Origin of the sequence: Bradyrhizobium oropedii (genome assembly GCF_020889685.1) — a bacterium.
GTDB classification, from domain to species: Bacteria; Pseudomonadota; Alphaproteobacteria; order Rhizobiales; family Xanthobacteraceae; genus Bradyrhizobium; species Bradyrhizobium oropedii.
The window spans coordinates 1-54615 of record NZ_JACMYO010000035.1 but is presented as its reverse complement, the minus strand read 5'-3'; the positions used below and the strand labels follow the sequence as shown (position 1 = coordinate 54615).

The following is a 54615-nucleotide window of genomic DNA, read 5'->3' as shown; positions in this document are numbered from 1 at the left end:
CGTTCTGGCGCGCGCAATTTCCGCGATCGCGGAATCGAACGACGCCGGGCTCAGCGGCGGCGAGGGACGATAGACCTGGGCTGCGGCGCGCTCGACGGCTTCCGCCTGGCGTAGCCTTTCCTCCAGTTGCCGGTCCTGCATCTGCGGCTCCCGCTGCATCTGCGCTTCGCGCATCGGCTGGGGCTGCGACTCGCGCGCCGGCTGCGGCCGCGAAATCTGCGACAGCCGCGCATCGAGGCGCGAAATCGCCTCGTTCAATTGCCGTGCGACGGCGGGCTGGCCGCGCGGCACTTCGGCGCGCACGGCTTCGGCGCGCGTCAACGGCTTTGCAATCTGTTCGATCTGGCGGGTGATCGCGTCGAGCCGCTGGTGGATATCCGCGACCTCGCGGCTTTCCCGGCTCGGCATCGGCTGCCGTTGCTCGGACGCCATGCGCCAATCCGGCGGGCTCGGTTCGCCGACCGTGGAATTGAGCCAGTCGTTCAGCGACATGCCGGCGCGGCGCGCAGCCGCCTCGGCCCTGTCGCGGACGGAGGGATCGATGCCGTCAACACTCCACGATACGCGCGAATTCATGATTCCGTCCGGTCCCGACTCCGGCGCCATACTCTGCGCCCGCAGCCTCCCCGCGCATTCCCGTTAAGAGACAATCGAATTCTGCGCTGGTCGTCTGCTTCAGCTGCTGACTTTTTCCCGTCACGGTAAATAACGGGTTAAGGAATGCGGCCGGAGGGCCTTAAAGTTAGGGAATCCGGGAACCTGTTGCGCCGGATCAGGACAGGCCTGTCGTTCCCAGGCAAAGCGGATTCCGCTTCGCGTGATGGCGCGCGCGGATGACGTGAGATTTGTTGCTAGCCGTTGCCTTCGCGCTTGCCGTCGTCGAGCGACAGCACATTGCCGCGACCCGAAATCGCCGAGATCGCGTCGAGCGCTTCCTCGCACCATTCCACCACGACGCGCTCATGGCGCATCCCGATGCGAAGCCCGAGCATCTTGCCGATATCGGCCGGCGGCGCGGTGCCGTCGGGAAAGCGCTTGTTGAGCAGACGCTCGTAGCGCTCATAGCGATCGCGGTGATGCTCCAGCCGCGCCATCAGGTCGGTGCGCAGCGGTTCGATGTCGACGCAGTCGAGCGCGTAGAGCCGGACCAGCAAATCGTCCTTGATCGAGGGCGGAACGCTGGGCCGCGCCGCCCAGTGCTTCAGCGCCGCGCGGCCCTCGGCCGTCAGCGTGTAGACCAGCTTGTTCGGCTTGCCGGATTGCACCACCTCGCGGCCCTGGACATGGCCCTTGTCGCGCAGCCGGGAGAGCTCGCGGTAGATCTGTTGATGGTCGGCCTTCCAGAAGAAGCCGATCGAGGCGTCGAACGTCTTGGCGAGCTCATAGCCCGTCATCGGACGTTCCGTGAGGCAGGCGAGGATTGCGTCACCGAGTGCCAACGCCCACCTCCATCTCAGTTCCCAAATCGGCCATTCTGAAGTTCGCTTGACTTTATGCGCAACTGTGCATATGCGTCAATATGCATATGGTGATCGGCGTGCCGTCTTGTCGCGCGCGGCCGATGTTCATAAACCCCCGCCGCAGGAGACGTCCGAATGAGCAAGCCGGGCCTCGACAAGTGGTACGCCTACATGAAGTCCCACGACACCGCCGCTCTGTGGGATCTGCTGCATCCCGAGGCGGTGTTCGAAAGTCCGGTCGTGCACACGCCGCAGCGTGGCCGCGACATCACCTTCAAATATCTGACCAGCGCCGCCAAGGTGCTGGGCGGCCCGACCTTCAAATATCTCGGCGAATGGCGCAACGACACCGGCGCCGTGCTCGAGTTCGAGAACGAGATCGACGGCATCAAGCTCAACGGTGTCGACATCATCACGTTCGATGCTGACGGCCGGATCACGCATTTCAAGGTAATGGTGCGTCCGCTCAAGGCGATCAACCTGCTGCATCGGATGATGGCCGAGGAGTTGATGAAGCAGAGCGGCGCAACGTCGCAATCACAGTCTCGCTAGGACCTGCCGCTGGCCCGCCGAACCAGATAAGGTCCGCTCCAACAAACCCAAGGACACGCTGCGCAGCATCGGTCGTGAATGCGACCGCGAGCCAGCCGGGAGATCAGCATGCCAACCTACAAAGCCCCCGTCGAAGACGTCAGCTTCCTGTTGAACGACGTTTTCCAGATCGACCGCTACGGCAACCTTCCCGGCTTCACCGATGCGTCGGCCGATGTGCGCGAGGCGATCCTCGGCGAGGCCGCCAAGCTCAGCGAAGAGGTGCTGCAGCCGCTCAATCGCACCGGCGATCTCGAAGGCTGCAAGCGCAATGACGACGGCAGCGTCACCACGCCGAACGGCTTCAAGGACGCTTTCAAGCAGGTCGCCGAAGGCGGCTGGCTCGGCCTCTCGGCGCCGACCGAATTCGGCGGCCAGGGGCTGCCGGTGACGCTCTCGCAGGCGGTCAACGAATTCCAGATCTCCGCCAACATGGCGTTCTCGATGTATGGCGGGCTGACCATGGGCGCGACCGCGGCGCTCCTGGTGCACGGCACCCCCGAGCAGAAGAAGACCTATGTGCCGAAGATGATCGCCGGCGAGTGGACCGGCACCATGAACCTGACCGAGCCGCAATGCGGCACCGACCTCGGCCTGCTCCGCACCAAGGCGGTGCGCCAGGCCGACGGCAGCTTCAAGATCACGGGCACCAAGATCTTCATCTCCGCCGGCGAGCACGATCTCACCGAGAACATCATCCATCTGGTGCTGGCGCGCATCGAAGGCGCGCCGGCCGGCATCAAGGGTGTCTCGCTGTTCGTCGTTCCCAAGGTGCTGGTCAATGCCGACGGCTCGCTCGGGCAGCGCAACGGCGTCAGCTGCGGCTCGATCGAGCACAAGATGGGCATCCACGGCAATTCCACCTGTGTGATGAACTACGACAGCGCCACCGGTTGGCTGATCGGCGAAGAGAACAAGGGCATGCAGGGCATGTTCGTGATGATGAACGAGGCCCGCCTCGGCGTCGCCGTGCAGGGCCTGGCGCAGTCCGAGGTCGCCTATCAGAACGCGGTCGCCTATGCGCGCGAGCGTCTGCAGGGCCGCTCGCTGACCGGCGTCAAGGCGGCCGACAAGCCGGCCGATCCGATCATCGTGCATCCCGACGTGCGCCGTACGCTGCTCACCATCCGCGCCTTCAACGAGGCGGCACGCGCCATGGTGGTGTGGACCGCGCTGAAGAGCGACGTCGCGCACCGCTCCAACGATCCGAAGGATCGTCAGGCCGCGGACGACCACATGGGCCTGATGACGCCGGTGCTGAAGGGCGTTCTGACCGACACCGGGTTCGCCAACACGGTCTCGGCGCAGCAGATGTTCGGCGGCCATGGCTACATCGCCGAGCACGGCATGGAACAGTTCGTCCGCGACGCCCGCATCGCGATGATCTATGAGGGCGCCAACGGCATCCAGGCGCTCGACCTGGTCGGCCGCAAGCTGCCGCGCGACGGCGGCCGCGCCGCGATGGCGTTCTTCGGCGAGGTCACAGCCTTCGCCAAGGAGCACGGCGCCGACGAGGCGATGAAGCCGTTCATCACCCCGCTTTCCGCCGCGCTCGGCCATTTGCAGCAGGCCACCGGCTGGCTGATGCAGAACGCGCTGACCAAGCCCGACAATGCCGGGGCAGCCGCGACCGACTTCATGAAATTGTTCGGCCTCGTCGCGCTCGGCTACATGTGGGCGAAGATGGCCAAGGTGGCGCAGGACAAGGCCGCCGCCGGCGCCACGCCCTACCTCAACACCAAGCTCGTGACCGGCCGCTTCTTCATGGAGCGGCTGCTGCCGGAGACTGCCGTGCATCTGGCGCGGATCCAGAGCGGCAGCGCCACCACCATGGAACTGGCCGCGGAAGCGTTCTGAATATTTGCCGTCGCATTGCTGCGGCGGCGCTTCCTTCCGTCTATATTATGATCCTCATATCAAGGAGGGCGTCATGCCTGAGGCATACATCTACGATCACGTTCGTACCCCGCGCGGCCGCGGCAAGGCCGACGGCGCGCTGCACGAGGTCACCGCGCTGGCGCTCGCCACGGTGCCGCTGAAGTCGCTGAAGGAACGCAATAATCTTCCCGAAAACTCCGTCGACGACGTCGTGCTCGGCGTGGTCGATCCGGTCGGCGAGGCCGGTTCCGACATCGCGCGCTTTGCCGCGCTGAACGCCGGTCTCGGCGAGAAGGTGCCGGGCGTGCAGATCAGCCGCTTTTGTGCCTCCGGCCTCGATGCCGTGAACTTCGCCGCGGCCCAGATCATGAGCGGCCAGCATGAGCTCGTGATCGGCGGCGGCGCGGAATCGATGAGCCGCGTCGGCATCGGCGCCTCCGGCGGCGCCTGGCCGATGGATCCCTCGATGGCAGTGCCGGCCTATTTCATGCCGCAGGGCATCTCGGCCGATCTGATCGCCACCAAATACGGTTTTTCGCGCGATGACGTCGACGCCTACGCGGTGCAGAGCCAGCAGCGCGCGGCGAAGTCCTGGGATGAAGGCCGTTTCAACAAATCGGTGGTACCGGTCAAGGACGTCAACGGCCTGACCATCCTCGCCAAGGACGAGCACATGCGCCCGACCACGACGATGCAGTCGCTGGCGCAGCTGCAGCCGTCGTTCGCGGCGATGGCCGGCTTCGACGCGGTGGCGATCCAGTCGCACCCCGAGGTCGAGAAGGTCAATTACGTGCATCACGCCGGCAATTCCTCCGGCATCGTCGACGGCGCCGGCGCGGTGCTGCTCGGCAGCAAGGAGGCAGGCGCCAAGCACGGCCTGAAGCCGCGCGCGAAGATTCGCGCGTTCGCCAATATCGGATCGGAGCCCGCGATGATGCTAACCGGCCCGGTCGACGTCACCGAAAAGCTGTTCGAGCGCTCCGGCATGAAGAAGTCGGACATCGATCTGTTCGAGCTCAACGAAGCGTTCGCCTCGGTGGTGCTGCGCTACATCCAGGCGTTCGACATCGACAACGCCAAGATCAACGTCAATGGCGGCGCGATCGCACTCGGCCATCCGCTCGGCGCGACCGGCGCGATGATCCTCGGCACCGTGCTCGACGAGCTCGAGCGTACCAACAAGGAAACGGCGCTGGTCACGCTGTGCATCGGCGGCGGCATGGGCACCGCCACCATCATCGAGCGCGTCTGAGGCGAGGGGAGCGAGCAACATGGCTTACAAGAATTTCAAATTCGACGTTGACGCCGACGGCATCGCACTCGTCACCTGGGACATCCCGGGCCGTTCGATGAACGTGTTCGACGAGGTCTCCACGCAAGAGATCGGCGAGATCATCAAGCAGACGACCAGCGATGCCGCGATCAAGGGCGTCGTGATCACCTCGGCCAAGGAGGCGTTCTGCGCCGGCGCCGACCTTTCGATGCTCGAGGGCATGAACCGCAGCTACGCGCAGCTCTTCAAGGAGAAGGGCGAGGAAGCCGCGAACCAGATGCTGTTCGAGCAGAGCCGCCAGATGTCGCTGTCGTTCCGCGCGATCGAGACCTCGGGCAAGCCGTGGGTCGCGGCGATCAACGGGCTCGCGCTCGGCGGCGGCTTCGAGATCACGCTGGCCTGCCACTACCGCGTCGCGGCCGAGAACCCCAGGACTCGCCTCGGCCTGCCCGAGATCAAGGTCGGCCTGTTCCCCGGCGCCGGCGGCACCCAGCGCGTGCCGCGCCTGGTGTCGCCGCAGGACGCGATGCAATTGCTGCTCAAGGGCGAGGCCGTCAATCTCACGCGTGCGAAGGCGCTCAACCTGATTCACGCCGTGGTGCCCGCAGCCGACCTGATCAAGGCCGCCAAGGACTGGATCAAGGGCGGCGGCAAGGCCGTGGCGCCGTGGGACGAGAAGGGCTTCAAGCTGCCCGGTGGCCCCGTCTTCTCCAAGATGGGCATGCAGATGTTCCCGGCCGGCAACGCGATCTATCGCCGCGAGACCTACGACAATTATCCGGCCGCGCGCGCCATCATGAGCTGCGTCTATGAAGGCCTGCAGCTGCCGATCGACGCCGCGCTGCGGGTCGAGTCGCGCTACTTCACCAACGTGCTGCGCTCGAAGGAAGCGGCGGCGATGATCCGCTCGCTGTTCCTGTCGATGCAGGAATTGAACAAGGGCGCGCGCCGCCCGGCGGGCGTGCCGCCGACCAAGGTGAAGAAGCTCGCCGTGATCGGCGCCGGCTTCATGGGCGCCAGCGTCGGCTATGTCTCGGCGCAGACCGGCATCGACGTCGTGCTGGTCGATCGCGACCAGGAAAGCGCCGACAAGGGCAAAGGCCACGCCAAGACCGTGGTCGACGGCCTGATCGCCAAGGGGCGGATGAAGCAGGAGGCGGCCGATGCCATCCTGGCGCGCATCTCCGCCACGGCAGACTACAACGTGATTTCGGAGTGCGACCTCGTCATCGAGGCGGTGTTCGAGGATCGCAAGGTCAAGGCCGACACCTATGCCAAGGCACAGCCGCTGCTGAAGTCGGGCGCAATCTTCGCCTCCAACACCTCGACCCTGCCGATCAACTCGCTGGCCGAGGAGTTCAAGGACCAGGGCAAGTTCATCGGCATCCACTTCTTCTCGCCGGTCGAGAAGATGATGCTGGTCGAGATCATCCTGGGCAAGAACACCGGCGACGTCGCGCTGGCGACCGCGCTCGACTATGTCCGCGCGATCGGCAAGACGCCGATTGTGGTGAACGACAGCCGCGGCTTCTTCGCCAACCGCTGCGTGATGCGCTACATCTCCGAGGGCAACGAGATGCTGCTCGAAGGCGTGCCGCCGGCGATGATCGAGAACACCGCCAAGATGGCCGGCATGCCGGTCGGGCCGCTGTCTTTGCAGGACGAAGTCGCGCTCGATCTCGGCCTCAAGATCACCAAGGCGACCGAGGCCGATCTCGGCCCCAATGCGATCGACCAGGCGCAGAAGAAGCTGATCGTCGAGATGGTCGAGAAGCAGGGTCGCTTCGGACGCAAGAACGGCAAGGGCTTTTACGACTATCCCGAAAAGGGCAAGGGTCAGAAGAGCCTGTGGCCGGGGCTCGCCAATCTGCAGCCGAAGCAGCTCGATCCCGACACGCTCAGCGTCGAGGAGCTGAAGCAGCGCTTCCTGGTGGTGCAGGCGGTGGAAGCCGCGCGCACCGTCGAGGATCACGTCATCACCGACGTGCGAGAGGCGGATGTCGGCTCGATCCTGGGCTTCGGCTTCGCGCCGTTCACCGGCGGTGCGCTGTCCTACATCGACTTCATGGGCACCAAGAACTTCGTCGCGCTCTGCCACGCCTTCGAGAAGAAGTACGGCTCGCGCTTCACGCCGCCGAAGCTGCTCGAGGAGATGGCCGCCAAGGGCGAAACCTTCTACGGCCGCTTCCCGCCGAAGAAGCAGGCGGCGTAGTCCGGGGGTAGTCTCTGGCAGCGTCATTGCGAGGAGCAACGCGACGAAGCAATCCATGCCTCAGCAGGCGGAGGAATGGATTGCTTCGCTCCGCTCGCAATGACGAAACCAGAATGGGCCGGTCATCGATCCGACTTGATCCTGTTGCGTGACGGTCACGGCGGTCAAAGTCCCGCCACGCTTGCTCCCCACTCGCACCACGCTGCTGGCATCACTCTTGCTGGTCGATCGCCAAGACGATCAGCAAGACGACGATCAGGCTGGGGTGTCGTGCAATGCGTGCTGTGCTCAAGGAAGGTGCCGCTGAGACCGCGGCGAGGCCATCCACCCCGCTTCTGCCGCCACGACGTCGGAATCTGTTGCGCTTGCGGGGCAAGGGTCCGTCGTGGACCGGCCTGGTGCTACTCGTTCTGGCCGTGGACCTTGTGCTCGCGGCCGCGGCCTGGAATGCCGTCGATTTCTTCCGCCACTGAGCCGTCATTGTCCGGCGACAGCAAGGCGCCGGCGAGATAGGCGATCTGGTTGAATGCGAGGCAGGCGACGACGATCGGGGCGCCGGTGGCAAAGGCATAGCCGTCGGACTGGAGCACGATGGCCGCGAGCACCGCGATCAGCGGCGACACCAGCATCAATGTCCAAACCCGAAAGTACAAACTGGTGGCCAGCCCGACGAGCGTGCTGGCCAACAAAAGCGTCGAGGCGATCGTCACATTTTCAGACCCGTTGGAGCGGAGGGCGCGCCGCAGGTCATAGTCGGTCAGTTGGATCGCACGAACAAGGACAGCTACGCCCTCAGCCGGAAGTACGCCGACTTAGTATTAACCGGTACAATGCAGGTCAAATTGAGACGTTCCACCTCCGGTTGCCGAAGAATGACAACCGGCGGCGCAAAAAGAGCCGGATCGGCTGATCCGGCTCTTTCGATTGATGGTGGGTAGGCTCAGGCCGCCTTCAGCAGGCCTTCCTTCTTCAGCGCTTCCTGCACCTTCGGGCGCGCCGCGACGCGGGCCTTGTAGGCGGTCACGTTCGGCAGGCCGGAGAAGTCGAAGCCGAGCCGGTCCTGCGCCCACATGATCATGGTGAAGAGGTAGCCGTCGGCGACCGTGAACTGGTTGCCCATCAAATATTCGCGTCCGGCGAGCTGGCTCTCGACATATTTGAACTTGCCCATGGCGCGGTCCTTGAAGAAGGCCTTGGCGTCGTCGGCGAGCACGGGCGAGAACATCGGGCCGAGATTCTTGTGCAGCTCGGTCGTGATGTAGTTCAGCCATTCGAGCAGCTTGTAGCGCTCGTTGGAGTCTCGAGCGGGCGCCAGCTTCCGGTCGGCGACCCGGTCGGCGATCATCTGGATGATGATCGGCCCTTCGGTGACCATCTCGCCGGTATCCAGCGCCAGCGCGGGCACCTGGCCCTTGGGGTTCACTTGCAGGAAATCGTCGCCGTTTTCGAGCTTCTTGGCGCGCAGATCGACCTTGACCAGGTCGTAGGGCAGGCCGGCCTCGAGCAGGGCGATGTGGGGGGAGAGGGAGCAGGCACCGGGGGAGTAATAAAGCTTCATGGGGGTATTCCTTCCCTTGTTCTTGGCGTCCAGAGAGGGATTGCCTACATGCACCTGCATGAAATAGTCAAGATTGATGCAGATGCATTCAGTGCGGTACAGTCGGTGCCGGGACCTTATGGGCTAGACCATGAAACGCAAGCTATCGAGCGAGGCGACGGCCGCCTGGATCCGCCTGATGCGGGTGCCGAGCCGGGTGCTGGACTGCGTCGAGCAGGATCTGAAGAAAGCCGGCTATCCGCCGCTCGCCTGGTATGACGCCTTGCTCGAGCTGTCGCGCGCGCCGTCGGGTGAGCTGCGCCCGGTCGAGCTCGAGCGCCAGATGCTGATCCCGCAATATTCGACGTCGCGGCTGATCGACAAGCTGGTCGATGAGGGACTCGCGGCCCGGCGCGAATGCAAGATCGACAAGCGCGGCCAGTTCGTCGAGATCACCGAGGCCGGTCGCGAGCTCCAGAAGAAGATGTGGAGCGCCTATTCCACGGCGATCGACAAGCATGTCGGCTCGAAACTGTCCGATGCCGACGCGACCAGGCTGTGCGGTCTGCTCGACCGTCTCGGCTGTTCCTGCGACGACGTCAAGGCCGATGCAAAGAGCGATACCAAGGCTGCGCCCGCGCGAGACGGCGTGCCTGTCCGATGATAGTCCTGATCCCATCATCCGCGGCCGTTGTGGCCCACGGATGTCCCTGCCACCGCGCGACTTCGATCGAAGCGCCTTTGAGTTGGATTTTCTATGGCGCGTGACCAGATCGACATGACGCCGCTGCAATCGCGCGACGAACTCGTGGCATGGATTGAAGCCGGCGTGAAACCCGAGTCCGAATTCCGGATCGGCACCGAGCACGAGAAGACCCCGTTCACGCTCGAGGGCCACCAGCCCGTGCCCTATGAAGGCGCGAAGGGCATCGGCGCGCTGCTCGAGGGCATGAAGCTCCTGCTCGGCTGGGAGCCGATCATGGAGCGCGGCAACATCATCGGGCTCTATGACGTCACCGGCGGCGGCGCGATTTCGCTCGAGCCGGGCGGGCAGTTCGAATTGTCGGGCGCGCCGGTCGAAACCGTGCATCAGACCCAGTCGGAATTGATGGCGCATCTGGCGCAGGTGCGGGAGATCGCAACCCCGCTCGGCATCGGTTTCCTCGGCCTCGGCATGACGCCGTCCTGGTCGCGGGAGCAGATCCCCGTGATGCCGAAGGGGCGCTACAAGATCATGCGAAACTACATGCCGAAGGTCGGCAAATACGGCCTCGACATGATGTTCCGGACCTGCACGGTGCAGACCAATCTCGACTTCTCCTCCGAAGCCGACATGGTGAAGAAGCTGCGGGTGTCGCTGGCGCTGCAGCCGATCGCGACGGCTTTGTTCGCCAATTCGCCGTTCACCGAAGGCAAGCCCAACGGCTTCCTGTCGTTCCGCTCCGAGATCTGGCGCGACACCGACAATGCCCGCTCGGGCATGATCCCGTTCGCATTCGAGGACGGCATGGGCTACGAGCGCTATGTCGATTACGCGCTCGACGTTCCCATGTATTTCGTCAAGCGCGGCGAGGAATATATCGACGTCTCCGGTTCCTCGTTCCGCGATTTCTTCGCCGGCAAGAATGCCGCTTTCCCCGGCGAGCGCCCGACCCTGTCGGACTGGGCCAATCATCTCTCGACGATTTTCCCCGAGGTGCGGCTGAAGCGTTACCTCGAAATGCGCGGCGCCGACGGTGTGCCGTGGGGCCGGCTGCCGGCGCTGCCGGCGTTCTGGGTCGGGCTGCTCTACGACAATGACAGCCTCGATGCCGCCTGGGACATCGTGCGCCACTGGACCGCGCCGGAGCGGCAAGCGCTGCGCGACGACGTGCCGCGCTTCGGCTTCAAGTCGCGGATCAAGGATCGCTATCTGTTCGAGATCGCCAAGGAGTGCCTGATCCTGTCGCATGCCGGATTGCGGCGGCGCGGCCGGATCGACCATCTCGGACGCGACGAAAGCCGCTTCCTCGAACCGCTCGAGCGCATCATCGAGACCGGCCGCTCGCCGGCGGAAGAGATGCTGGAGAAGTTCAACGGCCCCTGGAAGGGCTCGGTGGAGCCGGCCTATCAGGAGTACGCCTTCTAATCCTGCTTACCCCAAATCCGGGCGCGCTTCGCGCCCGGATGGCGGTGCCCTCGCACCTGCCGCCGCAGCGCCGTTCATCAGCCGTACAGGTTCATGGCGTTCAAATGACGCCCCGCGGAATGCACGGGGCTGCGCGAATTTGAAAGCAATCTCATGGGGATAGGCCGCCACTTTAGGGCGTATGTGGTGATGTTCGCGGCGCTGTTGGCCGTTGTCGTCGCGCGCCCGGCATTGGCGCAGACCAATTTCGACCGTCCCGGTGGTGACTATTCGAGCGCGCCGGTCACGACCGGCGATCCCGCCGATTGCGCGCTGACCTGCGAGCGCGACCGCCGCTGCCGGGCCTGGAGCTTCAACTATCCGACCGACGCCAACAACGGCGCGGTGTGCTGGCTGAAGAACAGCGTGCCGCCGCGGGTGCAGGACGTCTGCTGTGTCTCCGGGGTGCGCGGCGCGGGCGTGGTCGAGCCGCGCAGCGGCGCCATCGAAACCTCGATCGACCGCCTTGGCGGCGACTACAAGAATTTCGAACTGAAGAGCAGCGACGGCGACGAGGCCTGCCAGGCCGCCTGCACCGCCGACAACAAATGCCGCGCCTGGACCTACGCCCGGCCCGGCTATGCCGGCCGCGACGCGCATTGCTTCCTGAAGAAAGAGATCAAGCCGCCGCGCCGCAAGGCGGGGTTCACGTCGGGCGTGGTGCGATAGAGGCCACACACACATCTGTCGTCCCTGCCTAGTGCGCAATTGCGCACTAGGCAGGGACGACGGGCTATTCCGCTGCCAGCACCGTGATCTCCGGCCACAGCGCCTTCCAGCGTGTGGCCTTCGTCGCATAGTTCGCCACGGAAAAATTCGCGGTCCGGTTCGGCCGCACGATCATGCCGGCGACATCGCCAAAGCCTTTCGGCGCATAGACGTCGTAGCCGTCCGCGCTGCGGCGGATGCCGACCTGCACGTTGGCGCTGAGGAAGCGATCGATGCCCTCGGTCGAGCGCGACAGCGCAGGGTAGGGCACGCCGTGCTTGCCGGGATACCAGAGATGGACGCGGGCCTGGTTGCGGACCTCGATCGCGACGCCGAGGTGGCCGAGCCGCGCCGCGAGGTCGCGGATCACGGCGTCCTCGGCCTCCCACGACGTATCCGGATCGAAATAGAAGACATCGTAGTCGTTGATGCCGTGATCGAGCGGCCGCTTCGTCAGCACGTTCCACACGCTCTGCACCAGGCAGCCAGCCACCAGCCACGCATCGGGCAGGCCGAGGCGGTCCAGCTCGTCGACGATGGCTCGATTGACCGGGTTGCGCAGCGCGGCTGTGAGGAATTGGTCTGAGGTCATGCTTCCATATCTCTCCGCGTCATTGCGAGGAGCGGAGCGACGAAGCAATCCATCGATCCGTTATGCCGTGACATGGATTGCCTCGCTGCGCTCGCAATGACGAGAAACTATTACCCGATCGCGTCGTAATCCCTGACCGCCTTCTTCGACGCCAGCGAGCGCCAGTGCCGGCGCAGCAACGGCTCGACGGTCTGGCGCTTGGCCTTCGAGAGGCGGATCAGGACGGTCGGATAATCGCGGTAGTGATCGGTGAAGTAGAAGACTTTGGGCTGGCTCTCGACCAGCATGTCGCGCTCATCGGGCGGCACGCCGGGCATCGCCAGGCTGTCGCCGTCCTCCTTGAGCCGCACCAGCATCTTCTTGCGCACCTTCAGCGCCGGTGTGCCGTAGGAGGAGCCGTCCTCGACCTCCGGCCACGCCAGCGCGATGTGCCTGACGTCGTCGAAGGTCACGGCGCATGCTCTCCCATGGAGGGGTTCTCTATCCCCATCGTCATGCCCGGGCTTGTCCCGGGCATCCACGTCTTCGGCGACCAGAAGGCAGGAAAGTCGTGGATGGCCGGGTCAAGCCCGGCCATGACGGAAAGAGCGAAGGCGTTTTACTGCACCGAGGTGAAGAAGCGCGCGAGGCGGAAGCCGGAGAGCCAGGTCCAGACCGGCTGGCTGCGGATGCCCATGTCCCAGGAGCCGACCACGGCGTCGGCGCGGCCGATCAGATTGTCGATCGGCAACAGGCCGACCCCGCCGTCGCGCACCGGCACGCGGCTGTCGGCGGAATTGTCTCTGTTATCGCCGAGCACGAACAATTGGCCCGGCGGCACCGTCACCTCGGCGGTGTTGTCGAGCCGGCCGTTGTCGCGGATCTTGAAGATCGCGTGGCTGACGCCGTTCGGCAGCGTCTCGATATAACGGTAGGCGTCCTCGCCGCCGCCGCGATCGTCCTCGGCAAAGCCGGTGCCGTCGGGCTTCAGCGCTGCCGGATGATCGTTGATGAAGAGCTGGCCCTGTCGCATCTGGATGCGATCGCCGGGCAGCCCGACGACGCGCTTGACCCAGGCCTGCGAGCGATCGCCCGGCCAGCGGAACACGACGACGTCGCCGCGCTTCGGCGTCTCGCCGAACACGCGGCCGGTTTCCGGCAGCGTGATCTGGATCGGCAGCGACGCCGCGCCGTAGCCGTAGGGGAATTTCGAGGCGACCAGTGCGTCGCCGATCAGCAGCGTCGGTTCCATCGAGCCCGACGGCACGTAGAACGGCTCGGCGATCGCGCCCTTGGCGAGGAACACGACGGCCACGATCGCAGCCAGTTGCACGGCCTGTCCGCGCCAGCTGGTCGGCTTGGCCGCCACGACTTCGTTTCCGCTGCTCACTAGCCAGTTCCTCCGACCGTAATCCGTTCCATCCTGAGCGTCGGCTGGCCGACGCCGACCGGCACACCCTGGCCGTTCTTGCCGCAGGTGCCGATTCCCGTATCCAGCGCAAGATCGTTGCCGATCATGGTGATCCTGTGGAGATCGGTCGGTCCATTGCCGATCAGCATGGCCCCCTTCAGCGGCGCGCCGAGCTTGCCGTTCTCGATCTTGTAGGCCTCGGTGCACTGGAACACGTATTTGCCCGAGGTGATGTCGACCTGGCCGCCGCCGAAATTGGCGGCATACATGCCGTTCTTCACCGAGGCGATTATCTCAGCCGGATCGCGGTCGCCCGACAACATGTAGGTGTTGGTCATGCGCGGCATCGGCACATGGGCATAGCTCTGCCGGCGTCCGTTGCCGGTCGGCTTCATCCCCATCAGGCGGGCATTCTGGCGGTCCTGCATGTAGCCGACCAGGATGCCGTCCTCGATCAGCACGGTGCGGTTGGTCGGCGTGCCCTCGTCGTCGATTGAAAGCGAACCGCGGCGCGACGCCATGGTGCCGTCATCGACCACGGTGACGCCCTTGGCCGCGACCTGCTTGCCCATCAGGCCGGCGAAGGCGGAGGTCTGCTTGCGGTTGAAATCGCCTTCGAGCCCATGGCCGACGGCTTCATGCAGCATCACCCCGGGCCAGCCGGCGCCGAGCACGACGTCCATCTCGCCGGCCGGTGCCGGCACCGATTCGAGATTGACCAGCGCCTCGCGCAGCGCGCCGTCGGCGGCGTCGCGCCAGGCCTTGGTCTCGATGAAGCGGGCATAGCCCTCGCGGCCGCCATAGCCCTTGCTGCCGCTCTCCTGCCGGTCGCCCTGACCGGCGACGACGGAGATATTGACGCGCACCAGCGGCCGGATGTCGCGATAGCTCTCGCCGTCGGGCCGCAGGATTTCGACGACCTGCCAGGTCGCGGTGAGGCTGGCCGAGACCTGCCGCACCCGCGGATCCTTGTCCCTGACATAGGCGTCGATCTCGCCGAGCAGTTTGACCTTGGCCTCGAACGCCGGGCCATCCAGCGGGTTCTCGTCGCCGTAAAGCTTGACGTTGGTATGCGCCGGCGCCGCGGCAAAGCTGCCGGCATAGCCGCCGCGCACCGCGGCGACCGCATCCGCCGCGCGGATCAGCGCCGGGATCGAGACATCGGAGGAATGCGCATAGCCGACGGCGTCGTCCTTGACCGCGCGCAGGCCGAAGCCCTGCGAGGTGTCGTAGGTCGCCTGCTTCAGCCGGCCATTGTCGAACACCAGCGCCTCGGTCTGCCCGAACTCCAGGAACAGCTCGCCATCATCGGCGCCTTCAAGGCCGCGGGCCACCTCGCGGCGGACGGCATCGCGATCGAGATTGGCGCGGTCGAGCAGGGAGGTCGTGGCGGGATTGGTCATGGTCACTCCGACGCAATGCGATTCCTTGGCATTCCTTGTCATCCTTGCCTGAAGCGCAACTGATTGCCAGTGCGGAACCCGGAAGAAGGGATTTCGGGCCGATTGAAGCAGAGACGAGCGGAAAACTCATCTTACAACCCGGAAACCTGCGCCGGTCCCGGTTCAGGCCCGGACGGCGATCGCCAAAGATAGTGGTTTGGGTGCCAAACCGGGAGTGCCTGCGACCATGCCGTCGATCACGGCAGCCCCGCGCGGTTGTCACCTTGTCGTCATCACCTTCAGCGCCGCCCGGCCTTCCGCGGCTGGCTTTCGGGTAAATCGCCATCGCCCGACGGTTCGGGCTTGGGCTGGGCGGCACCCTGCGCCGAGGTCGGAAAACCGTGCTCCTGCGCCCACCGGTACAGCTCGTCGAACACCGGCTTCAGCGCCTTGGCCGATGGCGTCATCTCGTACTCGACCCGCGGCGGCACCTCGGGATAGACCGTGCGCTTCACCAGGCCGTTGGCCTCGAGATCGCGCAGCTGGGTGGTCAGCATATGCTGGGTCACGCCGGGGATCGACTGGCGCAATTCGCCGAACCGCCGCTTGCGGTCGACCAGCTGCCAGAGGATGTCGCCCTTCCATTTCCCGGCCAGCACCGACAGTGCGCGATGAAACTGCGCCGACAGGTCGCCGTTACACGGCTCGGACGCCGCCGCCGGAGGCTCGGCAGCCTCAATAGTCAGTTTTTTCATACTACCTCACAAAATGCATCCTACTTGTTCTTTTCATCTTACTCCCGAATTTAATGCATCGGAAGCCGCGGGCAGGTGGGCGCGCGGTGCAGTTTCGAACCTCTCGGGAGCTATCGATGTCAGTTGCTGTTGCCGCGGCGCCGTCGCGCTGGAAATCCGTCACCCTGTGGGTCGTCAGGGGACTGCTCGCTTTGGCCTTTGCCGCCGCGGGTGCCGCCAAGCTGTACGGCGTGCCGGTGCTTGTCGAGGAATTCGAGCATATCGGGCTCGGCCAGTGGTTCCGCTACTTCACCGGGTCGCTGGAGCTGATCGGCGCCATCCTGATCCTCCTGCCCCCGGTCGCGGCCTTCGGCGGCGTGCTGCTGAGCTGCATCATGGTCGGCGCCACCATCACGCATCTGTTCGTGGTCGGCGGCTCGCCGGTGCCCGCCCTTGTGCTGCTGACGTTGAGCGCGATCGTCGCCTACGCCAAGCGCAGCCAATTCGCCCTGCTCGCGAGTGCGCCGTGAGGTGGCCGCGATGCGTCTTAGTCGCTGCCTCCTGACGGTTGCCGCGGGGCTCGTACTGGCATTCGCGGTGCCGTTCGCCGCGACATTGCTGCTCACCGGCTCGGTCGCGGCGGTCTCCAAACCAGAACCGAAGAAGCCCGAGCCGCGCGTGCATCATGTGGTGCTGCCGATCAACAGCGACGATCCGACCACGATGCGGGCGCTGATCTCGACGGCGCTCAACCTCCCGAAATATTATCGGGAGCGCAACGAGCCTTTCGAGATCGAGATCGTCGCCTACAATGCCGGCGTCCACATGCTGCGCGTCGATACCTCGCCGGTGAAGGAGCTGCTGCGGGTGGTGCGGGGGCTGACGCCGGACATCCGCTTCGTGGTCTGCGAGGCCACCAAGCTCGGCATGGAGCGCGCCGAGGGACATCCGCTGGTGCTGCTCGACAATGTCGACCTGGTGCCGAACGGGCCTGGGCACATCATCGAATTGCAGGAAGCCGGCTGGTCCTACATCCGGTCGTGAGCGATGCGGATAGTGCAAGGGAAGAATCCGTCATGACGCCTGTTCGAACGCCCACCCGCCGCGCCGTCGTCGCCGGCATGATCGGCACCGGCGCCGCGTTCGCGATGCCGGTACGCGCAGCGTCGGGACCGCCGCAATTCGGCTCCATCCGGCATCAGTACACGCTAGTGCAAGGCGCCCGCCCGGTGCCGCCGGTGGCGATCCCGGCGCTTGCCGGAGGTGCGCTCGATCTTACCGCGTTCAAGGGCAAGTTGGTGCTGGTGAACTTCTGGGCCACCTGGTGCGCGGCGTGCCGGACCGAGCTGCCGATGCTGGACCGGCTCGCCGCAAGCGGCCGCAGCGACCTTAAGGTCGTCGCTGTCAGCACCGATCGCAACCGCGCGCTGGTGGCGCCCTACGTCAAGCAGTTCAAGCTCCGCCACCTCGCGATAGGCTTCGATCCGGGCGGTCTGGTCTCGCGCGTCGATGCCGCCGAGGTCGATACGCCGTTCGCGCTCTACGGCATGCCGATCTCATTCCTGATCGGCGTCACGGGCCAGGTCGAGGGTTACATGACGGGTGAGGCGGACTGGCTGTCCGCGGAGGCGAGCGGGCTGTTCGATTATTATGCGGGCGGCGGGCGGTGAGCTTGCCGCGCAGCAGTCTGCCTAGGGCAACTTCTCATAGCCCTCCGCCAGGCCGTTCAGGCTGAGCGGAAAGCCGATGCCCTCTTCCGGGGTCTCGAAGATAATAAAGGTCGCGGTCTTGGCGTTCTTGAGCTGGCCAAGCAGCTTGTCATCCATCACGACCTCGGCGACGCAGCCATTGGGCAGGCAGCGGACGAAGCCGGCGCGGCCGACGTCCTGATTGTCGAGCTTCAGGCCGAGGCCGGAGGGCAGCAGCACGCCGAGCGGGGCGACCACACGCATCAGGCGGCTCTTCTGGTCGGCGGTCTTCAGCACGATCACGGTCAGGCCGGCATTGGAGCGGTCTTCGGCTACCACGCTCTGGATCAGCGCGCATTGCTCGGCCTGGGCGCCGGGCGGGGTGTCGCAGCGAATCTGCCAGTCGCCATGGACCGAGCGCACCGCGCCTTGCGCGTTCGCGGGCCGGGTCACGCCGAGGCAGAGCGCCAGAATCACGAGGCCGCCGAGCCAGCCGGCCATCGTCAAACGCAAACCTTTGGCCTGCAAAGCTCTGGCCTGCAAAGCTCTGGCCTGAATGTTCGAAGCGCCCATCCGGGTCGATCCTTTGATGTTAGGTCGGTCCAGCCGTCCGCCCGGCCGCCGCTAGCACGCCCGATCATGATGCGCCTTGAAAATCGCACCGTGATCTCATCTCTTTGTTTGAGCATGATCTTTTCGGAAACCGGCTGTCCCTGTTCCGGATCGTGCTCGTTAGCCGACTGATACCGCAATGACGGCGCCTTGAAGGCGATCTTGAAGCCATTCCCGCGCCGGATTGCGGCAGCCCGCAGCGAATCAGGTTCCTGTGGGCTATCCCGTCTGTGCCTACATCCGGTAATCCCCCTGTCAACTGCGTGCGGCGGCGTTTCGGCGACTTTCGCTTGATTTTGCGGGAAAAATCGCAAGCGGCAGCTTCATCGCAGGCGCATGGCTTTCGGCCCCACTACTGCATTGCGAGCGCCTGAGAATTATGGTTTGAGAGGCTGGATTTCGACGCGTTCTAGCGATCTGGCTCCCGTACCCACCTTGACTCAGAGACGGGTATGTCCGGAAGGCCGTTTGTCAGGGCGGATCGTGCTGCATTTTCGGCCACATGCCGGAGGTGCTTTGGGGAATAATGCAAGGGAGCGCGAGCGGCATGAAGATGTCGATTGGCCGGTTGGGCAGGCAATTGCTGGGGTTGGCGGTAGCGAGTGTGGCGTCAGTCGCTGCGGGATCGGCCTTCGCCGAAATGGGGCAGCCGGCGCCGTGGGAGCACACGCTGCAGGAAGCCGCGACCCCGGTAATGGAAAACATCATCTGGTTTCACAATTTCCTGCTGGTGCTGATCACCGTCATTACGCTGTTCGTGCTGGCGCTTCTGGTCATCGTGGTGGTGAAGTTCAACGCCAGGGCCAACCCGGTCCCCTCCAAGACCACCCACAACACCCTGATCGAAGTGGCCTGGACGCTGATCCCGGTGCTGATCCTGGTCGGCATCGCGGTGCCGTCGTTCCGCTTGCTGTTCCTGGAGCTCGACGTGCCGAAGCCGGACCTCACCGTGAAGGTCACCGGCAAGCAGTGGTACTGGTCCTATGCTTACCCGGATAACGGCAAGTTCGAGTTCGATTCGCTGCTCGACAGGGACAAGCAGCCCCGTCTGCTCGGCGTCGACAACGAGATGGTGGTCCCGGTCAACAAGGTTGTCCGCATCCAGACCACCGGTGCCGACGTGATCCACTCGTTCGCGGTGCCGGCCTTCGGCGTCAAGATCGACTCGATCCCCGGCCGCCTCAACGAGAGCTGGTTCAAGGCCACCAAGACCGGCGTGTTCTACGGCCAGTGCTCGGAACTGTGCGGCAAGGACCATGCCTTCATGCCGATCGCGGTCAGGGTCGTCAGCGACCAGGAATTCGCGACCTGGGTTGAAGGGGCGAAGAAGAAATTTGCGACCAACCCGGCGAATTCCTACGCCTCGGCTGGTCAGGCGGCGCAGTAAGCCCCAAGGGTTTAGGCCCAGGGCTTGCGGCGCGGATGGAATAAGGGCGACGGGACCGCAAGGTCCGAGAGGGACTGCAAGGCAGGATTTTGAACATGGCGACAGGCGCAGCGACACACGACGATCACGCCCATGATGATCACGCCCACCATCCGACCGGATGGCGGCGCTATCTCTACTCCACGAACCACAAGGATATCGGTACGATGTACCTTATCTTTGCGGTGATCGCGGGCGTCATCGGCGCTGCGATGTCGATCGCGATCCGTGCCGAGTTGATGTACCCGGGCGTCCAGATATTCCACGAGACGCACACCTATAACGTGTTCGTGACCTCGCACGGCCTGATCATGATCTTCTTCATGGTCATGCCGGCGATGATCGGCGGGTTCGGCAACTGGATGGTGCCGCTGATGATCGGCGCGCCGGACATGGCGTTCCCGCGCATGAACAACATCTCGTTCTGGCTGCTGCCGGCCTCGTTCGCGCTGCTGCTGCTTTCCACCTTCGTCGAGGGTGAGCCGGGCGCCAACGGCGTCGGTGCGGGCTGGACCATGTATGCGCCGCTGTCGACCTCGGGCCATCCCGGTCCGGCGGTCGATTTCGCGATCCTGTCGCTGCATCTCGCCGGTGCCTCATCGATCCTCGGCGCCATCAACTTCATCACCACGATCTTCAACATGCGCGCGCCGGGCATGACCCTGCACAAGATGCCGCTGTTCGTGTGGTCGATCCTGGTGACGGTGTTCCTGCTGCTGTTGTCGCTGCCGGTGCTCGCCGGTGCGATCACCATGCTGCTGACCGACCGCAATTTCGGCACCACCTTCTTTGCGGCTGACGGCGGCGGCGACCCGGTGCTGTTCCAGCACCTGTTCTGGTTCTTCGGTCACCCCGAAGTGTACATCCTGATCCTGCCCGCTTTCGGCATGGTCAGCCAGATCGTCTCCACCTTCTCGCGCAAGCCGGTGTTCGGCTATCTCGGCATGGCCTACGCCATGGTCGCGATCGGCGGCATCGGCTTCGTGGTGTGGGCGCACCACATGTACACCGTCGGCATGTCATCGGCGACGCAGGCCTATTTCGTCGCCGCCACGATGGTGATCGCGGTACCGACCGGCGTGAAGATCTTCTCCTGGATCGCCACGATGTGGGGCGGCTCGATCGAGTTCAAAGCGCCGATGATCTGGGCCGTCGGCTTCATCTTCCTGTTCACCGTCGGCGGCGTCACCGGCGTCGTGCTGGCCAATGCAGGCGTCGACCGCGTGCTGCAGGACACCTATTACGTGGTGGCGCACTTCCACTACGTACTGTCGCTGGGCGCCGTGTTCGGCATCTTCGCCGGCTGGTACTACTGGTTCCCGAAGATGTTCGGCTACATGTACTCGGAGCGGATCGCCAAGGCCCACTTCTGGTTCACCTTCGTCGGCGTCAATCTGGTGTTCTTCCCGCAGCATTTCCTCGGCCTATCGGGCATGCCGCGCCGCTACGTCGACTATCCGGATGCGTTCGCCGGTTGGAACCTGATCTCTTCGTACGGTTCTTACATCTCCGGCTTCGGCGTCCTGATCTTCATCTACGGCGTGATCGATGCCTTCGTCCGCAAGGAGCAGGCCGCGAACAATCCGTGGGGTGCGGGTGCGACCACGCTGGAGTGGACGCTGACCTCGCCGCCGCCGTTCCACCAGTTCGAAGTGCTGCCCCGCGTGCAGTAAGTCCAAGACAACGCGGCGCACCATGGGTGCGCCGCGCCTTTTGAAGAGAAGTGAGACCTGATCTTGTCGGTTGTCGATCACAACGCCATTGAGCTGCCCCGGATCTCCGAGGCCGAAGTGGGCGACTACATCGCGCTCTTGAAGCCGCGCGTGATGTCGCTGGTGATCTTCACCGCGCTGGTCGGGCTGATGATTGCGCCGGTGCACGTGCATCCGGTGCTGGCGTTCACCTCGATCCTCTGCATCGCGGTCGGCGCCGGCGCTTCCGGCGCGCTCAACATGGCCTATGAGGCTGATGTCGACGCGCTGATGACGCGCACAGCCAACCGACCGATCCCGCGCGGCCGGATCACCCCGGCCGAGGCGGCCGCCTTCGGCCTGACGCTCGCCTTCTTCTCGGTGATGACGCTCGGCATCCTGGTCAACTGGGTGGCGGGCGCACTCCTTGCCTTCACCATCTTCTTCTACGCCGTGATCTACACGATGCTGCTGAAGCGTTGGACCGCGCAGAACATCGTGATCGGCGGTGCCGCCGGCGCGCTGCCACCGGTGGTGGCATGGGCCGCCGCGACCGGCTCGCTCTCGGTCGAGCCGATGCTGCTGTTCCTGATCATCTTCTTCTGGACCCCGCCGCACTTCTGGGCGCTGGCGCTGTTCCGCAGCGACGACTACGCGCGCGCCGGCATCCCAATGCTGCCGGTCGTCGCCGGACCCGACGCGACCCGGCTGCAGATCCTGCTCTACACCATCGTGCTGGTCGCGGTTGCGCTGGCGCCGTGGCCGCTCGGCTATTTCGACGCGATCTACGGCGTCACCTCGCTGGTGCTTGGCGCCGGCATGCTGTGGCTCGCGATCGAGGTCTATTGCCGCCGCGAGGGTGTTGCGGCCAACCGCGCCACGCGCCGGCTGTTCGCCTTCTCGATCCTTTATCTGTTCGCGCTGTTCGCCGTCCTCCTCGCCGAGGTCGTGGTCCGCGCGATCCTGCCTGTCTTCATCGGGTAGGGACGCCGGGGGGCGAGATGGGGGCGCACGGGATACCAATGGACGACAAGAACGAACCAGAAGGCATCGTCCTCACCGAGGCGCAGCTCAAGAGCCGCCGCCAGCGCTCGATCGCCATTGCGCTCGCGCTCGGCGTCATGGTCGTGCTGTTCTTCGCCGTCACCCTCGTCAAGGGGCCAGCCGTGCTGGTGCGGCCGCTGTGAACGAGATGGCGAACCAGGGACCGCAGCAAAGTGAGGGCGCCAAGGTTACGCGCCGCATGCTGACGCGCGACGCACTGGTCGCCTCGATCTGCGGCTTCGTCGTGGTGCTGATGGTCGGCGCGTCCTACGCAGCGGTGCCGTTCTACAATTGGTTCTGCCGCACCACCGGCTTCAACGGCACCACCCAGGTCGCGACCTCGGTGCCTTCGGATGCGCCGCTCGCGCGCACCATCACGGTCAGCTTCGATTCCAACGTCGCGCCGGGCCTGCCCTGGAAGTTCGAGCCGGAGCAGAACAATATCGACGTCAAGATCGGCCAGGTCGTCACGGTCTATTACACCGTCACCAACCAGTCGGCGCGCACCACGACCGCTCAGGCGTCCTACAACGTCGCGCCGCTGACGGTCGGCGCCTATTTCCAGAAGATCAACTGCTTCTGCTTCACCGAACAGACCATGGCGCCGGGCGAAAAGCGCGAGATGGCCGTGGTGTTCTATGTCGATCCGGCGCTGGCCAAGGACAGCGAGAACGACACGCTGAAGAACATCACTTTGTCCTACACCTTCTTCCCCGTGCGCGACGCCGCGCCGAAGCCCGTGGCGGCGGGCGAGGCGGAGCAGCGCAAGGGCGGCTAGAGCATGATCCGGAAAAGTGGGGACCGGTTTTCCGAGAAGATCATGCTGATGAGATTGGAATTCAAGATTAAGACGTGCCTTGCGGCACGCGAATGGAGAGACGGCAATGGCTGAGGCGCAAGTCAAGCATCACGACTATCATCTCGTCGACCCGAGCCCGTGGCCGGTGGTCGGCTCGGTCTCGGCCTTCATCATGGCGCTCGGTGCGATCGGCTGGATGCACCACATGTTCTCCGCCGCCCCGATCGTGTTCGGCGTCGGCACCATCGGCGTGCTCTACACGATGGCGAGCTGGTGGGGCGACGTGATCAAGGAAGCCCAGTACAAGGGCGACCACACCCGCGTGGTGCAAATCAGCCACCGCTACGGCATGATCCTGTTCATCGCCTCCGAGGTGATGTTCTTCGTCGCCTGGTTCTGGGCCTTCTTCAACTCGGCGCTGTTCCCGGCCGATGCGGTGCACGCCACGCGCGATGCGGTGTTCGGCTGCGGCGCCGGCACGGCGATGGGCGCCTGCTCCGTTCCCGGCACCTGGCCGCCCCACGGCATCGAGACCTTCGATCCCTGGCATCTGCCGCTGCTCAACACGCTGCTGCTCTTGACCTCGGGCACCACGGTCACCTGGGCACACCATGCGCTCTTGGAGAACGACCGCCAGGGCCTCAAGCAGGGCCTGATCCTCACCGTGATCCTCGGCGCCCTGTTCACCTGCGTGCAGGCCTATGAGTACGCCCATGCGACGTTCTCGTTCGGCGGCAACGTCTATGGTGCGACCTTCTTCATGGCGACCGGTTTCCACGGCTTCCACGTGCTGGTCGGCACCATCTTCCTGCTGGTCTGCCTGATCCGCGCCTATGCCGGCCACTTCACGTCGAAGCAGCATCTGGGCTTCGAGTTTGCAGCCTGGTACTGGCACTTCGTCGACGTGGTCTGGCTGTTCCTGTTCATCTGCATCTACGTCTGGGGCCACGGCGCCGAGACCATGGCCCACGGCGCCCACTAAAGCGCAGGCCGACGTGCTAACAGGGGGCGGCCGAATGGCCGCCCCTTTCTTTTTCCTTCTCCCCTTGTGGGAGAAGGTGGCGCGGATGTAATCCGCGCCGGATGAGGGGTCTCTATCCGCGGAGACAGACCCCTCACCCGGCTACATCTCGCTCCGCTCGATTTCGCCACCCTCTCCCACAAGGGGAGAGGGAGAAGGAACCAAATGACGGACACCCCGCCCACTGTGACCGAGAGCGCGCTCCGCGGCATCGCCTGCCGGTGTCCGCGCTGCGGCAAGGGCAAGCTCTATTCCGGCTTCCTGACGCTGGCGCCGCGCTGCCAGGCCTGCGGCCTCGACTTCGCCTTCATCGATGCCGGTGACGGACCGGCGATCTTCGTCATCATGCTGGCCGGCGCCATCGTGGTCGCGGCGGCGCTGATCGTCGAGGTGAAGTACCAGCCGCCGTTCTGGGTGCATGCGGCGCTGTGGCTGCCGTTGATCGTGGTGACCACGATCCTGCCGCTGCGTTCGATGAAGGCGCTGCTGATCGCGCTGCAATTCCACCACAAGGCCGCCGAAGGCCAATTGATCGAGCGCGACCCGAAATGAATGAGACCACCACGACCCATCGGCCGAGCGCGGCCGGCTTCGGCATTTTCACGTTGATCCTGATCGCGGTGTTCATCGCGCTCGGCGTCTGGCAACTGCAGCGCCGGGTCGAGAAGCATGCGCTGATCGCTGCACTCGAGGCCCGGCTGGCCGCTCCGACCGAGGCGCTGCCGCCGCCATCGGCATGGCCCACGGTGACTTCGGCCAAGGATGAATTCCGCCGCGTCACCCTGACCGCGACCTACGCCAAGCAGCCGGATGCGATGGTGTTCAGCTCCGGCTCCGCGGTGCGCGACGACATCTCGCGACCCGGCACCTGGGCGTTCCTGCCGGCGAAGCTCGCCAGCGGCGAGACTGTCGTGATCAACACCGGCTTCGTCCAGAACACGATGCAGGATCGCGCCTTCGAGGATCGCGTCACTGGGCGCCTCGTCACCGGCACGCCGGTCGAACTCACTGGCTATATCCGCTTTCCCGAGCCGCCGGGCCGGCTGACGCCCAAGGAAGATCCGGCGAACCGGCTGTGGTTCGTGCGCGATCATCGCGCGATGGCGCAAGCGCTCGGCTGGGGACCGGTCGCGCCGTTCTATATCGACCTCGAGGCACCGGTGCCAGACAGCGGCACGCCGAAGCCGGGGCCGCTCAAGGTGCGGCTCAAGGACGACCACATGCAGTACGCCATCACCTGGTTCTCGCTCGCCGCCGCGGTCACGACCGCGTTCGGCCTGTGGTGGCGCGGTCAGCGGCGCAAGACAGGTTAGGGCGGCTCGTGCCGCAGGGCCGATGTCATAGGGCCGCCTCGGGTTCGTGTGGCGCGGCCTTCCGCGCACCTCTGCGCAGGTTGGCTAACGACCGGCTGATCCTGTCGAGATAGATGTACACGACCGGTGTCGTGAACAGCGTCATCAGCTGCGAGACGACCAGCCCGCCGACGATCGCGAAGCCGAGCGGCTGGCGCAATTCCGAACCGGTGCCGGTGCCGATCATCAGCGGAACGCCGCCGAGCATCGCGCACATCGTCGTCATCAGGATCGGGCGGAAGCGCGCCCGGCAGGCCATGTAGATCGACTGTTCGGCGGAGACGTGCTGGTGGCGCTCGGCCTGCAGCGCGAAATCGATCAGCATGATGCCGTTTTTCTGCACGATGCCGATCAGCAGGATGACGCCGATCAGCCCGATCACGTCGAGCCCGAGGCCGAACGTCCACAGTGCGACCAGCGCCCCGAGCCCGGCGGACGGCAGGGTCGAGAGGATCGTGATCGGATGGATCGTGCTCTCATAGAGCATGCCGAGGATCAGATAGACGGCGACCACCGCGGCCAGGATCAGGATCGGCGTCGACGCGAGCGCCGCCTGGAACGCCTGCGCATTGCCCTGGAAACTGGTGACGACGGTCGAAGGCACGTGCAGATCGGCGGTCGCCTTCTGCACGGCCGCGACCGCGGTCCCCACCGCCGTGCCCGGCGCCAGATTGAAGCTCAACGTCACCGAGGGAAACTGGCTTTGATGATTCACGGAGAGCGGCGGCGTGCCGTAGTCGATGCTCGCGATCTGGCTCAAAGGCACCATCGTCCCCGCGGACGACCGGACATAGATGCGGTTGAGCGCGTAGGGGCCGAGCTGGAACGACGGATCGACCTCCAGGATCACGTAATAGGTGTTGAGCGTCGTGAACAGCTGGGCGACGTGCCGCTGACCGAATGAATCATAGAGCGTGTTGTCCACCGCGGCCGGATCGATGCCGAGGCGGGAGGCGGCGTCGCGGTCGATCTGCAGCTTGAGCTGACGCGCGGCGTTGGCCTGGTCGGTCGCGACGTCGGCCAGTTCCGGCAACGTCTTCAGCTTCTGATACAGCTTGCCGGCCCACAGATTGAGCTCGTCCTGGTTCACGTCGGTGAGGGTGAACTGATATTGCGTCTTGGACAGGCGGCTGGCGAGGTTGATGTCCTGCGTCGCCTGCATGAACACCGACATGCCCTTGATCTTCTGCAGCGCGGTGTCGAGCTGCCGGATCACCTGATCGGCGGACGAACTACGCTCGTTGCGCGGCTTCAACAGCACGAACAGGCGGCCGTTGTTCTCGGTCACGGTCGGGCCGCCCGGCCCGATATAGCCGGTCGCATTGGCGACCGAGGGGTTCCTGGCGATGACGTCGATGACGCTGCGTTGCAGCGTCGCCATCTGCGCCGGCGAGATGTCGGCCGAAGCCTCGGTGATGCCGGTGATCATGCCGGTGTCCTGCTGGGGAAAGAAGCCCTTGGGGATGCCCACGAACAGCAGACCGGTCACCGCGACGCTTGCCAGCATGATCGTCAGCGTCGTGGCCTTGTAGCGCAGTGCCGCGGCAAGCACGGTCTCGTAGGCGTTCTGGATCGCGACGAAGCCGCGTTCCAGCGTGCGCGAGACGACACCGGCCTCGGCGCCCTGGTGCGGCGACAGCAGATAGGCGCACATCATCGGCGTCAGCGTCACCGAGACGATCACCGACACCACGATGGCAACGCACACCGTGACGGCGAACTCCTGGAACATGCGGCCGATCACCCCGCCCATCAACAGCAGCGGAATGAACACCGCGATCAGCGAGACCGAGATCGAGATGATGGTGAAGCCGATCTCGCCGGCGCCCTTCAGCGCGGCCTGCATCGGAGAAAGACCTTCCTCGATATGCCGGGAGATGTTCTCGATCATCACGATGGCATCGTCGACGACGAAGCCGACCGCGATCGACAGGCCCATCAGCGACAGATTGTCGAGGCTGTAGTTGAGCAGATACATCACGCCGAAGGTGCCGATCAGCGAGATCGGGACCGAGACCGCGGGGATGATGGTCGCCCACAGATTGCGCAGGAACAGGAAGATCACGCCGACCACCAGCGCGATGGTCAGCACCAGGGTGAACTGAACGTCGGCGACGCTGGCGCGGATGGTCTGCGTGCGGTCGGAGGCGATCGTGACCTTGATGTCGGACGGCAGGCTCGACACCAGCTGCGGCAGCAGCTTCTTGATGCCGTCGACCGTGCTGATCACGTTGGCGCCGGGCTGGCGCTGGATCGCCAGGATGACCGCCGGCTTGTCGTTGTACCAGCCATGCAGCGTGATGTCCTCGGCCGCCACGACGGCATGCCCGATGTCGCGCAGCCGCACCGGTGCGCCGTTGCGGTAGGCGATGATCAGATCGTCATACTTGCTCGCGACCAGCACCTGGTCGTTGGTGGCCAGCGTATAGGCCTGCTGGCTGCCGTAGAGCACGCCCTTGGGCTGGTTCACGGTGATGTTGCCGAGCGTGGCGCGCAATTGCTCGAGATCGAGCCCTGCGGCTGCGAGCTTGGCCGGATTGACTTGCACCCGGATCGACGGCTTCTGCATGCCGCCGATGGTGACGAGCGAGACGCCCGGCACCTGCGACAGTTTCTGCGCCAGGATGCTGTCGGCATAGTCGTCGACCTTGGTCAGCGGCTCGGTATCCGACGTCAGCGCGATCAGCAGCACCGGCACGTCGGCCGGATTGACCTTGTGGAAGGTCGGCGGCGACGGCATGGTCTTGGGCAATTGCCCCGATGCCGCATCGATCGCGGTCTGCACGTCCTGCGCGGCCGCATCGACGCTGCGGTTCAGCGCGAATTGCAGCGTGATCTGGGTGTTGCCGAGCCCGCTGCTCGAGCTCATGCCGGTCAGGCCCGCGATCTGGCCGAACTGCCGCTCCAGCGGCGTTGCGACCGAGGATGCCATGGTCTGCGGATCGGCACCGGGCAATTGCGCGGTGACCTGGATGGTCGGGGTATCCACCGTCGGCAACGCCGAGACCGGCAGCCGCACGAAGGCGATCATGCCGACCAGCACGATGGCAATGGCCAGAAACGCGGTGGCTACGGGCTTGCGGATGAAACCTGCTGAGACGTTCATGGCAGCATCCCTGCGCTTGCGGTGGTCGCGTCCTGGACCTGGTCTTTCTTGTCGTCGGGCACGATCTCGACCGTGGTCCCCGGATTGAGCCGGTACTGGCCCGCGGTGACGACGGTCTCGTTCGCGGCGAGGCCCTGCTCGATCAGGACCTGTCCGTCGCGCGATTGGCCGGCCGTGACATTGCGGATGCTGACCACGTTGTTCGGACCGACCGTGTAGGCGAAGGCCCCGTCAGGGCCCTGGCGCACCGCGGTCAGCGGCACGGTGAGCGCATTGTGCCGAACCGCGATCGTCAGGTGGACGTTGACGAAGGTGCCGGGCCACAGCGTGTTGCCGGCGTTGGGAAAGGATGCCTTCAGCTGCACCGTGTCGGTCGAGCTGTCGACTTGGTTGTTGATCAGCATCAGGCTGCCGTGGTCGAGCTTGTGCTTGTTCTGGGCGTCATAGACGTCGACCGATGCGTCGCCGGATGCCAGCGCCTGCCGCACGCCGGGGATCTCGCCGGACGGCAGCGTGAAGATCACTGCGATCGGCTGTAGTTGGGTGAGGACCACGAGCCCGTTGGTGTCGGTCGGGTGCACGATGTTGCCGGGATCGATGCGGCGGATGCCGGTGACGCCGTCGAACGGCGCCGTGATCGTGGCGAAGCTCAGCTGGATCTGCGCGGCCTCCAGCGCCGCCTTGTCGAGCGCGACCGTGCCTTCGCCCTGCGAGACCTGCGAGGCCTGGGTGTCGAGCAGTTGCTGGGTCGCAAACCCGCGATTGGCGAGCGGCTGCGTTCGCGCCAGATTGGTCCTGGCGTTCTTCAGGCTCGCCTCGTCGCGCGCCAGCGCGGCCTCGGCCTGGTCGACCTGAGCCTCGTAGACGCGCGGGTCGATCCTAGCGAGCACATCGCCGCGCTTCACCTGCTTGCCTTCGACGAAATCGACGCTGTCGAGCGTGCCCTGCACCTGGGTGCGTATGGTGGCCGTGTTGATCGGCGTCACCGTGCCGAGGCCTTCGAGCACGATCGGCACATCATGCTGCAGGACCTTCGCCGCCGTCACCGGAACGGCGGACGGGATGGGCTCCGACGCAGCCGCCTGCGGAGCCGCATGCATCGCGCTGTCCGGCAGATACACGGCGTAGGCGCCGGCGCCGATTGCGGAGGCCACCAAGACCACGCCCGCGATCGATGTCATGGGTCACCAGCTCCATCGGTTGTCCGGCGGCCGATGGTTGCGACCAGCTCCAAGACAAAGGTTTCAGTTGCGCTGGCCGCGGCCGCTTCAGCTCCGCGGCCGGCAGTCAGGTCGAGATTGATGATGCGTGCGTCGAGATCGGCGGCGCGCAACGCGCCGATCAGATTGCCTTGCGGCGCGTCGTCGTTGCGATGAACGACCAGCCGGATCGCGGCCACCGTCGGCACGATGCGAAACGGCAATGCGTCGGCGGCGACGTCGACCGCGACAATGCCGCCGCAGGGCAGTTCGCCCCGCAGCGCCAGTTCGAGCATGCGCCGCGCGAGCTGCCCTTCGCCGAGCAGGATCAGCTGCCGCGGCGTCATGCCGGTGCGATCGAGCGCCTCCGCAACGCCGCTCAGGATCCCGGCATAGCTGGTTTCGCGAAGCGCGATCGGCAGCCATGTCGCTTGCGGCGTCAGCCGCCGCCAGTGCGCGAAGGTCTCCGGCGCCGCGATATCAGCGGCCTCGGGGACGGACAGGACGCCGACCAGCACGCGCGCGTCGGCGCGAAGGGGCCGGGTTGCGATGGCGCTGTGCGGGCTCTCGGGCATGCGCAGAAGCTGGGCCCGAGGCCGATATTATTCAAATGAATTGTCTTTATTCATCAATTCATATCATGCATGATGACGCCATGCGGATGCGCAATCTCGATCTGAATCTGCTGCTGGTGTTCGACGCCATCATGCGCGAGCGCAGCGTGGTGCGCGCGGCCGGCGGGCTTGCCATCAGCCAGCCCGCCGTGAGCCACGCGCTGAACCGGCTGCGTCATGCGCTGAAAGACCAGCTGTTCGTCCGCACACCGTCCGGCATGCTGCCGACGCCGCGGGCGGAAGCGCTCGCGCTGCCGGTCCGCAAGGCGCTGAGCGAGTTGCAGCTCGCGGTCGAGGGCGATCGTTTTGAACCGGCGCAGGCGGAGCGGCGCTTCACCATTGCCGTCAACAACTATGCAGCGGTGGTCGTGGCCGGCTCGATCATCGCGGCGGTGCGCGCGCAGGCGCCCAAGGTGCGGCTGACGCTGGTGCCGAGCGGGACGTTGAACCTTGCCGACAAGCTCGATCGTGGCGAGCTCGATCTCGCGATCTCCGCTCGTGCGCTGGACGGCGAGCGCTTTGCATCACGCCGGCTGATCGAGGACCGCTTCGTCGCGGTGCTGCGGGCCGGTCACCCTGCGTTGCGCAAGAAGCTGACCGGCGAGACGCTGGTCGAGCTGCCGCACCTTGCGATCACCTCCAGCGGTGAGGATCTGGATTTCGTCGACGCCTGGCTGCGGGCCCGCAAGGCCGAGCGCACCATCGTATCGGACGTACCGTATCTGTCCGCTGGCGCCGTCCTGGTGCAATCGAACATGGTTGCGATCCTCGGACGCAAGCTCGCGCTTGAATTCCGCCGTGCCTATCCGATCGAGATGCGGGAGTTGCCGTTCGATGCATCAAGGCTGCAAAGCGTCATGAGCTGGCACCGTCGCTTCGACGATCTGCCGGCGCACCGCTGGCTGAGAGACACGATCATTGCCGCAACCAGCGGCATTTGATCGCTGCACTTCGTCAATGGCCGACAGGCGCGGGGCCACCAAGCTTGACCTTGCGCAGGGTCAGCGCCAGCGGGATCGCCGACAGCGCGATCAGCATCAGCACCCAGAACGCATCCATGTAGGACAGGAACGAGGCCTGGATCTGCACCTGCTGGCCGATCCACTGGATCGCCTGGCTGTGGGCCTGCGCCAGCGAATTGCCCTGGGCCACGAAGAAGTCGGTGACCTGGTGCAGCGTGTCCTGGTATTGCGGGCTTGACGGCGTCACCTGCTCGACCAGCCGGCTCTGGTGGAATTGCTGGCGATGCGTCAGCACGTTGGAGACCAGCGAGACGCCGATCGAACCACCAGTGTTGCGCGCCGCGTTGATCAGTGCCGACGCCTGGTCGGTCTTCCCGGCGGGAATGCCGTCATAGGATGCCGTCATGATCGGAATGAAGATCAGCGGCAGGCCGACGCCGATCAGCATGCGCGAGCGGGCCATGAACCAGAAGCCGAGATCGCCATACACGTTGGTCATGCTGTACATCGAGGCCGCGATCACCAGCGCCCCGATCATGATCAGATATTTCGGCTGCACCTTGGCGGCGAGCCGGCCGACCACGAACATCATCAGCATGGTGACCACGCCGCCGGGCGAGAGCACGAGGCCGGCCCAGGTCGCGGTGTAGCCGAAATCCTGCTGCACCAGCTGCGGCAGGAACTGGGTGGTTGCGAGCAGGATGGCGCCGGTCGCCAGCATCACCAGGAAGCTCGCGCCGAACTGCCGGCTGGCGACCATCCGCAAATCGATCATCGGATTGCGGCGCGTCATCTCCCACGGGATCATCAGCACGAATGCGATCGCGCAGATCGCCGCTGAGATGACGATGAAGGACGATCCAAACCAGTCGTCCTCGAGGCCGCGGTCAAGCGTCACCTCGAGCGCGCCGAGGAAGGTCGCCACCAGCGCAAAGCCGATGAAATCGAACGAGTTGTCCTGCTTCTGGTCCTGGTTCTGGTCCTTGGCCTTCGCCGGCTCGCGCAGCACCGCGGCGATCGCGATCGTCGCGAACAGGCCGACCGGCGCGTTGATCAGAAAGCACCAGTGCCAGGACAGATTGTCGGACAGCCAGCCGCCGAGCGTCGGGCCGACCACCGGCGCCACCACCACGGCGATGCCGAACACCGCAAACGCCTGCCCGCGCTTGGCCGGCGGGAATGCATCGGCGAGGATCGACTGCGCCACCGGCACCATGCCACCGCCGCCGAGCCCTTGCAGGATCCGGAACAGCAGCAGCGCGTTCAGGTTGGGCGCGAAGCCGCACAGGATCGAGCTGACGGTGAAGATGCCGAGGCAGATCAGGAAGAACGTCTTCCGCCCCAGCATCTTGGCGAGAAAGCTGGAAGCGGTCAGGATGATGGCGTTGGACACCAGATAGGAGGTGACCACCCAGGAGGCTTCGTCCTCGCTGACGCCCATGCCGCCGGCGATATAGGGCAGCGCCACGTTGGCGATGGTGGTGTCGAGCACCTCCATGAAGCTCGCGAGCGCAACCACGATGGCGATCAGCCAGGGATTGACGGCTACACTCGGAACCGGGAGGTTTTTGGCATCGATTGCTGCTGCACTCATGACAGCCTCCCGGGATCAGAGCTTGCCAAGCCGCTCGAGCAGCGACGGCGTGGAATTGATCCGCACCGTCGGCACGACCGACATGCCCGGGCCGAGCGCGATGTCGGTCGGCGGGTTGTCCATCACGATCTTGACCGGCACGCGCTGCACGATCTTGACGTAGTTGCCGGTGGCGTTCTGCGCCGGCAGCAGCGAGAACGCGGTGCCGGACCCCGGCTGCACGCTCTCGACATGGCCTTGAATCGTGCGGCCCGGATAGGCGTCGATCTTCAGCGTCACCTTCTCGCCCGGACGCATCTTGTCGAGCTGGATCTCCTTGAAGTTTGCGGTGACCCAGGTCTGGTCGGGCACGAACATCGTCAGGTTGGTGCCGGCCTGCGCGAACTGGCCGACCGCGGCCGACAGATTGACGACGCGGCCCGGCTGGGCGGCGGTGATCGTGGTGTAGGACAGATTGAGCTTGGCCTGGTCGCGCTGCGCGTCGGCCTGGGCGAGGTTGGCGACCGCGCTCTTGCGCTGCGCCTTCAGCGATTCCACCTGGCGCTGCGCGAGGTTGAGCGTCGCCTGCGCGCTCAAGAGAGACGCCTGCTGCTGATGCAGTTGCGAGGTGTATTGCTCGGAATTCTGCACCGTGCCGTAGCCGGTCTGCTCCAGGTGCTGGTAGCGCGTCGCCTGCTGCTGGGCGAAGGTCAGCGCCGCCTGCGCCTGATCCACCTGCGCCTGGTTGGCCGCGATCTGCGCCTGCTGCACGTCGAGCTGTGCATCGACATTCTCGATACTGGCCTGTGCGGCGGCGACCTGCGCCTCGGCCTGTGCCAGCACGACGCGATAGTCGCGATCGTCGAGACGCGCGATCACGTCGCCGGCCGCGACATGCTGGTTGTCGGTGACCGGAACCGCAGTGATATAGCCGGAGATCTTGGGAGCAAGCGCAGACTGCCGCGCCGCGATGAAGGCGTCGTCGGTGGATTCGAAATGCTCGGTGTAATCCATGTACAGATAGCCGTCGCCGAGCGTGGCGGCGAGCAGCACGGCGCCAACAGCGGACACGACCGGACGGCGGCGCAGCAAGCCGCGCTTCTGCGGCGTGGCCTCCGGCGGGATCGTTGCCGGCGGGGCGGGCTCCTTGCTTGCGGGACGCTCCTGCGCGGGAGCCCTTGCTGTGATCTCCAGCCGGTCGGATGTGATGGTGGGCTCATGCGCGGCCGGAGCCGGGGGCGAGCCCTCGATGCCCTCGTGTCCAGGCTGGTCGCGCTCCAAAACAGTGTCTTCGAACATGATGGCTGCTCCTGCAGTTGAGCGAGGTCTGCACGGCCTTCGCAGAAAGGAACGATACCGTTCCGTTCTGTGCGGCATTTAGTCTCGTCGCGGTGCAGCGTCAATAGAAACGGAACTGTACCGTTCTATTTACAACTAGATGTGATAGGCCTATATTGCCCGAAGTTGCCGGTCCGACCGGCTCATGGAACCCGGGTCAAGGCGATGACCACCAGCACCCTGAAGATGCCGCGGGCGCCCAAGATCAAGACGGCGACCGGGACGGCGACCAGGCCGATCGAGGTGCGCGCCGGACGGCCGCCGAAGGAGTTGGCCGGCGAGGTCGATGCGCGCATCCTCGATGCCGCGCGCAAGGTCTTCCTGCAGCGCGGGTTCGAAGGCGCCAGCATCGACGAGATCGCGGACGTCGCGCGCTCCGGCAAGCGCACGATCTATGCGCGCTTCCAGGACAAGCGCGCACTGTTCACCGAGGTGGTGACACGGGACATCCTGTCACGCATCGCGGAGTTCAAGGCCGACGCGCCGCTTGGTGTGACGGTGGAGGAACGCCTCACCAGCGTCGCCTCGACCCTGCTGCATTGGGGTCTCGACGCCGACCGGATCGGCCTGATGCGGCTCGCCATCGCGGAGGCGCATCGCTTCCCGGATCTCGCCGCCACCGTCAACCGCAGGGCGCGCGCGCTCGCCACCGAGCTCGGCATTCACCTGCTGCGTGACCTGACGCAATCCGACGAGCTCGGCAAGCTGCCGGCATTCACGCCGGAGCAGCTGCCGACCACCGCGCGCATGTTCCTCGACATCATCGCGGTGCCGATGCTGCTTCGGGCATTGTTCGAGGTCGACCTGAAAGCGCTCGACCCGGAGCTCGACGAGCATGTCGCGCGCGGCGTCGCGTTCTTTGTCGCCGCATGCAGGAGCGGGTACCGGCGGGAGACCGATTGATCTCGTTGCTCAGGCAAAGTTCGCTCGGCGAACTCGAGTCGTTGCGAATTCACAACACATGGCGACAAATGCCGAAGTTCGAGTGCGGCATGCGGTCGCTCCTCTTCCTCAATGCACAACCTCAGGTTAATCGGGTTTTCCGAGTGCAAGGGAATGGGAATGCGTGGTTTTGCAATCGCTGGGGCTGGCCTGGCTTTATTTGTGGGATTTGCAAGCGGGGCGTGGGCCGCTGACCTGCCGGAGCGTAGCTGGACCAAGGCTCCGCCATTGGTGGCTCCCGCGTTCAACTGGTCCGGCTTCTACGCCGGCGTGAATGTGGGCGGAGGCTGGTATGATGGTGGGAATGTCACGACCAGCAGCAATGTCATTTCGATCGTCGGCTCCGACAACGTCGTTCGTGTCCCCGTTTCGGACAGCAATCAGGCGGGCGTCACTGCGGGTGGATTGGTCGGATACAATTATCAGATCGACAAGGTCGTCCTCGGTGTAGAAGCCGACTTCAACAGTGCCGACTTGAAATCTTCCCGGAGCGGAAGCACCACCGCCGTTTTCGATGTCGGTGGTTTTCATGGTCGAGGCGGAGGCGGCCTGCGATTTACCACCGTGACTGGAAACTACGATTTTCAAAGCACCAGCAAGATCGACTGGTTCGGGACCGTGCGGGGACGCATCGGCTTTGTGCCGGCTGAGCGCCTGCTGATCTATGCGACAGGCGGTCTCGCCTACGGCGAGGTGAAGACCAACATCGCCAATTCGTCAGCGTTTTCCACGGGTCTGTCTCGGCTTTGGCTGGGCGACAGTTCCGACGTCCGCGTCGGTTGGACCGCCGGCGGCGGCCTCGAATATGCCTTCACCAACAACTGGACGCTGCGCGGCGAATATCTCTACGTCGATCTCGGCACAAGCGGCACCACCGCGACGTTCCAGGGCACCGATCCGCTGCAAAGCCAGATCCGCTACAACACCAGCCGCGACAACAGGTTCAGCGTTGCCCGCGCCGCGTTGAGTTACAGGTTCTGACGCCAGCCTGAGCGAAGCGCAGGCTCGTCATGCCGGCATCAGGCCGCGCATGACGAGCCGGGTTGCGCTTTGCGTCGATCTCCGGGGCGCGTTCAGCCCGGTGCGCGCTCGACCGCATGGCGCAGCCAGACCATTCCGCCTTCCAGCGTCTCGCAATGGGTGAGCCGCAGCGACTGCCCGGCGCCGGGGCGGTCGCCGTCGGGGGCCGTGATAGTCGACGATGCTCTGCGATCCCGCGATGCCGTCGACCGCAGGAAAGATCAATGTGCTGAACTCGTCGATCAGCCAATGCTTGAGGAACGCACCATTGATGCCGCCGCCGCCTTCGAGCAGCAGCGTCTTGGCGCCGAACAGCGAGGCGAGCTGCGCCATCGCGCCGGGAAGATCGTCGCCCTTGCGGCCGGCGAATACGTAGGACGCGCCGTCCTCGCGCAGCTCGGCGAGATGCGCGTCGGAGACCTGTTCGCCGAGCACCGCGACGGCGTGATCGCCGCCGACATTGTCCTTGCCGAAATGCACGCGGCCCGACGGATCGATGCCAACAGCGAGCTTGCGGCCGTCGCGGTTGCCGAGATGCGCCTCGCGCGGCAGCTTCGGCGGGTTGGCGATGTGGCGCTCCGTCCCCTTGGCCATCTCGTTCATGGTGACGCGGCCGATGATCCAGCCATCGGCATTGAATCCGTCATGGATCCGCTCGTAATGGCCACGCAGTACGTCGGCCGGGATACCGGCGGCGGCCTTGGTGAAGCGGCTGGGATGAAGCCGGCCATCGATCGACGTGCCCATGTGGCAGATGATGTGAGGTCGCATGAGTGCTCTCGTTGCGAAGATATGAGCCGACGAGCGCGGCAAGGTTGGGGGCAACTTCATTTAAGTCGCCAAGGTCGAGTTCTCAACGTCAATTGCGTCGGCCTCTTTCAACGTGAGGTGAGCAGGCACGTCGGGCTCCCTCCCCGCCGGTGGCTCCATTACAGTGCGTCCTGTCGAGAGCATTGAAGGTCTCTTTGTGTAAGCGCGGAGCGCCGAGCCAGCCACCTAGTCGAACCAGCCGCGCCGCTTGAACCAGAGCACCGGCAGCAGGCCGCTGGCGATGATCGCGGCGCAGGCCAGCGGATAGCCGAACGTCCAGCCGAGCTCCGGCATCACCTTGAAATTCATGCCCCAGACCCCGACCAGGATGGTCGGGGGTACGCCGACCACCGAGACGATGGTCAGGATCTTGAACAGGTCGTTCTGCTGGATGTTGATGAAGCCGAGCACGGCGTCCAGCAGCAGCTGGATCTTGTCCGACAGCCTCGTCTCGTAGTCGCCGAGCGAAGCGACATCCTTGGACACGGCCTCGAGCCGCCGCTTCGATGCGGACGTGATCGATTCATTGCCGACGTCGTCGGCGAAGCTCGCGACCCGCCCGACGCCGAGCAGCACGTCGCGCGCCTTGGCCAGGCGATCGGCCAGCTCGCCGATATTCTCCAGCGCCTCACGCAGCCTGCGGCTGGAGCGGACCGGACGCTTGCTCCGTACCAGGCCGCCCTTGAACACACCGCGCGACAGTTTGTCGGTCTTGGCGCCAAGCTGCTCCAGCACGTCGGCGCCGCGATCGACCATGGCTTCCAGCAGCGCGGTGAACACGCACATGCCGTTCTGCAGGCTCTTGTCGGTGCCGATCCGCTTCATGACCTCGTCGAATGTGGCGAGCGGCGCAAACCGCACCGTGACCAGCACCTTTGGGCCGATCACGAAGCCGATATTGGTGATCTCGGCCTCGTTGTTCTCGTCGAGCCGCACCGCCGGCGAACTCAGATAGAGCCGGTCATGATCGCTGACGAGGCGGCTGGACGCCTCGATCTGGCCCAATGATCTCTGGGTGGGGACGCGGATGTCGAGCACGCGCTCGACGAACTGCTTTTCGTCGTCCGTGGGATCGAGCAGATCGACCCAGATGATGTCGGACGGCAATTCGGCGCCGATGCTCTGCCAATCAGAAGTCGGCGACCTGTACAGCTTCAGCACCTCGCGGGCTCCATGCATGGGGACTTGCGGCCACGACAATAGCGAGGGTCGCAAGGCAGTTCCATGCATCAGGCAAATGCCCGTGTGCCCGATCTGGCTCATGCCTGCCGGATGAGGGATGTGCGTCCGATCAGTGCACCATCACCCACGCCGGTTGCAGCCATGGATACGCAATCAGACCGACGACAGCGGTAGCCGCAATCAAGAGCGGATTGCTCACCTTCCAGCGGAACAGGATGGCCAACGAGATCACCCCGATCAGCACCGTCAGCCAGTCGCCGATCGCGATCTTGCCGAGCAGGATGCACGCGCCGAGGATGGTTCCGATCGCTGCTGCGTAAGCGCCCTTCACAAAGCCCTGAACGTTGGCGTTTCCGCGATGCCGTGCGAGCAGTGGCGCAACGATCAGCACCAGCAGGAACGACGGCAGGAAGATGCCGATCGTGGAGACGACCGAACCCCAAAATCCCGCCACGAGGTAGCCGACAAACGTCGCGGTGATCACTACGGGTCCCGGACTGATCATGCCGATCGCGACCGCGATCAGGAATTGCCGCTCGTCGAGCCAATTGTATTGCTGCACGAGCCCTTGCTCGAGGAACGGCACGATGACGAGCCCGCTGCCGAATGTCAGCGAGCCGGCCTTGAGGAAGAACAGCAGCAGCTTGGAGAGTGTGGATCCGCTCGCCACCGGCGCGATCGGACCGGCGATCGCCGGCACGATGGCAATCCCCGGCAGGGTGGCAGGAGTCCGCTTGAGCAGGTTGCCGTAATAAGCAATGCCCACGATCCCCGCACCGATGAACAGCACGGCGACCTCGGCCTGGAGGATCACCGTGACGGCGAGGCAAACGGCCGCGATCGCCCATTGCAGCCAGTCTTCCATGCCGAGCTTGGCAAGCCGGTAACAGGAGTGAAGGATGAGCGCGATCACCGCCGGGCTGACGCCGTAGAAGATCGCGGTCACCGGCTGGAGGTCGCCGAGATAGACATAGAGAGCGCCGAGCGAGGCAACGATGACGAAGTTGGGCAGGATGAAGCACCAGCCACCGATCCAGGCTCCCCAGAAGCCGCCGCGAAGCCAGGCCACATAGATGCCGACCTGGATCGCCAGCGGCCCCGGCAGCGATTGGCAGATGGCAATCGATTCCTTCATCTCCTCCTTGGTCAGCCACTTCTTGCCGTCGACCAACTCCCGCTCCATCTGCCCGACCAGCGCAACCGGTCCGCCGAAGCCGAGAAAGCCGAGGCGCAGGAAATAGCGCGCCAGTTCTGTCAAATGGCCGCGATGCGAATCTGTTGGTGTGGTCACCTGCGAACCTCCGTAGCAGAAGCCGTGCCTCTCATTGCGACTCCGAGGTGGGCTCAAGAATGCCGTGAGCGGAAAGCCCCAGTCCCGTTGGCGTCACCGCGGCGGCCGTCATCCTGGCGCTGATGAGGCCGCCTCGTTCGTTCCCTTCTTCACCGGGCTCTCCTCAGGTTTCCTTCGAGTATTGTTCATACAATCTTGCCGCGTTGTCCCAGCGGATGGCTTCCATGTAGATGTCGACATAGCGGGCCGCGGCAGCACCGAAGTCCATGTGATAGGCGTGCTCATACATATCGAGCACCAGCACCGGCCGTCCGCCGGCGAGTGTCGTGGTATGATCCGCGGCCCACTGGTTGACGAGCCGCTTGTCGCGCGGCGAGTAGGCGAGAATCACCCAACCCGAACCGCCGCCTTCCGCCTTGCCCATGGCCACGAATTCAGTCCGCCAGCGCTCCATGCTGCCGAAGTCGCGCGCGATCGCTTCGGCGAGCGCGCCGCCCGGCTTGCCTGCGCCGCCCAGCCCGTCGAAATAGACTTCATGCAGAATCATTGAATTCGCTGCGATCAGTTCCTCGCGCTTCAGGCCGTTGATCATGAAGTTCGGCGCCTTGGCGAAGTCGAGTTCCGCCAGCTGCGTGCCGATGGCGTTGAGCCGCTTCACTGCGCCGACGTAGTTATTCTCGTAGTGGCTGACGAGTATCTTCTCCGAGATGCCGGTGATCGACTTGGGGTCGAACGGCATCGGCTTTGCCTGATAGGACATGGCCTTGGTTCCTGTCTGTGGGTTGGCTTCGGCAAGGGCTTGAGTGGTGCCGAGCACGGCTGTTGATGCTGCGGCCACACCGACCCCTGCGATAAAATTTCGACGCTCGGTGTTCATGGTCATCGGACTCTCCACATGTGAACAATGCCTCGTTGATGCTCATCGCGCGCCGATTACCGGCGCGCCTCTCGCTCGGCGAACCTCTGCCAGTCGATCTTTGGCGCGCTTCCGCCTGTGGCGAAGCAGCATGCGCCGGTGCCGATCAGCGCCGAAATCGTGTTTCGCATTGGATTACTCCCTTGAACCTGCATGTGATGCTTCAGCTCGCGGCTCTATTCCTTCGTGAGCCCGACGATGGTCTGGAATCCGGAGATGGTCTGCACCGAGAACGTGACAGGATCGCCGAAGCGGACGGCGTTGAATAGCAGGCCGTCCTGAACCCTGAACGGCTCCGTTCGGTCCGGAGACAGGCGTACCCTGATCGTGTCGCTGCGTTCGTCGACGCTGTCGACGACGCCACGCAGCGTCTGGGTCGCCGGCGGTTGGACGGCAGCTGCTTCGGCCAATGTGACGACGGCTTCCTGCTGCTCGCTGCCGTCGGTTGTCGCCGCGAGAGCCGTGGCAGGCCAGAGCAGGGCGACGCACAGCGCGAATGTTGATTTGGACATGATCGTTCCTCGATTGTTTCGGTTGCTGTGATTTCCCTGAGGCTCAGTCCTGCTCCTTGATCTGACCGCTGCTGTCGATCACGAGCCGCACCGGCTTGCCGTTCTTCATCGCTTTCGCCGTGATGCCCTCGGCCGTCGACTTGACGTCGCTGACATTCGCGTAGCCGGCGGCCTGAAGCTTCGCGACCAACTCGTCCTGCGTCATGGCACGGGCGGGCACGGCGGTGCCCGCGATCGCGAGCGCAAGGATGAGGTGGAAGAGTTTTCGCTTCTGCATGGTCGTTCTCCTGGTTGTGTTGTGCTGCCCCAGGTTCTTCGGATGCGCGGCTGTCAGTTCAGATAACGCCCGGCAGCCGCACTTGGACGTCCGCGATGCAGGTTGATGCGAGGATGCCAGGCATCCTCGCACCGAACCGGACGGTCATCGCCGTCACGGCTTCACCTTGCTGGTCGGCCAGTTGTGGGTTTCCCTCGTCGCATCGCGGCACCAGCGATAGAAGGCGTCGTAGAGCAGCATCCCGGCGCTCAACTGTTCGAGGTCGTCGTCGAACATCCGCGACAGGCCGAGCGAGGCGGCAAGCAGCCCGGGCGCCTCCGGCGAGAGCTCGAGCCGCGCGGTGTCCGCCGCCCGCACCATCGTCGCGAGCCGCTCCAGCGCCGGCGTCGAGAGGCCGAATTCCTTGACCATCACGTCAAGGGTGCAGAGCTCGCCGCGATGGCTCCAGAACACGTTCTCGATATCGAACGGCGTGGCGTCGAACCGTTCGGCGACGGCCTCGACCTCCGCTGATGCGACGAACAGGAACACAGCCGCGGGATCGACAAAGCGCCGGATCAGCCATGGACAGGCGATGCGATCGATCTTCGGCCGCGATCGCGTCACCCAGACGGTACGGCCCCGTCCGTCACGTTGCGGAATCTTGTCGGCGGGAATCGTCGGAAGCTCCGCTTCCTTCCAGGCGAGGTGGCCGCCCTCGAGGACTTCGGCCGCAATGTTGTTGCAGCGGAGCCAGGCGGCGGCGCCTTCGCTGAGCTTCTGTCCCTTCTGGCAGACGATCACCACGGATTGGCCGGTGAGGCCGGGAGCCCAGTCCTGAACGTCGCGATGGGAGTGCCTGACAGCGCCCGGGATCAAACGCGGGTCGGCGGCGAAATCCTCATCGATACGAACGTCGACGAGGGTCGGCGCCTTGGCGGTGCCGATGAGACGAGACAATTTTTCTGATGAGATCGATGTGTATGACGACATGGTGCGTCCTTGGTGAACAGGACGCGATTCTTGGGCATGTCGCCTCGCGGGGAGATCGCACATCCCCGTGCTTCGAATTAAGACCTTGTGCCGATCGATGTCAACCTGAGTGCGCCGCCGTCATCGACGAAACGTCCAGGTCACTGTCACGAACATTTCACCTGCGCGGTTAGGAACAATATCTCGGGTGCAGCGCAAGGCTCGCCGCGAGACACAGACACTGTCGCGATTGCTGCGATCTAGAAGCCGCAATCCCTGAATTGCTTTGCGCCGGGGCGAAATCGCGAGCCGACCTCAACGAAGTCCACGTCCAGGCACTGGTTGCCCCGACGGAACGCGCCGACGCCATCGCACCGGAGATATTCCAGGTTGATCCGCCAGCGCTTCTCGCGAGGCGAATAGGTTGCGAAGTCGTGTTGGGCGCTGGCTGGTCCTCGGCAAATCCCCGCGATGTATTGCCGGACCTCGGTCGGCAGGTCGTCGATGTGATCGGAATTCCAGGGGCCGTCATTGTGCCCGATGCTGCTCTTGGACATGGCGGCCAGTGCGCTCGAAAGCAGAATCGGGATGGCCAACATCAGGATGTGGAGTTTCATGTGACGCCTCCCTTCCGTGGTCTCGCTAGTCCTGCTCTTGAATTGACCGTGTTCAATGCCGTCCGTGCGGCAAACCCCAGGTAAGCCATGCCATCGGCGTAAGCTCCGCCAGCTTCCCCGCGCCACTGCCGGGCGCGGAGCGCATTGACTCATATAGGGTACCCCCCTATATTATAGAAATGTCGCACACGATCACGCACAAGTCCAAGCTCGTCGGCCGGGTTCGCCGCATCAAGGGTCAGTTGGAGGCCGTCGAGCGGGCACTGGAGTCCGAGATCGGCTGTGCCGACGTGTTGATGCTGGTGGCCTCGGTTCGCGGCGCCATCAACGGCCTCACCGCGGAACTGCTCGAGGATCACATCCGCCATCACGTGGTGGATCCTGCCCGGGAAACGGATCCCGAGAAGGCGCAGGGCGCCGCGGATCTGATCGACGTCGTTCGTACCTATTTGAAGTGAAGCACATGACCGATCTGTCTCAACTGCTCCAGCAGAGCAGCGCGCATGCATGGCTGTTCATACCCAGTGCGATCCTGCTCGGCGCACTGCACGGCCTCGAGCCCGGCCACTCCAAGACGATGATGGCGGCCTTCATCGTCGCGATCCGCGGCACGGTGGCGCAGGCGGTGCTGCTTGGCCTGTCGGCCACGATTTCGCACACGGCCGTCGTCTGGACCGTCGCGCTGGCGGGGCTGCATTTCGGCCAGCAATGGTCCGGCGAACGCAGCGAAGCCTGGCTGCAACTGGTGTCGGCTGCGATCATCATCGCGATCGCAGCCTGGATGGCCTGGCGCACCTGGCGCGAGCAGAATGGCGAACACGACCATCACCATGATCACGATCATCACCATCACGACGAAACCCGCCAATTGACCCTGGCCGGGCAGCCGCTGTCGCTCGAAGTCTACGAGGATGGCGTGCCGCCGCGCTGGCGGCTGCGCAGCGAGGCCGGGGCGTTGCCGGCGGCCGGCGAGGTTGAGGTCGTGACGATCCGCCCCGACGGCAGCGAGCAGCATTTTCGCTTCACCGAGCGGGACGGCTATCTCGAGAGCATCGATGAAATTCCGGAGCCGCACGCCTTCAAGGCGCGCGTCTCGGTGCGGGCGGACACGGCGGAGGTCCTGTTCGAGGAGCATGACCATGCGCATATGGATCTCGGCGACGAGGACGATGCACATGCCCGCGCGCACGCCGCCGATATCCGCAAGCGCTTTGCCGGACGCACCGTCACGACGGGACAGATCATTCTGTTCGGCCTGACCGGCGGGCTCATTCCATGCCCGGCGGCGATCACCGTGCTGCTGCTCTGTCTCCAGCTCAAGCAGTTCAGCGTCGGCTTCGTGCTGGTGCTCTGCTTCGGCATCGGGCTTGCGATCACCATGGTCTCGGCCGGTGTTGCGGCCGCGCTAAGCCTTCGCCACGTCGAGCGTCATTGGGGCGGCTTCAGCCGCTTTGCCCAACGCGCCCCCTACGTGTCCGTCGTGCTGATCGTGCTGGTCGGCCTCTATACGGGCTGGTCGGGATGGCACGGGATCATGGCCTGATCCGGCATCGGCATCCGATCCGCGTCATCCCATTTCCATCTTGAAAGCTGCGCGCGGTGGTCTAGAGTCCCTCCCACGGGGACCAGGCAGACTCCCGGTGAGACTTCGGTCCAAGCTCTGCGCGACACTCAACGTCGTGGAGCTTTCATATGGACACCGAACAGCACACATCTCATCGTTCCAAGATTGCGATCCTGTGGCGCGGCGATGCCGCGTCGCGCAGCGATGCGACGCCGCAGAACAGCCGTTTCGTTCGCGTCTTCGAAGCGCTCGAAGCCTCCGGCATCGAGGCCGTTCCCGTCGTCTATGACGAGACTTTCGCCGAATCCGTTCGCGACCAGTTGCTGACAATGGACGGCGTCCTCGTCTGGGTCGATCCGATCCATCAGGGCAAGACGCGCACAGCGCTCGATCCGCTGCTGCGCGAGGTCGCGGCCAAGGGGCCGATGAAACGTCCATGGGTCAGCGCGCATCCGGACGTCATCCTCAAGATGGGCGTCAAGGACGTGCTCTACCGAACCCGTCACCTGGGCTGGGGTGCCGACACGCATCGCTACGCCAGCGCGGACACCTTCCGTGCCGAATTCCCGTCGCGGCTACGCGCAAGCGGGCCCCGCGTGCTCAAGCAGAACCGTGGCAACGGCGGGCAGGGCGTCTGGAAGGTCGAGGCCTTGTCGGATGCGGATACAACGGTTCGCGTGCTCCACGCACTGCGCGGCAGCCAACCCGAAGAGATTCCGCTGGAGGTCTTCATGGCGCGCTGCGAGCCGTATTTCGGGTGGGGCGGCTGCATCATCGATCAGGCATTCCAGCCGCGGCTGCCCGAGGGCATGATCCGTTGCTATGTGAGCGGAGCGAAGGTCGCGGGCTTCGGACACCAGTTGATCAAAGCCTTGATCCCGCCGCCGCCGCAAGGTCCGGATTCGCCGGAAGCCCAGCCCGGACCGCGCATCATGCACGGCCCCGACGCTCCGCAATTCCAGGCGCTGCGAAGGCTGATGGAGGACGAATGGATCCCGCAACTGATGCAGGTGCTGACGATCGATGACGCGTCGCTGCCGGTGATCTGGGACGCGGATTTCCTCTACGGTCCGCGCGATGCTGACGGTGCCGACAGCTACGTGCTCTGCGAGATCAACGCGAGCTCGTGCTTCGCGATCCCCGACGAGGCGCCGGCCGCGATTGCGCGGACGGTGCGGGAGCGGATTCGTCGGACGATGGAGAGCGATGCCGCACGATAGCGCGACTTCCTCCATCGTCATTCTCCGGTGCGCAATTGCGCACCTGAGGGCTCGCGAAGCGAGAGCCCGGAATCCATCTCACCACGCGTTCTACGGCTTGATGGATTCCGGGCTCAGCCCTACGGGCTGCCCCGGAATGACGGGTGATGGAGTTTGCGCCCCTGCCACTGAATGCGGACGCATGCCCATGACACAGCGGCGGAGCCACAAACTCGCTGTCGTCCCTGCGAACGCAGGGACCCATAACCACAAATGGTCATTGTTGTGTGATGGCGGAACGACGAGCCCCGTTCACAACACGGGCCGCGGAGTATGGGTCCCTGCTTTCGCAGGGACGACAGGGCCACCTACTTCGCCCGCATCGCCTCAGGCGTATCGGGCTGCGCGGACGGATGCGCTTTCGCAAACGCCGGCAGCGCCATCGCGGTGTCGTGGATGCGCTTCACGGTCGGCCAGGGCGACAGACTGATCTGCTGGTTGATCGCCGCCGTGACGTGGCCGACCAGGCAGATGTCGGCGACGGTCGGCGCATCGCCGTGGCAGAACTGGCCGGTGGACTTGTGGCCGGCGAGGTGGCCCTCGAGCGCCGCCAGCGTTTCCACCGTCCAGTGCCGCCGCCAGGCGCCCTGCTGGCTGTCGCGCAGGTCCAGCTCGCGGTCGAGATAGCGGCGCACGCGGGGCGTCAGCAGCGGATGGCCTTCGCAGGCGACGATTAGCGCCAGGGCGCGCACCCGGGCGCGGCCGAGCGGATCGGCCGGCAGCAGCGGCGGGCTCGGATAGGTCTCGTCGAGATAGTCGATGATCGCGAGCGACTGGAACAGCACGGTGCCGTCGTCGGTCACCAGCGCCGGCAGCGCCATCTGCGGATTGATCTTGCGATAGGCATCGGCGCGATGCGCGTCCGCATCGAGATCGACGAGCACGATGTCGGCCGGCACGCCCTTGAGGTTGAGCGCGATCCGCACCCGAAAGCTCGCCAGCGATCGCCAGAAGGAGAAGAACTGCATGGAGTGCACTCCGCATTCTTCCCCTCTCCCCTTGTGGGAGAGGGTGCATAGGCGGCCTTCGGCCGCCGTCTTCAAATGAAGGACGCCGATGCTGCGCATCGGCTATGGCGGTAGCATCGCGGACGGGTGAGGGGTCTGCGTCCGTGGATAGAGACCCCTCATCCGTCGCGGACGATGTCCGCGACACCTTCTCCCACAAGGGGAGAAGGGAAGGAAGAGCTACCCCGCCCCCACCTTCTTCTTCCGCCAGGCCAGATGCACCGCGCAGGTGCAGCCTTGCGGATGCGAAGCCAGTTCCGCGTCGTTGGCAGGCGTAGCGGCGGGCGCGATGGCCTGGCCCTTGGCCCCGTCCTGCGACGGGATGTAGTTCAGCACCGGTGCGAGCCAGCGCTCGATCTCGGCGACGGTCATGGCCTTGCGCGCGGCATAGTCCTCGACCTGGTCGCGCTCGATCTTGCCGACGCCGAAATAGAAGCTTTCGGGATGCGAGAAATACAGGCCCGAGACCGACGAGCCCGGCCACATCGCATAGCTCTCCGTCAGCTTCACGCCGGCGGTGTTCTCGGCATCGAGCAGCGCGAACAGCGTCCGCTTCTCGGTGTGGTCGGGTTGCGCCGGATAGCCGGGCGCCGGGCGGATGCCGTCATACTTCTCGAGGATCAGTTCGTCCGCCGAGAACGTCTCGCCGGGCGCATAGGCCCAGAACTCCTTGCGCACGCGCTGGTGCATGCGCTCGGCAAAGGCCTCGGCCAGACGATCGGCCAGCGCCTTGCACAGGATCGAGGAGTAGTCGTCATTGGCGTTCTTGAACCGGTCGGCGACCGCGTCCTCGCCGATCCCCGCCGTGACGACGAAGCCGCCGATATAGTCGGGCACGCCGGTGTCTTTCGGCGCGACGAAGTCGGACAGCGCGGCGTTGAAGCGGCCCTCGCGCTTCTCGAGCTGCTGGCGCAGCGTGTGGAAGGTCGCGATCTTCTGCTTCCGCGTCTCGTCGGCATAGACCTCGACGTCGTCGCCGACGGCGTTCGCGGGCCAGAAGCCGATCGTGGCACGCGCGATGAACCATTTCTCGGCGATGATCGTGTCAAGCATCTTGCGCGCGTCGGCATAGAGCGAGCGGGCGACTTCGCCGACCTTGGGATCGTCGAGGATCGCCGGGAAGCGGCCGGTCAACTCCCAGGTCTGGAAGAACGGCGTCCAGTCGATGTAATCCGCGAGCTCGGCGAGATCGTAGGCGTCAAAACTCTTCAGCCCGAAGAAGGCCGGCTTCTTCGGCGGCACGGCTGCAAAGTCGATCGCGACCTTGTTGGCGCGGGCGTCGTTGAGCTTCAGCCGCTTCTTGTCGGCCTGGGCGCGGAAATGCGCCGTCGAGATTTTTGCGTATTCGGCCCGCACCTCGGCGGCATAGGCCTGTTTCTTCTCGGCCGATAGCAGCGAGGAGGCGACGCCGACGGCGCGGCTCGCGTCGTTGACATGCACGACCGGGCCGCCCGGATAGTTCGGATCGATCTTCACCGCGGTGTGCACACGGCTGGTGGTGGCACCGCCGATCAGAAGCGGCACGTTCATGCCCTGCCGTTCCAGCTCGCCGGCGAGGAAGCTCATCTCGTCGAGCGAGGGCGTGATCAGGCCGGACAGGCCGATGATGTCGGCGCCCTCGGCCTTCGCAGTCTCGATGATCTTGTTGGCGGGCACCATGACGCCGAGGTCGATGACCTCGAAGTTGTTGCACTGGAGCACGATGCCGACGATGTTCTTGCCGATGTCGTGGACGTCGCCCTTGACAGTCGCGAGCACGATCTTGCCCGCGGCGTTGCGGCCGCCGGTGATGCCATTGGCAAGGTTGCGCGCCTTCTCTTCCTCCATGAACGGCATCAGATAGGCGACAGCCTGCTTCATCACGCGCGCCGACTTCACGACCTGCGGCAGGAACATCTTGCCGTCGCCGAAGAGGTCGCCGACCACGTTCATGCCGGCCATCAGCGGCCCCTCGATGACGTCGAGCGGGCGGGTCGCGTTCTGGCGGGCGGCCTCGGTATCGGCCTCGATGTACTCGGTGATGCCGTGCACCAAAGCGTGCGACAGCCGCTTCTCGACCGGCCATTCGCGCCAGGCGAGATCCTGCTCCTTGGTCTGCTTCTCCTTGCCGCGGAATTTCTCGGCGAGCGCCAACAGCCGCTCGGACGCGCCGGGATCGCGGTTGAGGATGACGTCCTCGCAGGTCTGGCGCAGCTCGGGGTCGATGTCGTCATAGACGATCATCTGTCCTGCATTGACGATGCCCATATCCATGCCGGCATGGATCGCGTGATACAAGAATACCGAGTGCATCGCCTCGCGCACCGGCTCGTTGCCGCGGAACGAGAACGACAAATTGGAGACGCCGCCGGAGATGTGGGCACCCGGCAGGTTCTGGCGGATCCAGCGCGTCGCCTCGATGAAGTCGACGCCGTAATTGTTGTGCTCCTCGAGGCCGGTCGCGATCGCGAAGATATTCGGATCGAAGATGATGTCCTCGGGCGGGAAGTCGAGCCGGTTGACCAGGATGTCATAGGCGCGCTTGCAGATCTCGGTCTTGCGCGCGAACGTGTCGGCCTGGCCGGTCTCGTCGAACGCCATCACCACCACGGCGGCGCCGTGGCGCTTGGCGACCGTGGCCTCGTGCAGGAATTTCTCCTCGCCTTCCTTCATCGAGATCGAGTTCACGATCGGCTTGCCCTGGATGCACTTCAGGCCGGCCTCGATGACGTGGAACTTGGAGGAATCGACCATGACAGGCACGCGGGCGATGTCGGGCTCGGCGGCGACGAGGTTGAGGAACGTCACCATCGCGGCTTCCGAATCAAGGAGGCCTTCGTCCATGTTGACGTCGATGACCTGGGCGCCGTTCTCGACCTGGTCGCGCGCGACCTGAAGCGCTGCGGTGTAGTCGCCCGCGGTGATTAGCTTGCGGAAGCGTGCCGAACCGGTGACGTTGGTGCGTTCGCCGACGTTCACGAACGGGATTGCGTCGGTCAGCGTGAACGGCTCGAGGCCGGAGAGCTTGAGCCGCGGTTCGATCTCAGGCACGACGCGCGGCTTGTGCGGAGCGACTGCCCTGGCGATCGCGCCGATATGGTCGGGCGTGGTGCCGCAGCAGCCGCCGACGATGTTGACGAGGCCGGCTGCGGCGAACTCGCCGATCAAGCGCGCCATGTATTCCGGCGTCTCGTCATACTGGCCGAACTCGTTGGGCAGGCCGGCGTTCGGATAGGCACACACAAGCGTGTCGGCGACGCGGCCAATGTCGGCGATGTGCGCACGCAGATCCTCGGCGCCGAGCGCGCAGTTGAAGCCGATCGTGATCGGCCTGGCATGCCGCACCGAATGCCAGAATGCCTCCGGCAACTGGCCGGAGAGCAGGCGGCCGGACTTGTCGGTGATGGTGCCGGAAATCATCACGGGCACGTCGATGCCGCGCTCCTCGATGATCTCGGCGATCGCATACAGCGCCGCCTTGGCGTTCAGCGTGTCGAAGATGGTCTCGACCAGCAGCAGGTCGGCGCCGCCATCGAGCAGGCCCTTGGCCTGTTCGCCATAGGCCTTGCGCAGATCGTCGAAGGTCACTGCGCGATAGCCGGGATTGGAGACGTCCGGCGAGATCGAGGCGGTGCGGTTGGTCGGGCCGAGCGCGCCGGCGACAAAGCGTTGCTTGCCGTCTTCGGCCGACACCCGCTCGGCGGCGGCGCGGGCGAGCCGGGCACCTTGCAGGTTCAGCTCATAGGCGAGATCCGACATGTCGTAGTCGGCCTGCGCGATCGAGGTCGAGGAGAAGGTGTTGGTCGCGACGATGTCGGCACCGGCACGCAAATAGGCGGCGTGGATGTCCGTGATCGCCTCGGCCTGGGTCAGGATCAAGAGATCGTTGTTGCCCTTGATGTCGCGGTGGAAGTCCGCAAAGCGCGCGCCACGGAAGGCGGCCTCGTCGAACTGCAGGCCCTGGATCATCGTGCCCATGGCGCCGTCGAGCACCAGGATGCGCTCACGGGCAGCCGCGAGCAAAGCGGTACGCTTCGCAGAAACAGGAATGGTCATGGATCAGGCAGCTTTCTGGGCACCGTTCGGCCGGATGCCGAGCAGGTGGCTGATCGCGAACACGAGGTCCGCGCGGTTCATGGTGTAGAAGTGGAAGGTGTCGACGCCGTGCTTGAACAGCTTCTGCACCTGGCCGGCGGCGACGGTGGCCGCGACCAGCTTGCGGGTCTCGGCGTCGTTGTCGAGGCCCTCGAACTTCTCGGCGAGCCAGTCCGGCACGCTGGTGCCGGCGCGGGTGACGAAATTGCGGGCCTGCTTGAAATTGTGCATCGGCATGATGCCCGGCACGATCGGAATCTCGATGCCGCGCGCCCGCACCCTGTCGACATAGCGATGGTAGAGGTCGTTGTCGAAGAACACCTGGGTGATCGCGCGCGTCGCGCCGGCGTCGACCTTGGCCTTCAGCGTGTCGATGTCGGCGTCGAAGTCCGTGGCTTCGGGATGCTTCTCGGGATAGGCGGACACCGAGATCTCGATGTCGGCGTGGCGCTTCTTGATGCCGGCGACGAGCTCGGCCGAGCTCTGGTAGCCGTCGGGATGAGTGAAGTAGGGTGTGCCGATGCCGCCGGGCGGATCGCCGCGCAGCGCCACGATGTGGCGGACGCCGACCTCATGGTAGCGGTCGACGATGTCGTCGATCTCGCTGCGCGAGGCGCTGACGCAGGTCAGATGCGCGGCCGGCAGCAGATCGGTCTCGCGCAGGATGCGGCTGATGGTCGAATGGGTGCGCTCACGGGTCGAGCCACCGGCGCCGTAGGTGACCGAGACGAAGTTCGGCGTCAGCGGCGCCAGGCGATTGATGGTCTCCCAGAGATTGCGCTCCATCTCCTCGGTCTTCGGAGGGAAGAATTCGAAGGAGATTTTCGGTGCCTTCGGCGTACGCTGGCCGTTCGGCACGGAGGAAATGATCTCGGTCATGATACGCAAAGGCTCCGCAACTGGAGGGCAGACGTCCGGCCTTGATATGGAGGCCCCAAGATAGGCCAAACGGGTGGGCTAAAACAGCCCATCGGATATGGGAAATTGCCCATTGTCAGCAAAGAAGCGGAAAAAATGGACTGCGGGGCACGCGCGATGGGCGGTGGCGCGTTCCGTCGTTTGAGTTCATAATATATTGAAATATATGTAATAAATATCAAATCGGCAGTGGGTGAGATGTTGGAATGAAGTGTGGGCAAACCGTTATTTCAATGAATCGTCTTCTTTTGTCCCAAAAGTCCGGCGGCGCCGACATCGGCCTTCCGTTGCGGGACTGGTCTGCGTGGTCGGGGACTTTGTCGCCTCGTGACGTCACACTAGGTTGACGGCCATGATCCCGCTCTCCGTCCTCGACCTCTCCGTCGTCACCACCGGCACAAAGCCCGCCGCTGCGCTGCGCAACAGCATCGATCTGGCGCGCCATGTCGATGGCCTCGGCTATGTCCGCTACTGGCTCGCCGAGCACCACAACCTCGCCTCCGTCGCGAGCCCGGCGCCCGATCTGATGATCGGGCAGATCGCGGCGGTGACGCAGCACATCCGCGTCGGCTCCGGCGGCGTGATGCTGCCCAACCATGCGCCGCTTGTCGTTGCCGAGCGCTTCAAGATGCTGGAGGCGCTGTTTCCCGGCCGCATCGATCTCGGCCTCGGCCGTGCGCCCGGCACCGACGGTGCCACCGCCTATGCGCTGCGCAGCCGGCTCGATCGCCGCGAGGGCGACGACTTCCTCGAACGGCTGCACGAGCTGACGTTGTGGGAGACGCGCGATTTCCCGGCCGGTCATCCCTACAACAATGTGGTGGCGATGCCCGACGATTCGCCGCTGCCGCCGATCTGGCTGCTCGGTTCGAGCGACTATTCCGCCGAGCTCGCGGCGCAGGTCGGGATGGGCTTTGCGTTCGCGCATCATTTCGCCACTCACGACGCGATCGCGGCGATGACCAATTATCGTGCGCATTTCAAGCCGTCGGGCTGGCGCGCGACGCCGCAATCGATCCTGGCGGTCGCCGTGGTGACGGCGGAGACCGATGTGGAAGCCGAGCGGCTAGCGATGTCGATGGATCTCAACCGGCTGCGCCGCGACCGCGGCCAGTATCTGCCGCTGCCGAGCGTCGAGGAGGCAGAGGCCTATCCCTACACTGATGCCGAGCGCGCCTCGATCGCCCGCAACCGCGCGCGACTTTTCGTCGGCAGTACCGCTACCGTGATGACCAAGCTGGAGCCGCTGATTGCGGCGACGCAGGCAGACGAATTGATGGTGATCACCGCGGTTTACGATCACGCGGCGCGGAAGAAGTCCTACAGCCTGCTTGCCGAGGCGTTCGGGCTTGCGAGGAGGGCCGCCGCATAACAATCGTCGTCCCGGCCTGCGCCGGGACGACGGATGGGAAGACTACTTCGCGCTCAGCTTAGTCCTGCGTCTCGCTGAAGGTCGCGCGGAACGGGTTGCCGGGATAGACGCCGAGGATGCGGAATTCGCGCGAGAAGAACTTCAATTCCTCCAGCGCAAAGGCGAGCCCGCGGTCGTCGGGGTGGCCGTCGACATCGGCGTAGAATTGCGTGGCGAAGAAATTGCCGTCGACCATGTAGCTTTCGAGCTTGGTCATGTTGACGCCGTTGGTGGCGAATCCGCCCAGTGCCTTGTAGAGCGCGGCGGGCAGGTTGCGAACCCGGAAGACAAAGCTCGTGACCAGCGGCCCCGAGCCCTGCGCTGCCCATTTGGCCTCGCGCGCCAGCACCACGAAGCGGGTGGTGTTGTGCGCCTCGTCCTCGATGTCCTCGGCGAGAATGTTGAGGCCATAGATATCGGCAGCGAGGCGCGAGGCGATCGCGGCCACGCTCTTGTCGCCGCGTTCGGAGACATCGCGGGCGCTGCCGGCGGTATCGCCGGCGACGATCGGCTTGATGCCGAGCTTGCGGATCGTGCGCCGGCACTGGCCGAGCGCCTGGACATGGCTTTCCACGCTCTTGATGTCGGCGAGCTTGACGCCCTTGATCGCCATCAATTGGTGGCGGATCGGCAAAAACCATTCGCCGACGATGAACAGGCCCGAAGCGGGCAGCAGATGATGGATGTCGGCGACCCGGCCGGCGACCGAATTCTCGATCGGGATCATGCCGAGATCAGCCTCGCCCGAGGAGATCGCGGCCAGCGCGTCCTCGAAGGTCGGGCAGGGCATCGGCTCGGCGTCGGGATAGGCCTCGACGATCGCGATGTGGGAATTGGCGCCAGGCTCGCCCTGGAACGCGATTTTCAGCTTCTTGGTCATGGGTGGCCTTTTACCAGCCGCTCAGGCTTTGGAAAGGATGCTGCGGGCGGTTTCGAGGTCTGCCGAGGTGTCGACGCCGCGAGGAACGGTGTCGACGATGGTGATGTCGATCCGCATTCCGGCCTCGAGCGCACGCAATTGCTCGAGCTTTTCCTGCAACTCCAGCGGCGAGGGCGGCAGCCGCACGAACCGCTCCAGCGCGGGGCGGCGGTAGGCGTAGAGCCCGATATGATGGTAGCGCGGTCCGTCGCCATGCGGCGCCGTGGCGCGCGTGAAATAAAGCGCCCGCAACCGGTTGGCGCCGATCGGGGAGCCGACGGCCTTGACGACGCTGGGGGCCCGATCCTCCTCCTCGGTATGAATCTGCGAGGCCAGGGTCGAGATATCGACCGCGGGATCGTCGAGCGCCGGCATCACGCTGCGGATGGTCTCGGGCGTGATGGTCGGGAAATCGCCCTGCAGGTTGACCACGATCTCGGCGCGGCCGTCCGGATCGAGGATCGTCATCGCTTCATGGATCCGGTCCGAGCCGGACGGATGATCGGGGCGCGTCATCACCACTTCGCCGCCGGCGGCCTTCACGGCGCTCGCGATCTCGGCCGTGTCGGTGGCGACGGCAACCCGGCCGATCCCGG

Annotated in this window: 52 protein-coding genes and 1 pseudogene; 25 read left to right on the top strand and 28 right to left on the bottom strand. The window is 64.8% G+C overall.

The genetic code is table 11. The features are described from left to right. Positions 1-576: pseudogene (locus H8A95_RS12660) on the bottom strand (hypothetical protein); the annotation flags it as partial. A 275-nt stretch (positions 577-851) separates the two neighbouring features. After that, a complete protein-coding gene (locus H8A95_RS12655) occupies positions 852-1439 on the bottom strand; it encodes a PadR family transcriptional regulator (RefSeq protein ID WP_229183449.1) in 588 nt (195 codons plus the stop codon). A 156-nt stretch (positions 1440-1595) separates the two neighbouring features. On the opposite strand from H8A95_RS12655, the gene H8A95_RS12650 reads away from it, so the two are divergent. The 4 genes from H8A95_RS12650 (at position 1596) to H8A95_RS12635 (ending at position 7414) form a co-directional block, all read left to right on the top strand. After that, positions 1596-2012 (top strand): nuclear transport factor 2 family protein, encoded by a 417-nt coding sequence (locus tag H8A95_RS12650; RefSeq protein ID WP_229183448.1) that lies wholly within the window; start codon positions 1596-1598, stop codon positions 2010-2012. A 108-nt stretch (positions 2013-2120) separates the two neighbouring features. Then, positions 2121-3908 carry an acyl-CoA dehydrogenase C-terminal domain-containing protein gene (locus tag H8A95_RS12645; RefSeq protein ID WP_229183447.1) on the top strand — a complete coding sequence of 596 codons (1788 nt, stop codon included), beginning with the start codon at positions 2121-2123 and terminating at the stop codon, positions 3906-3908. A 73-nt stretch (positions 3909-3981) separates the two neighbouring features. Continuing rightward, positions 3982-5181 (top strand): acetyl-CoA C-acetyltransferase, encoded by a 1200-nt coding sequence (locus tag H8A95_RS12640; RefSeq protein ID WP_229183446.1) that lies wholly within the window; start codon positions 3982-3984, stop codon positions 5179-5181. 19 nt (positions 5182-5200) lie between these two features. Further along, the gene (locus H8A95_RS12635) at positions 5201-7414 is read left to right on the top strand and encodes a 3-hydroxyacyl-CoA dehydrogenase NAD-binding domain-containing protein (protein WP_229183445.1); all 2214 of its coding nucleotides are present in this window, start codon (positions 5201-5203) and stop codon (positions 7412-7414) included. A 401-nt stretch (positions 7415-7815) separates the two neighbouring features. On the opposite strand, the gene H8A95_RS12630 is transcribed toward H8A95_RS12635, so the two are convergent. Together H8A95_RS12630 and gstA are read right to left on the bottom strand one after the other, a co-directional pair. Further along, on the bottom strand, positions 7816-8100 hold the full coding sequence (locus H8A95_RS12630) for a hypothetical protein (RefSeq protein WP_229183444.1): 285 nt from the start codon (positions 8098-8100) through the stop codon (positions 7816-7818). A gap of 254 nt (positions 8101-8354) precedes the next feature. Beyond that, complete coding sequence (gene gstA, locus H8A95_RS12625; protein ID WP_229183443.1) at positions 8355-8972, bottom strand: glutathione transferase GstA; 618 nt, start codon at positions 8970-8972, stop codon at positions 8355-8357. 130 nt (positions 8973-9102) lie between these two features. On the opposite strand from gstA, the gene H8A95_RS12620 reads away from it, so the two are divergent. From H8A95_RS12620 to H8A95_RS12610, 3 genes are all read left to right on the top strand, one after another. Then, the gene (locus H8A95_RS12620; RefSeq protein WP_229183442.1) at positions 9103-9615 is read left to right on the top strand and encodes a MarR family winged helix-turn-helix transcriptional regulator; all 513 of its coding nucleotides are present in this window, start codon (positions 9103-9105) and stop codon (positions 9613-9615) included. Positions 9616-9708: 93 nt separating this feature from the next. Then, positions 9709-11079 carry a glutamate--cysteine ligase gene (locus H8A95_RS12615; protein WP_229183441.1) on the top strand — a complete coding sequence of 457 codons (1371 nt, stop codon included), beginning with the start codon at positions 9709-9711 and terminating at the stop codon, positions 11077-11079. A 153-nt stretch (positions 11080-11232) separates the two neighbouring features. Then, the gene (locus H8A95_RS12610) at positions 11233-11787 is read left to right on the top strand and encodes a PAN domain-containing protein (protein ID WP_229183440.1); all 555 of its coding nucleotides are present in this window, start codon (positions 11233-11235) and stop codon (positions 11785-11787) included. A 64-nt stretch (positions 11788-11851) separates the two neighbouring features. On the opposite strand, the gene H8A95_RS12605 is transcribed toward H8A95_RS12610, so the two are convergent. The 5 genes from H8A95_RS12605 to H8A95_RS12585 form a co-directional block, all read right to left on the bottom strand. Then, positions 11852-12418, bottom strand: a complete 567-nt coding sequence (locus tag H8A95_RS12605; protein WP_229183439.1) for a nucleotidyltransferase family protein — start codon at positions 12416-12418, stop codon at positions 11852-11854. A gap of 110 nt (positions 12419-12528) precedes the next feature. Beyond that, positions 12529-12870, bottom strand: a complete 342-nt coding sequence (locus tag H8A95_RS12600) for an MmcQ/YjbR family DNA-binding protein (RefSeq protein ID WP_229183438.1) — start codon at positions 12868-12870, stop codon at positions 12529-12531. A 146-nt stretch (positions 12871-13016) separates the two neighbouring features. After that, positions 13017-13787: a signal peptidase I gene (gene lepB / locus H8A95_RS12595; protein WP_229183437.1), complete on the bottom strand. Its 771-nt coding sequence runs from the start codon at positions 13785-13787 to the stop codon at positions 13017-13019. Beyond that, positions 13787-15211, bottom strand: a complete 1425-nt coding sequence (gene tldD / locus H8A95_RS12590) for a metalloprotease TldD (RefSeq protein ID WP_229183436.1) — start codon at positions 15209-15211, stop codon at positions 13787-13789. The genes lepB and tldD overlap by 1 nt, the downstream gene beginning before the upstream one ends. A gap of 278 nt (positions 15212-15489) precedes the next feature. Continuing rightward, the gene (locus H8A95_RS12585; RefSeq protein WP_338027835.1) at positions 15490-15945 is read right to left on the bottom strand and encodes a winged helix-turn-helix transcriptional regulator; all 456 of its coding nucleotides are present in this window, start codon (positions 15943-15945) and stop codon (positions 15490-15492) included. 116 nt (positions 15946-16061) lie between these two features. Between H8A95_RS12585 and H8A95_RS12580 the strand changes: the two genes are divergently transcribed. Genes H8A95_RS12580 through H8A95_RS12570 form a run of 3 tightly spaced genes read left to right on the top strand, consistent with a single transcriptional unit; the run spans position 16062 to position 17594 of the window. Next, positions 16062-16454, top strand: coding sequence for a DoxX family protein (locus tag H8A95_RS12580; RefSeq protein WP_229183435.1), 393 nt, complete (start codon positions 16062-16064; stop codon positions 16452-16454). Between the two features lie 10 nt (positions 16455-16464). Continuing rightward, a complete protein-coding gene (locus tag H8A95_RS12575; RefSeq protein WP_229183434.1) occupies positions 16465-16968 on the top strand; it encodes a DsrE family protein in 504 nt (167 codons plus the stop codon). Between the two features lie 32 nt (positions 16969-17000). Continuing rightward, a complete protein-coding gene (locus tag H8A95_RS12570; protein ID WP_229183432.1) occupies positions 17001-17594 on the top strand; it encodes a TlpA family protein disulfide reductase in 594 nt (197 codons plus the stop codon). Positions 17595-17615: 21 nt separating this feature from the next. On the opposite strand, the gene H8A95_RS12565 is transcribed toward H8A95_RS12570, so the two are convergent. Then, entirely contained in the window at positions 17616-18113 is a 498-nt protein-coding gene (locus tag H8A95_RS12565) for an invasion associated locus B family protein (protein ID WP_229183452.1), read from the bottom strand. A 658-nt stretch (positions 18114-18771) separates the two neighbouring features. Here H8A95_RS12565 and coxB point away from each other — a divergent pair. From coxB to H8A95_RS12525, 8 genes are all read left to right on the top strand, one after another. Then, positions 18772-19611, top strand: coding sequence for a cytochrome c oxidase subunit II (coxB, locus tag H8A95_RS12560; RefSeq protein WP_229183430.1), 840 nt, complete (start codon positions 18772-18774; stop codon positions 19609-19611). A gap of 95 nt (positions 19612-19706) precedes the next feature. Next, the gene (ctaD, locus tag H8A95_RS12555) at positions 19707-21323 is read left to right on the top strand and encodes a cytochrome c oxidase subunit I (RefSeq protein WP_163159555.1); all 1617 of its coding nucleotides are present in this window, start codon (positions 19707-19709) and stop codon (positions 21321-21323) included. A gap of 63 nt (positions 21324-21386) precedes the next feature. Then, the gene (locus H8A95_RS12550) at positions 21387-22325 is read left to right on the top strand and encodes a heme o synthase (RefSeq protein ID WP_229183428.1); all 939 of its coding nucleotides are present in this window, start codon (positions 21387-21389) and stop codon (positions 22323-22325) included. Between the two features lie 38 nt (positions 22326-22363). Beyond that, positions 22364-22528: a CoxF protein gene (locus H8A95_RS12545; protein WP_212012421.1), complete on the top strand. Its 165-nt coding sequence runs from the start codon at positions 22364-22366 to the stop codon at positions 22526-22528. A gap of 5 nt (positions 22529-22533) precedes the next feature. Beyond that, positions 22534-23163, top strand: coding sequence for a cytochrome c oxidase assembly protein (locus H8A95_RS12540; RefSeq protein WP_229183426.1), 630 nt, complete (start codon positions 22534-22536; stop codon positions 23161-23163). 106 nt (positions 23164-23269) lie between these two features. After that, positions 23270-24166 carry a cytochrome c oxidase subunit 3 gene (locus H8A95_RS12535; protein WP_229183424.1) on the top strand — a complete coding sequence of 299 codons (897 nt, stop codon included), beginning with the start codon at positions 23270-23272 and terminating at the stop codon, positions 24164-24166. Positions 24167-24370: 204 nt separating this feature from the next. Next, positions 24371-24757 carry a DUF983 domain-containing protein gene (locus H8A95_RS12530; protein WP_163159550.1) on the top strand — a complete coding sequence of 129 codons (387 nt, stop codon included), beginning with the start codon at positions 24371-24373 and terminating at the stop codon, positions 24755-24757. Next, positions 24754-25518, top strand: a complete 765-nt coding sequence (locus H8A95_RS12525) for an SURF1 family protein (RefSeq protein WP_229183422.1) — start codon at positions 24754-24756, stop codon at positions 25516-25518. Before H8A95_RS12530 ends, H8A95_RS12525 begins: the two co-directional genes overlap by 4 nt. Positions 25519-25543: 25 nt before the next feature. Here the strand turns inward: H8A95_RS12525 and H8A95_RS12520 are convergent, their stop codons facing one another. From H8A95_RS12520 to H8A95_RS12510, 3 genes are read right to left on the bottom strand one after another with little or no spacing between them, the layout of a single operon-like run. Further along, the gene (locus tag H8A95_RS12520) at positions 25544-28663 is read right to left on the bottom strand and encodes an efflux RND transporter permease subunit (protein WP_229183421.1); all 3120 of its coding nucleotides are present in this window, start codon (positions 28661-28663) and stop codon (positions 25544-25546) included. Then, positions 28660-29844 (bottom strand): efflux RND transporter periplasmic adaptor subunit, encoded by a 1185-nt coding sequence (locus H8A95_RS12515; protein ID WP_229183419.1) that lies wholly within the window; start codon positions 29842-29844, stop codon positions 28660-28662. Before H8A95_RS12515 ends, H8A95_RS12520 begins: the two co-directional genes overlap by 4 nt. Beyond that, positions 29841-30437 carry a hypothetical protein gene (locus tag H8A95_RS12510; RefSeq protein ID WP_229183418.1) on the bottom strand — a complete coding sequence of 199 codons (597 nt, stop codon included), beginning with the start codon at positions 30435-30437 and terminating at the stop codon, positions 29841-29843. The genes H8A95_RS12515 and H8A95_RS12510 overlap by 4 nt, the downstream gene beginning before the upstream one ends. Before the next feature lie 80 nt (positions 30438-30517). Between H8A95_RS12510 and H8A95_RS12505 the strand changes: the two genes are divergently transcribed. Continuing rightward, positions 30518-31417 (top strand): LysR substrate-binding domain-containing protein, encoded by a 900-nt coding sequence (locus H8A95_RS12505; RefSeq protein WP_229183416.1) that lies wholly within the window; start codon positions 30518-30520, stop codon positions 31415-31417. 13 nt (positions 31418-31430) lie between these two features. Here H8A95_RS12505 and H8A95_RS12500 read toward each other — a convergent pair whose 3' ends face one another. Both H8A95_RS12500 and H8A95_RS12495 read right to left on the bottom strand, forming a co-directional pair. Further along, a complete protein-coding gene (locus H8A95_RS12500) occupies positions 31431-33032 on the bottom strand; it encodes a DHA2 family efflux MFS transporter permease subunit (protein ID WP_229183414.1) in 1602 nt (533 codons plus the stop codon). Between the two features lie 15 nt (positions 33033-33047). Next, positions 33048-34310, bottom strand: coding sequence for an HlyD family secretion protein (locus H8A95_RS12495; protein WP_420839380.1), 1263 nt, complete (start codon positions 34308-34310; stop codon positions 33048-33050). A 204-nt stretch (positions 34311-34514) separates the two neighbouring features. On the opposite strand from H8A95_RS12495, the gene H8A95_RS12490 reads away from it, so the two are divergent. Both H8A95_RS12490 and H8A95_RS12485 read left to right on the top strand, forming a co-directional pair. Continuing rightward, positions 34515-35252, top strand: a complete 738-nt coding sequence (locus H8A95_RS12490) for a TetR/AcrR family transcriptional regulator (protein ID WP_229183412.1) — start codon at positions 34515-34517, stop codon at positions 35250-35252. A 159-nt stretch (positions 35253-35411) separates the two neighbouring features. After that, positions 35412-36272 (top strand): outer membrane protein, encoded by an 861-nt coding sequence (locus H8A95_RS12485; protein ID WP_229183411.1) that lies wholly within the window; start codon positions 35412-35414, stop codon positions 36270-36272. A gap of 27 nt (positions 36273-36299) precedes the next feature. Here H8A95_RS12485 and H8A95_RS12480 read toward each other — a convergent pair whose 3' ends face one another. The 8 genes from H8A95_RS12480 to H8A95_RS12445 all read right to left on the bottom strand — a co-directional run bounded on the left by H8A95_RS12480 (position 36300) and on the right by H8A95_RS12445 (position 42867). Further along, positions 36300-37082, bottom strand: a complete 783-nt coding sequence (locus H8A95_RS12480) for a dihydrofolate reductase family protein (protein WP_229183410.1) — start codon at positions 37080-37082, stop codon at positions 36300-36302. Between the two features lie 225 nt (positions 37083-37307). Next, on the bottom strand, positions 37308-38282 hold the full coding sequence (locus H8A95_RS12475) for a magnesium transporter CorA family protein (protein ID WP_229183409.1): 975 nt from the start codon (positions 38280-38282) through the stop codon (positions 37308-37310). A 130-nt stretch (positions 38283-38412) separates the two neighbouring features. Beyond that, positions 38413-39594 carry a chromate efflux transporter gene (chrA, locus tag H8A95_RS12470; protein WP_229183408.1) on the bottom strand — a complete coding sequence of 394 codons (1182 nt, stop codon included), beginning with the start codon at positions 39592-39594 and terminating at the stop codon, positions 38413-38415. A gap of 163 nt (positions 39595-39757) precedes the next feature. After that, entirely contained in the window at positions 39758-40354 is a 597-nt protein-coding gene (locus H8A95_RS12465) for a superoxide dismutase (protein ID WP_229183450.1), read from the bottom strand. A 332-nt stretch (positions 40355-40686) separates the two neighbouring features. Continuing rightward, complete coding sequence (locus H8A95_RS12460; protein ID WP_229183407.1) at positions 40687-41022, bottom strand: hypothetical protein; 336 nt, start codon at positions 41020-41022, stop codon at positions 40687-40689. A gap of 43 nt (positions 41023-41065) precedes the next feature. Further along, on the bottom strand, positions 41066-41299 hold the full coding sequence (locus H8A95_RS12455) for a PepSY domain-containing protein (RefSeq protein WP_229183406.1): 234 nt from the start codon (positions 41297-41299) through the stop codon (positions 41066-41068). Positions 41300-41452: 153 nt separating this feature from the next. Next, positions 41453-42271 carry a chromate resistance protein ChrB domain-containing protein gene (locus tag H8A95_RS12450; RefSeq protein WP_229183404.1) on the bottom strand — a complete coding sequence of 273 codons (819 nt, stop codon included), beginning with the start codon at positions 42269-42271 and terminating at the stop codon, positions 41453-41455. Positions 42272-42510: 239 nt separating this feature from the next. Beyond that, on the bottom strand, positions 42511-42867 hold the full coding sequence (locus tag H8A95_RS12445) for a hypothetical protein (RefSeq protein WP_229183402.1): 357 nt from the start codon (positions 42865-42867) through the stop codon (positions 42511-42513). Between the two features lie 179 nt (positions 42868-43046). Here H8A95_RS12445 and H8A95_RS12440 point away from each other — a divergent pair, with 179 nt between their 5' ends. The 3 genes from H8A95_RS12440 (at position 43047) to H8A95_RS12430 (ending at position 45651) form a co-directional block, all read left to right on the top strand. Further along, on the top strand, positions 43047-43325 hold the full coding sequence (locus H8A95_RS12440; protein ID WP_229183401.1) for a metal/formaldehyde-sensitive transcriptional repressor: 279 nt from the start codon (positions 43047-43049) through the stop codon (positions 43323-43325). A gap of 5 nt (positions 43326-43330) precedes the next feature. Beyond that, entirely contained in the window at positions 43331-44410 is a 1080-nt protein-coding gene (locus H8A95_RS12435) for a nickel/cobalt efflux transporter (RefSeq protein WP_229183400.1), read from the top strand. A gap of 149 nt (positions 44411-44559) precedes the next feature. Next, on the top strand, positions 44560-45651 hold the full coding sequence (locus tag H8A95_RS12430) for a Cj0069 family protein (protein ID WP_229183398.1): 1092 nt from the start codon (positions 44560-44562) through the stop codon (positions 45649-45651). A gap of 347 nt (positions 45652-45998) precedes the next feature. On the opposite strand, the gene maiA is transcribed toward H8A95_RS12430, so the two are convergent. From maiA to metF, 3 genes are all read right to left on the bottom strand, one after another. Beyond that, the gene (gene maiA / locus H8A95_RS12425; protein ID WP_229183397.1) at positions 45999-46658 is read right to left on the bottom strand and encodes a maleylacetoacetate isomerase; all 660 of its coding nucleotides are present in this window, start codon (positions 46656-46658) and stop codon (positions 45999-46001) included. 219 nt (positions 46659-46877) lie between these two features. Then, on the bottom strand, positions 46878-50732 hold the full coding sequence (gene metH, locus H8A95_RS12420; RefSeq protein ID WP_229183396.1) for a methionine synthase: 3855 nt from the start codon (positions 50730-50732) through the stop codon (positions 46878-46880). A gap of 3 nt (positions 50733-50735) precedes the next feature. Beyond that, positions 50736-51650, bottom strand: a complete 915-nt coding sequence (gene metF / locus H8A95_RS12415) for a methylenetetrahydrofolate reductase [NAD(P)H] (RefSeq protein WP_163153687.1) — start codon at positions 51648-51650, stop codon at positions 50736-50738. A gap of 391 nt (positions 51651-52041) precedes the next feature. Between metF and H8A95_RS12410 the strand changes: the two genes are divergently transcribed. After that, positions 52042-53061 (top strand): LLM class flavin-dependent oxidoreductase, encoded by a 1020-nt coding sequence (locus H8A95_RS12410; RefSeq protein WP_229183395.1) that lies wholly within the window; start codon positions 52042-52044, stop codon positions 53059-53061. A gap of 58 nt (positions 53062-53119) precedes the next feature. Here H8A95_RS12410 and H8A95_RS12405 read toward each other — a convergent pair whose 3' ends face one another. After that, positions 53120-53980 carry a prephenate dehydratase gene (locus H8A95_RS12405; RefSeq protein WP_163153691.1) on the bottom strand — a complete coding sequence of 287 codons (861 nt, stop codon included), beginning with the start codon at positions 53978-53980 and terminating at the stop codon, positions 53120-53122. A gap of 21 nt (positions 53981-54001) precedes the next feature. Further along, positions 54002-54615, bottom strand: a 614-nt coding sequence (locus H8A95_RS12400) for a 3-deoxy-manno-octulosonate cytidylyltransferase (RefSeq protein ID WP_229183394.1), incomplete at its 5' end; no start/stop codon positions are given.

Excerpts from the sequence above, each read along its gene's own strand:
- H8A95_RS12650 (WP_229183448.1), top strand. The coding sequence starts at position 1,596 with ATGAGCAAGCCGGGCCTCGACAAGTGGTACGCCTACATGAAGTCCCAC.
- H8A95_RS12645 (WP_229183447.1), top strand. The coding sequence starts at position 2,121 with ATGCCAACCTACAAAGCCCCCGTCGAAGACGTCAGCTTCCTGTTGAAC.
- H8A95_RS12640 (WP_229183446.1), top strand. The coding sequence starts at position 3,982 with ATGCCTGAGGCATACATCTACGATCACGTTCGTACCCCGCGCGGCCGC.
- H8A95_RS12635 (WP_229183445.1), top strand. The coding sequence starts at position 5,201 with ATGGCTTACAAGAATTTCAAATTCGACGTTGACGCCGACGGCATCGCA.
- gstA (WP_229183443.1), bottom strand. The coding sequence starts at position 8,972 with ATGAAGCTTTATTACTCCCCCGGTGCCTGCTCCCTCTCCCCCCACATC.
- H8A95_RS12620 (WP_229183442.1), top strand. The coding sequence starts at position 9,103 with ATGAAACGCAAGCTATCGAGCGAGGCGACGGCCGCCTGGATCCGCCTG.
- H8A95_RS12615 (WP_229183441.1), top strand. The coding sequence starts at position 9,709 with ATGGCGCGTGACCAGATCGACATGACGCCGCTGCAATCGCGCGACGAA.
- H8A95_RS12610 (WP_229183440.1), top strand. The coding sequence starts at position 11,233 with ATGGGGATAGGCCGCCACTTTAGGGCGTATGTGGTGATGTTCGCGGCG.
- H8A95_RS12605 (WP_229183439.1), bottom strand. The coding sequence starts at position 12,418 with ATGACCTCAGACCAATTCCTCACAGCCGCGCTGCGCAACCCGGTCAAT.
- tldD (WP_229183436.1), bottom strand. The coding sequence starts at position 15,211 with ATGACCAATCCCGCCACGACCTCCCTGCTCGACCGCGCCAATCTCGAT.
- H8A95_RS12585 (WP_338027835.1), bottom strand. The coding sequence starts at position 15,945 with ATGAAAAAACTGACTATTGAGGCTGCCGAGCCTCCGGCGGCGGCGTCC.
- H8A95_RS12580 (WP_229183435.1), top strand. The coding sequence starts at position 16,062 with ATGTCAGTTGCTGTTGCCGCGGCGCCGTCGCGCTGGAAATCCGTCACC.
- H8A95_RS12575 (WP_229183434.1), top strand. The coding sequence starts at position 16,465 with ATGCGTCTTAGTCGCTGCCTCCTGACGGTTGCCGCGGGGCTCGTACTG.
- H8A95_RS12570 (WP_229183432.1), top strand. The coding sequence starts at position 17,001 with ATGACGCCTGTTCGAACGCCCACCCGCCGCGCCGTCGTCGCCGGCATG.
- H8A95_RS12565 (WP_229183452.1), bottom strand. The coding sequence starts at position 18,113 with ATGGCCGGCTGGCTCGGCGGCCTCGTGATTCTGGCGCTCTGCCTCGGC.
- coxB (WP_229183430.1), top strand. The coding sequence starts at position 18,772 with ATGAAGATGTCGATTGGCCGGTTGGGCAGGCAATTGCTGGGGTTGGCG.
- ctaD (WP_163159555.1), top strand. The coding sequence starts at position 19,707 with ATGGCGACAGGCGCAGCGACACACGACGATCACGCCCATGATGATCAC.
- H8A95_RS12545 (WP_212012421.1), top strand. The coding sequence starts at position 22,364 with ATGGACGACAAGAACGAACCAGAAGGCATCGTCCTCACCGAGGCGCAG.
- H8A95_RS12540 (WP_229183426.1), top strand. The coding sequence starts at position 22,534 with ATGGCGAACCAGGGACCGCAGCAAAGTGAGGGCGCCAAGGTTACGCGC.
- H8A95_RS12535 (WP_229183424.1), top strand. The coding sequence starts at position 23,270 with ATGGCTGAGGCGCAAGTCAAGCATCACGACTATCATCTCGTCGACCCG.
- H8A95_RS12530 (WP_163159550.1), top strand. The coding sequence starts at position 24,371 with ATGACGGACACCCCGCCCACTGTGACCGAGAGCGCGCTCCGCGGCATC.
- H8A95_RS12525 (WP_229183422.1), top strand. The coding sequence starts at position 24,754 with ATGAATGAGACCACCACGACCCATCGGCCGAGCGCGGCCGGCTTCGGC.
- H8A95_RS12520 (WP_229183421.1), bottom strand. The coding sequence starts at position 28,663 with ATGAACGTCTCAGCAGGTTTCATCCGCAAGCCCGTAGCCACCGCGTTT.
- H8A95_RS12515 (WP_229183419.1), bottom strand. The coding sequence starts at position 29,844 with ATGACATCGATCGCGGGCGTGGTCTTGGTGGCCTCCGCAATCGGCGCC.
- H8A95_RS12510 (WP_229183418.1), bottom strand. The coding sequence starts at position 30,437 with ATGCCCGAGAGCCCGCACAGCGCCATCGCAACCCGGCCCCTTCGCGCC.
- H8A95_RS12505 (WP_229183416.1), top strand. The coding sequence starts at position 30,518 with ATGCGGATGCGCAATCTCGATCTGAATCTGCTGCTGGTGTTCGACGCC.
- H8A95_RS12500 (WP_229183414.1), bottom strand. The coding sequence starts at position 33,032 with ATGAGTGCAGCAGCAATCGATGCCAAAAACCTCCCGGTTCCGAGTGTA.
- H8A95_RS12495 (WP_420839380.1), bottom strand. The coding sequence starts at position 34,310 with ATGTTCGAAGACACTGTTTTGGAGCGCGACCAGCCTGGACACGAGGGC.
- H8A95_RS12490 (WP_229183412.1), top strand. The coding sequence starts at position 34,515 with ATGACCACCAGCACCCTGAAGATGCCGCGGGCGCCCAAGATCAAGACG.
- H8A95_RS12485 (WP_229183411.1), top strand. The coding sequence starts at position 35,412 with ATGCGTGGTTTTGCAATCGCTGGGGCTGGCCTGGCTTTATTTGTGGGA.
- H8A95_RS12480 (WP_229183410.1), bottom strand. The coding sequence starts at position 37,082 with ATGCGACCTCACATCATCTGCCACATGGGCACGTCGATCGATGGCCGG.
- H8A95_RS12465 (WP_229183450.1), bottom strand. The coding sequence starts at position 40,354 with ATGTCCTATCAGGCAAAGCCGATGCCGTTCGACCCCAAGTCGATCACC.
- H8A95_RS12460 (WP_229183407.1), bottom strand. The coding sequence starts at position 41,022 with ATGTCCAAATCAACATTCGCGCTGTGCGTCGCCCTGCTCTGGCCTGCC.
- H8A95_RS12455 (WP_229183406.1), bottom strand. The coding sequence starts at position 41,299 with ATGCAGAAGCGAAAACTCTTCCACCTCATCCTTGCGCTCGCGATCGCG.
- H8A95_RS12450 (WP_229183404.1), bottom strand. The coding sequence starts at position 42,271 with ATGTCGTCATACACATCGATCTCATCAGAAAAATTGTCTCGTCTCATC.
- H8A95_RS12445 (WP_229183402.1), bottom strand. The coding sequence starts at position 42,867 with ATGAAACTCCACATCCTGATGTTGGCCATCCCGATTCTGCTTTCGAGC.
- H8A95_RS12440 (WP_229183401.1), top strand. The coding sequence starts at position 43,047 with ATGTCGCACACGATCACGCACAAGTCCAAGCTCGTCGGCCGGGTTCGC.
- H8A95_RS12435 (WP_229183400.1), top strand. The coding sequence starts at position 43,331 with ATGACCGATCTGTCTCAACTGCTCCAGCAGAGCAGCGCGCATGCATGG.
- H8A95_RS12430 (WP_229183398.1), top strand. The coding sequence starts at position 44,560 with ATGGACACCGAACAGCACACATCTCATCGTTCCAAGATTGCGATCCTG.
- maiA (WP_229183397.1), bottom strand. The coding sequence starts at position 46,658 with ATGCAGTTCTTCTCCTTCTGGCGATCGCTGGCGAGCTTTCGGGTGCGG.
- metH (WP_229183396.1), bottom strand. The coding sequence starts at position 50,732 with ATGACCATTCCTGTTTCTGCGAAGCGTACCGCTTTGCTCGCGGCTGCC.
- metF (WP_163153687.1), bottom strand. The coding sequence starts at position 51,650 with ATGACCGAGATCATTTCCTCCGTGCCGAACGGCCAGCGTACGCCGAAG.
- H8A95_RS12410 (WP_229183395.1), top strand. The coding sequence starts at position 52,042 with ATGATCCCGCTCTCCGTCCTCGACCTCTCCGTCGTCACCACCGGCACA.
- H8A95_RS12405 (WP_163153691.1), bottom strand. The coding sequence starts at position 53,980 with ATGACCAAGAAGCTGAAAATCGCGTTCCAGGGCGAGCCTGGCGCCAAT.